The organism is Streptomyces sp. 5K101 (assembly GCF_046506645.1).
Taxonomy (GTDB): domain Bacteria; phylum Actinomycetota; class Actinomycetes; order Streptomycetales; family Streptomycetaceae; genus Streptomyces.
Map to the genome: position 1 here is coordinate 1 of NZ_JBKFFO010000028.1, position 55,071 is coordinate 55,071.

55 protein-coding genes, 1 tRNA gene and 1 pseudogene (1 of these 57 only partly in view) are annotated in these 55,071 nt (G+C 71.1%); 33 read left to right on the forward strand and 24 right to left on the reverse strand.

All coding sequences use genetic code 11. The annotated features are described in order from the left end of the window. Positions 1-389: 389 nt before the first annotated feature. From ACLB9X_RS31210 to ACLB9X_RS31225, 4 genes are read left to right on the forward strand one after another with little or no spacing between them, the layout of a single operon-like run. On the forward strand, positions 390-2,027 hold the full coding sequence (locus tag ACLB9X_RS31210) for a penicillin-binding transpeptidase domain-containing protein (protein ID WP_410363789.1): 1,638 nt from the start codon (positions 390-392) through the stop codon (positions 2,025-2,027). Positions 2,028-2,082: 55 nt separating this feature from the next. Then, complete coding sequence (locus ACLB9X_RS31215; RefSeq protein ID WP_410363790.1) at positions 2,083-2,574, forward strand: YbaK/EbsC family protein; 492 nt, start codon at positions 2,083-2,085, stop codon at positions 2,572-2,574. After that, a complete protein-coding gene (locus ACLB9X_RS31220; RefSeq protein WP_410363791.1) occupies positions 2,571-3,455 on the forward strand; it encodes an EamA family transporter in 885 nt (294 codons plus the stop codon). The genes ACLB9X_RS31215 and ACLB9X_RS31220 overlap by 4 nt, the downstream gene beginning before the upstream one ends. 43 nt (positions 3,456-3,498) lie before the next feature. After that, positions 3,499-4,296 carry a DUF817 domain-containing protein gene (locus tag ACLB9X_RS31225; RefSeq protein WP_410363792.1) on the forward strand — a complete coding sequence of 266 codons (798 nt, stop codon included), beginning with the start codon at positions 3,499-3,501 and terminating at the stop codon, positions 4,294-4,296. A gap of 24 nt (positions 4,297-4,320) precedes the next feature. Here ACLB9X_RS31225 and ACLB9X_RS31230 read toward each other — a convergent pair whose 3' ends face one another. The 5 genes from ACLB9X_RS31230 to ACLB9X_RS31250 form a co-directional block, all read right to left on the reverse strand. Beyond that, positions 4,321-5,484, reverse strand: a complete 1,164-nt coding sequence (locus ACLB9X_RS31230) for a serine hydrolase domain-containing protein (RefSeq protein WP_410363842.1) — start codon at positions 5,482-5,484, stop codon at positions 4,321-4,323. Positions 5,485-5,645: 161 nt separating this feature from the next. Next, positions 5,646-6,065: a MarR family winged helix-turn-helix transcriptional regulator gene (locus tag ACLB9X_RS31235; RefSeq protein WP_410363843.1), complete on the reverse strand. Its 420-nt coding sequence runs from the start codon at positions 6,063-6,065 to the stop codon at positions 5,646-5,648. Between the two features lie 86 nt (positions 6,066-6,151). Continuing rightward, positions 6,152-6,931, reverse strand: a complete 780-nt coding sequence (locus ACLB9X_RS31240; protein WP_410363793.1) for an energy-coupling factor ABC transporter ATP-binding protein — start codon at positions 6,929-6,931, stop codon at positions 6,152-6,154. Further along, entirely contained in the window at positions 6,919-7,680 is a 762-nt protein-coding gene (gene cbiQ / locus ACLB9X_RS31245) for a cobalt ECF transporter T component CbiQ (RefSeq protein ID WP_410363794.1), read from the reverse strand. Before cbiQ ends, ACLB9X_RS31240 begins: the two co-directional genes overlap by 13 nt. 1 nt (position 7,681) lies before the next feature. Then, positions 7,682-8,755, reverse strand: coding sequence for an energy-coupling factor ABC transporter permease (locus tag ACLB9X_RS31250; protein WP_410363795.1), 1,074 nt, complete (start codon positions 8,753-8,755; stop codon positions 7,682-7,684). Positions 8,756-8,945: 190 nt separating this feature from the next. On the opposite strand from ACLB9X_RS31250, the gene ACLB9X_RS31255 reads away from it, so the two are divergent. Further along, positions 8,946-9,365, forward strand: a complete 420-nt coding sequence (locus tag ACLB9X_RS31255) for an SsgA family sporulation/cell division regulator (protein ID WP_410363796.1) — start codon at positions 8,946-8,948, stop codon at positions 9,363-9,365. Between the two features lie 246 nt (positions 9,366-9,611). On the opposite strand, the gene ACLB9X_RS31260 is transcribed toward ACLB9X_RS31255, so the two are convergent. Both ACLB9X_RS31260 and ACLB9X_RS31265 read right to left on the reverse strand, forming a co-directional pair. Beyond that, entirely contained in the window at positions 9,612-11,777 is a 2,166-nt protein-coding gene (locus ACLB9X_RS31260; protein WP_410363797.1) for an MMPL family transporter, read from the reverse strand. A gap of 137 nt (positions 11,778-11,914) precedes the next feature. Next, positions 11,915-12,487 carry a TetR/AcrR family transcriptional regulator gene (locus tag ACLB9X_RS31265; RefSeq protein ID WP_410363798.1) on the reverse strand — a complete coding sequence of 191 codons (573 nt, stop codon included), beginning with the start codon at positions 12,485-12,487 and terminating at the stop codon, positions 11,915-11,917. A 162-nt stretch (positions 12,488-12,649) separates the two neighbouring features. Here ACLB9X_RS31265 and ACLB9X_RS31270 point away from each other — a divergent pair, with 162 nt between their 5' ends. Then, complete coding sequence (locus ACLB9X_RS31270; RefSeq protein ID WP_410363799.1) at positions 12,650-15,982, forward strand: S41 family peptidase; 3,333 nt, start codon at positions 12,650-12,652, stop codon at positions 15,980-15,982. 126 nt (positions 15,983-16,108) lie between these two features. Here ACLB9X_RS31270 and ACLB9X_RS31275 read toward each other — a convergent pair whose 3' ends face one another. The 4 genes from ACLB9X_RS31275 to ACLB9X_RS31290 form a co-directional block, all read right to left on the reverse strand. Then, the gene (locus tag ACLB9X_RS31275) at positions 16,109-16,318 is read right to left on the reverse strand and encodes a hypothetical protein (protein WP_410363800.1); all 210 of its coding nucleotides are present in this window, start codon (positions 16,316-16,318) and stop codon (positions 16,109-16,111) included. A gap of 113 nt (positions 16,319-16,431) precedes the next feature. Then, positions 16,432-17,337 (reverse strand): SDR family oxidoreductase, encoded by a 906-nt coding sequence (locus tag ACLB9X_RS31280; RefSeq protein ID WP_410363801.1) that lies wholly within the window; start codon positions 17,335-17,337, stop codon positions 16,432-16,434. Then, complete coding sequence (locus ACLB9X_RS31285; protein ID WP_410363802.1) at positions 17,334-18,242, reverse strand: alpha/beta fold hydrolase; 909 nt, start codon at positions 18,240-18,242, stop codon at positions 17,334-17,336. The genes ACLB9X_RS31280 and ACLB9X_RS31285 overlap by 4 nt, the downstream gene beginning before the upstream one ends. Further along, positions 18,239-19,810 carry a flavin-containing monooxygenase gene (locus tag ACLB9X_RS31290; protein ID WP_410363803.1) on the reverse strand — a complete coding sequence of 524 codons (1,572 nt, stop codon included), beginning with the start codon at positions 19,808-19,810 and terminating at the stop codon, positions 18,239-18,241. The genes ACLB9X_RS31285 and ACLB9X_RS31290 overlap by 4 nt, the downstream gene beginning before the upstream one ends. Before the next feature lie 192 nt (positions 19,811-20,002). On the opposite strand from ACLB9X_RS31290, the gene ACLB9X_RS31295 reads away from it, so the two are divergent. Beyond that, positions 20,003-20,674 carry a MerR family transcriptional regulator gene (locus ACLB9X_RS31295; protein WP_410363844.1) on the forward strand — a complete coding sequence of 224 codons (672 nt, stop codon included), beginning with the start codon at positions 20,003-20,005 and terminating at the stop codon, positions 20,672-20,674. 182 nt (positions 20,675-20,856) lie between these two features. Here ACLB9X_RS31295 and ACLB9X_RS31300 read toward each other — a convergent pair whose 3' ends face one another. Beyond that, positions 20,857-21,654, reverse strand: a complete 798-nt coding sequence (locus tag ACLB9X_RS31300) for an exodeoxyribonuclease III (RefSeq protein ID WP_410363804.1) — start codon at positions 21,652-21,654, stop codon at positions 20,857-20,859. A gap of 88 nt (positions 21,655-21,742) precedes the next feature. Here ACLB9X_RS31300 and ACLB9X_RS31305 point away from each other — a divergent pair, with 88 nt between their 5' ends. The 3 genes from ACLB9X_RS31305 to ACLB9X_RS31315 all read left to right on the forward strand — a co-directional run bounded on the left by ACLB9X_RS31305 (position 21,743) and on the right by ACLB9X_RS31315 (position 24,452). Continuing rightward, positions 21,743-22,231 (forward strand): GNAT family N-acetyltransferase, encoded by a 489-nt coding sequence (locus ACLB9X_RS31305; protein ID WP_410363805.1) that lies wholly within the window; start codon positions 21,743-21,745, stop codon positions 22,229-22,231. A 110-nt stretch (positions 22,232-22,341) separates the two neighbouring features. Next, positions 22,342-23,295, forward strand: coding sequence for a trypsin-like serine peptidase (locus ACLB9X_RS31310; protein WP_410363806.1), 954 nt, complete (start codon positions 22,342-22,344; stop codon positions 23,293-23,295). A gap of 635 nt (positions 23,296-23,930) precedes the next feature. After that, positions 23,931-24,452 carry a hypothetical protein gene (locus ACLB9X_RS31315; protein WP_410363807.1) on the forward strand — a complete coding sequence of 174 codons (522 nt, stop codon included), beginning with the start codon at positions 23,931-23,933 and terminating at the stop codon, positions 24,450-24,452. 410 nt (positions 24,453-24,862) lie between these two features. On the opposite strand, the gene ACLB9X_RS31320 is transcribed toward ACLB9X_RS31315, so the two are convergent. Beyond that, a complete protein-coding gene (locus ACLB9X_RS31320) occupies positions 24,863-25,330 on the reverse strand; it encodes a hypothetical protein (protein WP_410363808.1) in 468 nt (155 codons plus the stop codon). After that, positions 25,323-26,360 (reverse strand): hypothetical protein, encoded by a 1,038-nt coding sequence (locus ACLB9X_RS31325; protein WP_410363809.1) that lies wholly within the window; start codon positions 26,358-26,360, stop codon positions 25,323-25,325. The genes ACLB9X_RS31320 and ACLB9X_RS31325 overlap by 8 nt, the downstream gene beginning before the upstream one ends. Positions 26,361-26,972: 612 nt before the next feature. Here ACLB9X_RS31325 and ACLB9X_RS31330 point away from each other — a divergent pair. Continuing rightward, positions 26,973-27,764: an NUDIX domain-containing protein gene (locus ACLB9X_RS31330; protein WP_410363810.1), complete on the forward strand. Its 792-nt coding sequence runs from the start codon at positions 26,973-26,975 to the stop codon at positions 27,762-27,764. On the opposite strand, the gene ACLB9X_RS31335 is transcribed toward ACLB9X_RS31330, so the two are convergent. After that, positions 27,748-28,881 (reverse strand): XRE family transcriptional regulator, encoded by a 1,134-nt coding sequence (locus tag ACLB9X_RS31335; protein WP_410363811.1) that lies wholly within the window; start codon positions 28,879-28,881, stop codon positions 27,748-27,750. The genes ACLB9X_RS31330 and ACLB9X_RS31335 overlap by 17 nt on opposite strands. Before the next feature lie 349 nt (positions 28,882-29,230). Here ACLB9X_RS31335 and ACLB9X_RS31340 point away from each other — a divergent pair, with 349 nt between their 5' ends. From ACLB9X_RS31340 to xerC, 12 genes are all read left to right on the forward strand, one after another. Then, the gene (locus ACLB9X_RS31340; RefSeq protein ID WP_410363812.1) at positions 29,231-29,569 is read left to right on the forward strand and encodes a hypothetical protein; all 339 of its coding nucleotides are present in this window, start codon (positions 29,231-29,233) and stop codon (positions 29,567-29,569) included. Between the two features lie 5 nt (positions 29,570-29,574). Then, a complete protein-coding gene (locus ACLB9X_RS31345; protein WP_410363813.1) occupies positions 29,575-30,936 on the forward strand; it encodes an FtsK/SpoIIIE domain-containing protein in 1,362 nt (453 codons plus the stop codon). A gap of 140 nt (positions 30,937-31,076) precedes the next feature. Continuing rightward, positions 31,077-31,739 carry a DUF2637 domain-containing protein gene (locus ACLB9X_RS31350; protein ID WP_410363814.1) on the forward strand — a complete coding sequence of 221 codons (663 nt, stop codon included), beginning with the start codon at positions 31,077-31,079 and terminating at the stop codon, positions 31,737-31,739. Positions 31,740-31,752: 13 nt separating this feature from the next. Further along, positions 31,753-31,935 (forward strand): hypothetical protein, encoded by a 183-nt coding sequence (locus tag ACLB9X_RS31355; protein WP_410363815.1) that lies wholly within the window; start codon positions 31,753-31,755, stop codon positions 31,933-31,935. A 5-nt stretch (positions 31,936-31,940) separates the two neighbouring features. Next, a complete protein-coding gene (locus tag ACLB9X_RS31360; protein ID WP_410363816.1) occupies positions 31,941-32,132 on the forward strand; it encodes a mobile element transfer protein in 192 nt (63 codons plus the stop codon). Between the two features lie 19 nt (positions 32,133-32,151). Next, positions 32,152-32,346, forward strand: a complete 195-nt coding sequence (locus ACLB9X_RS31365; protein ID WP_410363817.1) for a hypothetical protein — start codon at positions 32,152-32,154, stop codon at positions 32,344-32,346. 23 nt (positions 32,347-32,369) lie between these two features. Beyond that, positions 32,370-32,729: a SpdD-like protein gene (locus tag ACLB9X_RS31370; RefSeq protein ID WP_410363818.1), complete on the forward strand. Its 360-nt coding sequence runs from the start codon at positions 32,370-32,372 to the stop codon at positions 32,727-32,729. Between the two features lie 92 nt (positions 32,730-32,821). Beyond that, on the forward strand, positions 32,822-33,025 hold the full coding sequence (locus ACLB9X_RS31375; protein WP_410363819.1) for a hypothetical protein: 204 nt from the start codon (positions 32,822-32,824) through the stop codon (positions 33,023-33,025). 5 nt (positions 33,026-33,030) lie between these two features. Beyond that, positions 33,031-33,216: a hypothetical protein gene (locus ACLB9X_RS31380; RefSeq protein ID WP_410363820.1), complete on the forward strand. Its 186-nt coding sequence runs from the start codon at positions 33,031-33,033 to the stop codon at positions 33,214-33,216. 131 nt (positions 33,217-33,347) lie between these two features. Next, a complete protein-coding gene (locus ACLB9X_RS31385; RefSeq protein WP_410363845.1) occupies positions 33,348-34,631 on the forward strand; it encodes a replication initiator in 1,284 nt (427 codons plus the stop codon). After that, positions 34,628-34,834: an excisionase family DNA-binding protein gene (locus ACLB9X_RS31390; RefSeq protein ID WP_410363821.1), complete on the forward strand. Its 207-nt coding sequence runs from the start codon at positions 34,628-34,630 to the stop codon at positions 34,832-34,834. The genes ACLB9X_RS31385 and ACLB9X_RS31390 overlap by 4 nt, the downstream gene beginning before the upstream one ends. Next, positions 34,831-36,060, forward strand: coding sequence for a tyrosine recombinase XerC (gene xerC / locus ACLB9X_RS31395; RefSeq protein WP_410363822.1), 1,230 nt, complete (start codon positions 34,831-34,833; stop codon positions 36,058-36,060). The genes ACLB9X_RS31390 and xerC overlap by 4 nt, the downstream gene beginning before the upstream one ends. Before the next feature lie 73 nt (positions 36,061-36,133). On the opposite strand, the gene ACLB9X_RS31400 is transcribed toward xerC, so the two are convergent. The 7 genes from ACLB9X_RS31400 to galU form a co-directional block, all read right to left on the reverse strand. Further along, positions 36,134-36,207: transfer RNA gene (locus tag ACLB9X_RS31400), tRNA-Ala, on the reverse strand. An 84-nt stretch (positions 36,208-36,291) separates the two neighbouring features. Continuing rightward, entirely contained in the window at positions 36,292-37,386 is a 1,095-nt protein-coding gene (glpR, locus tag ACLB9X_RS31405) for a gephyrin-like molybdotransferase receptor GlpR (RefSeq protein ID WP_410363823.1), read from the reverse strand. Between the two features lie 147 nt (positions 37,387-37,533). Further along, positions 37,534-38,196, reverse strand: coding sequence for a GNAT family N-acetyltransferase (locus ACLB9X_RS31410; protein WP_410363824.1), 663 nt, complete (start codon positions 38,194-38,196; stop codon positions 37,534-37,536). Next, a complete protein-coding gene (locus ACLB9X_RS31415; RefSeq protein ID WP_410363825.1) occupies positions 38,193-38,723 on the reverse strand; it encodes a molybdenum cofactor biosynthesis protein B in 531 nt (176 codons plus the stop codon). The genes ACLB9X_RS31410 and ACLB9X_RS31415 overlap by 4 nt, the downstream gene beginning before the upstream one ends. Further along, positions 38,720-39,211: a cyclic pyranopterin monophosphate synthase MoaC gene (gene moaC, locus ACLB9X_RS31420; protein ID WP_410363826.1), complete on the reverse strand. Its 492-nt coding sequence runs from the start codon at positions 39,209-39,211 to the stop codon at positions 38,720-38,722. The genes ACLB9X_RS31415 and moaC overlap by 4 nt, the downstream gene beginning before the upstream one ends. A 72-nt stretch (positions 39,212-39,283) precedes the next feature. Then, positions 39,284-40,585 carry a gephyrin-like molybdotransferase Glp gene (gene glp / locus ACLB9X_RS31425; protein WP_410363827.1) on the reverse strand — a complete coding sequence of 434 codons (1,302 nt, stop codon included), beginning with the start codon at positions 40,583-40,585 and terminating at the stop codon, positions 39,284-39,286. Positions 40,586-40,589: 4 nt separating this feature from the next. Continuing rightward, the gene (galU, locus tag ACLB9X_RS31430) at positions 40,590-41,513 is read right to left on the reverse strand and encodes a UTP--glucose-1-phosphate uridylyltransferase GalU (RefSeq protein ID WP_410363828.1); all 924 of its coding nucleotides are present in this window, start codon (positions 41,511-41,513) and stop codon (positions 40,590-40,592) included. Positions 41,514-41,607: 94 nt separating this feature from the next. On the opposite strand from galU, the gene ACLB9X_RS31435 reads away from it, so the two are divergent. After that, on the forward strand, positions 41,608-42,225 hold the full coding sequence (locus tag ACLB9X_RS31435) for a 5-formyltetrahydrofolate cyclo-ligase (RefSeq protein WP_410363829.1): 618 nt from the start codon (positions 41,608-41,610) through the stop codon (positions 42,223-42,225). Here ACLB9X_RS31435 and ACLB9X_RS31440 read toward each other — a convergent pair. Continuing rightward, positions 42,191-44,992: a penicillin acylase family protein gene (locus ACLB9X_RS31440; protein ID WP_410363830.1), complete on the reverse strand. Its 2,802-nt coding sequence runs from the start codon at positions 44,990-44,992 to the stop codon at positions 42,191-42,193. The genes ACLB9X_RS31435 and ACLB9X_RS31440 overlap by 35 nt on opposite strands. 219 nt (positions 44,993-45,211) lie before the next feature. On the opposite strand from ACLB9X_RS31440, the gene ACLB9X_RS31445 reads away from it, so the two are divergent. The 6 genes from ACLB9X_RS31445 (at position 45,212) to mscL (ending at position 51,280) form a co-directional block, all read left to right on the forward strand. Further along, a complete protein-coding gene (locus ACLB9X_RS31445; protein ID WP_410363846.1) occupies positions 45,212-46,711 on the forward strand; it encodes a potassium/proton antiporter in 1,500 nt (499 codons plus the stop codon). A gap of 287 nt (positions 46,712-46,998) precedes the next feature. Next, positions 46,999-48,270, forward strand: coding sequence for an MFS transporter (locus tag ACLB9X_RS31450; protein ID WP_410363831.1), 1,272 nt, complete (start codon positions 46,999-47,001; stop codon positions 48,268-48,270). A gap of 68 nt (positions 48,271-48,338) precedes the next feature. Beyond that, on the forward strand, positions 48,339-48,650 hold the full coding sequence (locus tag ACLB9X_RS31455; protein ID WP_410363832.1) for an FmdB family zinc ribbon protein: 312 nt from the start codon (positions 48,339-48,341) through the stop codon (positions 48,648-48,650). An 81-nt stretch (positions 48,651-48,731) separates the two neighbouring features. Beyond that, positions 48,732-49,637 carry an S-methyl-5'-thioadenosine phosphorylase gene (locus ACLB9X_RS31460; RefSeq protein ID WP_410363833.1) on the forward strand — a complete coding sequence of 302 codons (906 nt, stop codon included), beginning with the start codon at positions 48,732-48,734 and terminating at the stop codon, positions 49,635-49,637. A 488-nt stretch (positions 49,638-50,125) separates the two neighbouring features. Next, positions 50,126-50,644, forward strand: coding sequence for an RcpC/CpaB family pilus assembly protein (locus tag ACLB9X_RS31465; RefSeq protein ID WP_410363834.1), 519 nt, complete (start codon positions 50,126-50,128; stop codon positions 50,642-50,644). Positions 50,645-50,782: 138 nt separating this feature from the next. Beyond that, positions 50,783-51,280: a large conductance mechanosensitive channel protein MscL gene (gene mscL / locus ACLB9X_RS31470; RefSeq protein ID WP_410363835.1), complete on the forward strand. Its 498-nt coding sequence runs from the start codon at positions 50,783-50,785 to the stop codon at positions 51,278-51,280. A 28-nt stretch (positions 51,281-51,308) separates the two neighbouring features. Here the strand turns inward: mscL and ACLB9X_RS31475 are convergent, their stop codons facing one another. Beyond that, positions 51,309-51,515 carry a hypothetical protein gene (locus ACLB9X_RS31475; protein ID WP_410363836.1) on the reverse strand — a complete coding sequence of 69 codons (207 nt, stop codon included), beginning with the start codon at positions 51,513-51,515 and terminating at the stop codon, positions 51,309-51,311. A gap of 472 nt (positions 51,516-51,987) precedes the next feature. On the opposite strand from ACLB9X_RS31475, the pseudogene ACLB9X_RS31480 reads away from it, so the two are divergent. From ACLB9X_RS31480 to ACLB9X_RS31490, 3 genes and pseudogenes are all read left to right on the forward strand, one after another. Next, a pseudogene (locus tag ACLB9X_RS31480) lies at positions 51,988-53,208 on the forward strand (low temperature requirement protein A). Between the two features lie 18 nt (positions 53,209-53,226). Then, on the forward strand, positions 53,227-54,297 hold the full coding sequence (locus ACLB9X_RS31485; RefSeq protein ID WP_410363837.1) for a P1 family peptidase: 1,071 nt from the start codon (positions 53,227-53,229) through the stop codon (positions 54,295-54,297). A gap of 153 nt (positions 54,298-54,450) precedes the next feature. After that, positions 54,451-55,071, forward strand: the 5' portion of a protein-coding gene (locus tag ACLB9X_RS31490) for a DUF6227 family protein (protein ID WP_410363838.1). The gene runs 165 nt beyond the window's last position; only the first 621 of its 786 coding nucleotides appear in the window; the start codon lies at positions 54,451-54,453; the stop codon falls past the right edge of the window.

Sequence of the window (55,071 nt, forward strand, 5' to 3'; positions counted from 1 at the left end):
AGCGCTCAGGAGCTTGATCACGGCCCTGAGACGGCCCGGTAGGTGTATGACCGCCCCCGGGCGGCGATGAAAGTGCTGGTCAAGGCCACGTACGGCGCAAGCGTCGAGACTTCATCTACTTCTGGCCGATCTACACGGGCACGCCGATCCCGATAGACGACTGGCGCGGCCGGATGTGGCTGGACACATGGGTGTAGCTGCGACGACGACAGGCCCGGCACCGGGAGGTGCCGGGCCCGTCCGGCTCGGAGCAGGAGGCACCGAGGAAACGGAAGAATCGCGGCAGTCCCCTGATTGCCTTCCCCCCGTCACCCCCGTCCCGTAGAGTGCACCCGACTCGCGATCTTGAACGTGTTCAGGATGTGCACTCTGGGGAGGGGGCTGCGGTCATGCGCAGTGGAGCGAAGGTCGCCGTCGTCGGCGGCGTGTTCGCCGTCGTGGCGACGGGCGTCGGCTACGGGGGATGGAACCTCTACAACGGGCTCACCGGTAGCGGCGGGGAGGGTGGTGTCGGCACCCGGTCCGCGGCGAAGGAGACCGGGCCGCCCGGTGCGGACGAGGTCGAGAAGACCGCGAAGGACTTCCTCGCCGCGTGGGCCGCGGGCGACGGGCCGATCGCCGCGCAGCTGACCAACAACGCGGCCGAGGCGGAGCCGTTGCTCACCGGCTATCGCGAGGACGCCCACGTCACCAAGGCCGTGATCAGGCCCGGCGCGGCGACCGGGACGACGGTGCCGTTCACCGTCGAGGCGACCGTGGAGTTCGACGGGGTGTCCAAGCCCTGGTCGTACTCCTCCCGGCTGACGGTGGTCCGCGGGCTCACCACCGGCAGGCCGTTGGTCGACTGGCAGCCGTCCGTCGTGCACCCGCAGCTCACCAAGGGCGCCTCGCTCGCCACGGACACCGCGTCCGCGCCGCCGATCAAGGCGGTCGACAAGCACGGCGTGGAGCTGACCAAGGAGAAGTACCCCTCACTCGGCCCGGTCCTGGACGAGCTGCGCGAGAAGTACGGCGCGCAGGCGGGCGGCAGACCCGGCGTCGAGATGGTCATCACCTCGACGGACGGCAGCGTGCCCGACCAGACCCTGCTCACGCTCACCAAGGGCGAGGAGGGCACGCTCCAGACGTATCTGGACGCGGGCGTGCAGGCGGCCGCCGAGAAGGCGGTGCAGCAGTACGGGACGGCCTCCGTCGTCGCGGTCGAGCCGGGCACCGGCCGGATCCGGGTCGTCGCGAACAGCCCGGCGCAGGGCTTCAACACGGCGTTCGGGGGTGCGCAGGCGCCCGGCTCGACGATGAAGATCGTGACGGCGGCGATGATGCTGGACAGGGGTCTGGTCAGCGGGCCTGGCTCGAAGGTCGAGTGCCCGGCGACGGTCACCTGGGAGCGCAAGTTCCACAACCTGAAGGACTTCTCGCTGGGGACCACCACTCTCCGGCAGGCGTTCGCCCGGTCCTGCAACACGACCTTCATCAAGCCGGTCAAGCCGCTGGGGCAGAGCGCCGGTTCGGCACTGGGCGAGACGGCTCTGAAGTACTTCGGCATCGGCGCCGAATGGCAGACCGGCGTGAAGACCTGGGACGGTGCGGTCCCCGCCTCGACGGGCGCCGAGACGGCGGCCTCGTACATCGGCCAGGGGAGGATCCAGATGAACGTCCTCAACGTCGCGTCCATCGCCGCGACCGTCAAGGGCGGGGAGTTCCGGCAGCCGGTGATCGTCCCGCAGTCGCTCGACGACCGTGAACTGGCCACCGCACAGCAGCTTCCCGCGGGCATGGCGCAGACCCTGCGTCAGTTGATGAGCGCCGGAGCCACGGGCGCAGGCACCGGCGCCCGCGCCATGGCCTCCGTCGGCGGGACCAAGGGCGCCAAGACCGGATCCGCCGAGGTCGACGGCCAGGGCGACTCCAACGCCTGGTTCACCGGATACGCGGACGACCTCGCCGCGGCCGCCGTCGTCGACTCCGGCGGGCACGGCGGCGACGCGGCGGGCACGGTCGTCGCGCGGGTGTTGAACGCCCGCTGACCGTGAGGTGAAACCCGGTCGCATGGCCCGTACAGCCACCGCTAGCGTGCGGGCCATGAGCACTCAGGACACCACAGGCGCCCATCCCCGCTTCGCCGAGGCGCTGCGCGAGCTCGGACTCGACGTCCCCGTACGCCGTTTCCCGGACGCCACCCGCACCGCCGCGCAGGCGGCGGAGGCCGTCGGCTGCGACGTCAGTGAGATCGTCAAGTCGCTGATCTTCGAGGCGGACGGCCGGCCGGTGCTGGTACTGATGGACGGCTCGTCGCGCGTGGACGTCGAGCGGGTCCGTACGGAACTGGGCGCCGAGTCGGTGCGGCGGGCGAACGCCGACCTGGTGCGCGAGACGACGGGGTACGCCATCGGGGGCGTACCGCCGTTCGGTCACCGCACCCGCACACAGGTGCTCGCGGACCGGGGGCTGCTCGACCACGCCGTGGTCTGGGCGGCGGCCGGGACCCCGCACACGGTGTTCCCGCTCGACCCCAAGACGCTCATCGCCCACGCGGGCGGCACGATCGTGGACGTCCGCGAGCGCACGGCGTGACGCTGCTCGTCACCGCCGCGGTGCTCGTCGCGGCGGTCACGCACGCGGGCTGGAACGCCCTGGCGCACGGGATCAAGGACCAGCTCGTCGCGTTCACCCTGATAGCCGGCGGCGCCGCCGTCATGGGCGCGGTCATGGCGTGCTTCGCCCCGGTGCCCGCGGCGGGCGCCTGGCCGTTCCTCGTCGCGTCCGCACTGCTGCACGTCGGCTACCAGGCGCTGCTCATGCGGTCGTTCAGCCTCGGCGACTTCGGGCAGATGTATCCGATCGCGCGCGGCACGGCACCGCTGGTCGTGACGGTCGCGGCCGTGGTGTTCGTCGGCGAGCACCTGGGGGTCTGGCAGGCGGCCGGCGTCGGCGTCGCGTCGGCGGGTCTCGTCGGCGTCGCGCTGTGGGGCATCATCCCCCTGGGCCGAGGGGCCCGGGAGGTGCCCCCAGGCTCCGGCACGCGCCCGCACTGGCCGGCGATCGCGGCCGCGCTCGCGACCGGGCTGTCCATCGCCGCGTACACGGTGGTCGACGGCGTGGGCGTCCGCGCGTCCGGCACACCGGTCGGCTACATCGCCTGGCTGATGATCCTCGAAGGCGTCCTGATCCCGGCCTACGCCGTGTACGCCCGCCGGGGCGCGCTGATCGGCCAGCTGCGGCCGCACGTGGGCCGCGGACTGCTCGGCGCGGCGATGTCGATCGCCGCGTACGGACTGGTGCTGTGGGCCCAGACCCGCGCCCCGCTCGCGCCGATCGCGGCGCTGCGGGAGTCGTCGATCATCGTCGGCGCGGCGATCGGCGCGCTGCTGTTCAAGGAGCGGTTCGGGGCGCCGCGGATCACGGCGGCGTGCCTGATGGTGCTCGGCATCGCCCTGATGCTCAAGGCGGGCTGACCACCGGCGAACCGGGCGGCGTGTCGCCGGCGTCCCTGCCGCCATGGGGACGATCGCACACGGGATACGCCAGCTGCTCCGTTTCGGCCTGCTGGAGGCGCGCTGCTGCGCCTTCGCCGTCGCTCTCGTCGGCGGCATCGCCGTCTCGGGGCAGCTGCCCGACCTGCCCATCGCCCGCTACGACCTGCTGCTGCTCTACGGCATCGCCCTGGCCGTGCTCGCCAGGAAGGTCGGCTGGGACAGCGCCCGCGACACCGCCGTGATCGCGTGCTGCCATCTCGTGGGGCTTCTCTTCGAGCTGGTCAAGGTGCGGATGGGCTCCTGGAGCTATCCGGAGGAGGCGCTGACGAAGATCGGCGGCGTACCGCTGTACGGCGGGTTCATGTACGCGGCCGTGGGCAGTTACCTGTGCCGGGCCTGGCAGCTGTTCGACCTGCGGCTGACCGGCTACCGGCCCCGGGCCATGGCGGTGCTGGCGGCCGCCGTCTACGTGAACTTCTTCAGCCACCACTGGCTGCCCGACGCGCGCTGGGTGCTCGCGGCGCTGCTGCTGTGCGCGACCGCCGGGACGTGGGTGCGGTTCCGGGTGGGCGAGCGCGACCACCGGATGCCGCTGGCCCTGGCGTTCGTGCTGATCGGCTTCTTCCTGTGGGTCGCCGAGAACATCGCGACGTACGCGGGGGCCTGGAGCTATCCGGACCAACTGGGAGGCTGGCAGCCGGTGTCGGTGGCCAAGTTCGGGGCGTGGGCGCTGCTCATCTCGGTCACGTTCGTGCTGACGGCGGGGCCGGCCCGCCTCTCGCTGTCCGGCTCACGCGCGGTCGCCCGGAACCGCAGCTGACGGCGAGCAGGCCGCCGTCCAAGGTCACAGGGCCGAACGCACCGCCCTGATCAGCGCCTGCGCGCGGGGATCGGCCGTCACGCCCTTGCGCATGCCGTTCGTCGCGTAGCCCAGCGCGACGCCCGACTCGGGGTCGGCGAAGCCGAGGGAGCCGCCGCGGCCGGGGTGGCCGAAGGAGCCGGGGCCCAGCAGCGGCGAGGCGGGGCCGTGGAGCATGTAGCCGAGGCCGAAGCGGGTGGAGACCACGAGCACGCGGTCGGGTCCGGCGGACTCCTCGGTGCGGGCCAGGGTGAGGGTGGCCGGGGCGAACAGCCGGGGACCGCCGTCGACCCGGCCGATGGTGGCCGCGTAGAAACGGGCGAGGGCACGGGCGGTGGAGATGCCGTTGGACGCGGGGAGTTCGGCGGCGCGGAAGGCGGGGTCGTTCTCGTCGGGCGCCGGGTCGATGGCGCCGAAGGCGCGGCGGGTCAGGGAGGCGGGGTCCCGGTAGGCCTCGGAGACGGAGCGCTTGGGACGGAGCTTGAGGCCGCCGCCCTGGGCGGTCGCCGGCTCGGCGACGGGACCGAGGCGGCCGACGCGGTGGCTCTCGTCGGCGGGCAGGCCGATCCAGAAGTCGAGGCCGAGCGGGCGGGCTATCTCCTCGGCGACCCAGCGGCCCATGGTCCGGCCGGTGACGCGGCGCACCAGTTCGCCCAGCAGCCAGCTGTAGGTCTGCGCGTGGTAGCCGTGCGCGGTGCCCGGCTCCCAGGCGGGGGCCTGGGCGGCGAGCGCGGCGGGGCCGCTCGTGCCGTCCCCGGCCTCGGCCGGGGTGAGCGGCCGGTCCAGTACGGGCAGGCCGGCGCGGTGCGCGAGCAGGTGGCGGACGAGCACGCGCTCCTTGCCCGCTGCCTTGAACTCCGGCCAGTACGTGCCGACCGGCGCGTCCAGGTCGATCTGGCCGCGCTGGTGGAGCAGGAGGACCACGGCCGCGGCGACGCCCTTGGTCGCCGAGCGGACGACCTGGGCGGTGTCGACGGCCCACGGTTCGCGGCCGTCCACGTCCCGGGTGCCCGCCCACAGGTCGACGACCTTGCGGCCGTCGTGGTAGACGGCGACCGCGGCCCCGCGCTCGCCGCGCTGTTCGAAGTTGCGCACGAAGGCGTCCGCGACCGCTTCGAAGCCGTCCGCCACTGTGCCCCGGACGTCCACCACGTGTGCCCCCTCGCTGCCGTTCATCCCCCCATGGTGCAACGTGGTCCAGACCGCCCCGATTCCGGGGGCGCACCTGTCGGGGCGTCAGCTCAGGGCGACGGACATGTCGGTGTTGTCGCGGTTCGCGGCGGAGTACGGGCAGGGCCGGCAGCGCGGGGTCACCCCGGCTGCGCCGCCTCGGCCAGCCGGTGCAGTTCGGCGCGCAGCCGTGCGATCTCGGCACCCTCCAGGCCGGTGCTGCGCATCAGCTGTTCCGGCACCCGCTCGGCCCGCTCGCGCAGCGCCCCGCCCTCGTCGGTGAGCACCAGCCGGACCGAGCGCTCGTCCGCCGCCGAGCGCTCGCGGCGCACGAGCCCCGCCGACTCCAGCCGCTTCAGCAGCGGCGAGACGGTGCCGTAGTCCAGCCGCAGCGCGGCGGCCAGCTCCTTGACCGGGACCTCGCCGCGCTCCCAGAGGACCAGCATCGCCAGATACTGCGGATACGTCAGGCCCAGCTCCGCCAGCAGCGGACGGTAGGCGGCCGTCACCGCGCGCTGGGCCGCGTACAGCGCGAAGCACAGCTGGTCGTCGAGCAGCAGCGATGCGGCGCCCCTCGTGGCCGGGGCGCCGTCGGCACGGGTCCCGTCGGCGCGGGTCCCGTCGGCGCGGGTCTCGTCGATGCGGTTCACGCGCCCATTGTCACGGACTTCGGGTCGAAGCCGAAGGGCAGCTCCAGCCGGTGCGTCCGCATCAGGTCCTCGTCGCTCAGCAGGTCCTGCGTGGTGCCGTCGGCGGCGATGACGCCGTCGCTGAGCACCACCGAGCGGGGACACAGCTCCAGCGCGTACGGCAGGTCGTGCGTGACCATCAGGACCGTGACGTCCAACGACCGCAGAATGTCGGCGAGTTCGCGGCGGGAGGCCGGGTCGAGGTTGGACGAGGGCTCGTCCAGGACCAGGATCTCCGGCTCCATCGCGAGCACGGTCGCGACGGCGACACGGCGGCGCTGCCCGAACGACAGGTGGTGCGGCGGCCGGTCCGCGAAGTCCGCCATGCCGACCCGTTCCAGCGCGCCCGTGACCCGCTGCTCCAACTCCCGGCCGCGCAGGCCGGAGGCGGCCGGCCCGAAGGCGACGTCCTCGCGGACGGTGGGCATGAACAGCTGGTCGTCCGGGTCCTGGAAGACGATGCCGACCCGGCGTCGGATCTCCGCGAAGTTCTCCTTGGCCACCGGCAGTCCGGCGACGGCGACCGTGCCGACCCCGCCGGCCAGGATGCCGTTGAGGTGCAGGACGAGGGTGGTCTTGCCTGCGCCGTTGGGGCCGAGGAGGGCGACCCGCTCGCCGCGCCCGACCGTCAGGTCGACGCCGAAGAGGGCCTGGTGTCCGTCGGGGTACGCGTACGCGAGCCCGCGTACCTCCAGCGAGGGGGCGGTCATCGGCGCAGAGGTCGTCACAGTGTCCATCCCAGCAGACAGACCGCGAGCGCGGTCACGGGCAGTGCGGCGGCGTACGACCACTGGGCGGGCGTGGCACGCACGTCGTCCAGGACCGGCATGGTCCCGCTGTATCCCCGGCTCACCATGGCGAGGTGGACCCGCTCACCGCGCTCGTACGAGCGGATGAACAGGGCGCCCGCCGTCTTGGCCAGCACGCCCCAGTGGCGCACACCGCGCGCCTCGAAGCCGCGCGAGCGGCGGGCGATCGACATGCGGCGCATCTCGTCGGCGATCACGTCGCCGTAGCGGACCATGAACGAGGCGATCTGGACCAGCAGCGAGGGCAGCCGCAGCCGCTGGAGGCCGAGCAGGAGCGAACTCAGCTCGGTCGTCGAGGCGAGGAGTACGGAGGCGGCCACACCGAGCGTGCCCTTGGCGAGGATGTTCCACGCGCCCCACAGGCCCGGGACGCTCAGCGCCACCCCGAGCACCTCGGTCCGCTCGCCGGGGACGACGAACGGCATCAGCAGAGCGAAGGCCACGAACGGGATCTCGATCAGCAGCCGCTTGAGCACGAATCCCGCCGGGACGCGGGCCACCGCGGCGACCGCCGCCAGCAGCACCGCGTACAGGCCGAAGGCCCATACGGCCTCGCGCGGCGTCGAGACGACGACGAGCACGAAGCACAGGACGGCGGCCAGCTTGCAGTGGGCGGGCAGCGTGTGGACCGGCGAGTGCCCGTGCCGGTAGAGCTTGTGGGCGTGACCCGCACCCATGTCAGACGGAGCTCCGCACGGGGGTGTCCTGCTCGCTGTCCGTACGGCGGCGGCGTACGACGCGGAAGACCCCGGTGCCGACGGCGACCGTCGCGCCGACGCCGATGACGCCGGCGAGGCCGCCGGAGAGCCGGGCGTCCGTGATGTCCTCGACGCCGTAGTCGGCGAGCGGCGAACCGGCCGCGGCGTGCTCCTCGACGGTCTTGTCGATGCCCGTGTCGGCGGCGACCTTCTCCAGGCCGTCGGGGCTGGCCGAGGCGTAGAAGGAGACGAACCCGGCGAGGACGAACGCGGTCGCGAGGCCGGTCAGCCACACCTTGCGCGGGGACCTGGCGGCCACGGGGGCCGGCTCGGCCGGGGCGTCGACGAGCTCGCCGCCGACGCGGAGCTTGAGCGGGGCCGTCAGGCCGCGCGCGCCGTACACCAGGTCCGGGCGCACGGCGAGCACCGCGCCCACGGTGAGCGCGGTGATCGCGGCCTCGCCGATGCCGATCAGGACGTGGACGCCGACCATCGCGGTGAGCACCGAGCCGATCGGCACGTCGGTCAGCCCGCCGACGGCGTAGAGCAGGGTGAACGCGGCGGCGGCGGCCGGCACCGAGACCAGCGCCGCGACGAAGGAGGCGACGGTCACCGAGCGCCGGGTGCGCGGCAGGACCGTGACGAGCCCGCGGAACAGCCCGTACGCGACCAGGACGGTCACGACGCCCATGACGGTGATGTTGACGCCGAGGGCCGTGAGACCGCCGTCGGCGAAGAGGACGCCCTGCATCAGCAGCACGACGGCGATGCACAGGACGCCGGTGAACGGCCCGACGAGGATGGCCGCCAGCGCGCCGCCCAGCAGGTGCCCGCTGGTGCCGGCGGCGACCGGGAAGTTCAGCATCTGTACGGCGAAGACGAACGCGGCGACGAGGCCCGCGAGCGGTGCGGTGCGGTCGGCGCCGGGCAGCGCGGCGGCCGATCCGCCCAGCTCGCGGCGGGCGCCGCGGAGACTGACGGCGACCGCTCCGGCGGCGGCGGCTCCGGCGGCGACGGACACCGGCGCGTTGATGAATCCGTCGGGGACATGCATGGCGGGCTCCGCTTCGGACAGATGAGTAAGCGTCCCATGATAGGGCCCTCTTGCGAACCATTCGCAAGAGCGGTCGGGTCACAGATGAGCACGGGGCCCAGGTGGGGGGTGCGGCCGGGAAGCGGAGCGAGCACCCTACGCGGAATATGGGATATGAGAGGTCAAAACGGACGAGTGTGAGGAGCAGGCCATGTCCCCCGCCGTCATGGAACACGCACGAGGCAGGATCATCACCGACGCGCCTCAGTACCGCTCCGTACGCGTCTCACTCAGTTACGACCCCGCCGAGGACCCACAGGCCGTGTGCTTCTCGTTCCCCAGCGGCAGGGAGTGGACGTTCCCGCGCGAGGTGCTGGAGAGCGGCCTGAACGCTCCGGTCAGGCGTGGGGACATAGAGATCTGGCCGTGCGGCCGGGTGCAGGCGGTGGTCGAGTTCCACACGCACGACGGCGTCGCGGTGGTGCAGTTCGACGCCAAGACACTGAGCCGCTTCCTGCTCCACACCTACGCGGTCGCCACGACGGGCCCGGCCCCACAGGCCGCCACCCCGCGCCCGGAGCCCGCGCGGACCCCGCCCGCCGCACCGACGGCACCCCCGACACCGGCCTGACCGGGCCACACCACGCATACGCGGGGGGCCCGCCGCGCCGGCGGCACCCCGCACACCGGCCCGACCCGGCGTGCGCCGCCCACGCACCCCGGCGACCCACCTGCCGCAGCCCGCGCGTCGCGGCAGCGCGTCGCGGCCGTATCCGCCTGGACCGGCGGATACGGCCACGACGGCCACTCATCAGGGGCCGCGTACGTGGGCGGTGCGCATCACCCCGCGAGCAACGCACCGCGACGCCGCAGGGGCTCAGACGCGGACCAGCTCCCGGTCCTCGTCCGGGTCGCCCGGCTTGCCGGCGAGCTCCCTGTGGAGCTTCTCGCCCTCCACGTCCACGTTGGGCAGCACCCGGTCCAGCCGGCGCGGCAGCCACCAGGCCTTGTGTCCGAGCAGGGCCAGCACCGCCGGCACGATCGCCATCCGGACCACGAAGGCGTCGAAGAGCACCGCGATCGCGAGGCCGAAGCCGATCATCTTGACCATCTGCTCACTGGAGCCGATGAAGCCGGAGAAGACCGCGATCATGATGACGGCCGCCGCGGTCACCACCCGGGCCCCGTACCGGAAGCCGGTGACGATGGCCTCACCGGGCCGCTCGCCGTGGACGTACGCCTCCCGCATGCGCGTGACCAGGAAGACCTCGTAGTCCATCGCGAGACCGAAGACCACGCCGATCATGAAGATCGGCATCATCGACATGATCGGGCCGGTCTGCTCGACGCCGAACAGCGAGCCCAGCCAGCCCCACTGGAAGACGGCCACGACCGCGCCCAGCGCCGCGACGACCGAGAGCAGGAAGCCGAGTGCGGCCTTGAGCGGCACCAGCACCGACCGGAAGACGACCATCAGCAGCAGGAACGCGAGGCCGACGACGAGCGCCAGATAGGGCAGCAGCGCGTCGTTCATCCGCTGCGAGAAGTCGATGTTCATCGCGGTGGCGCCGGTGACCAGGACCTCGTCACCGCTCTTGTCCCGGATGTCCTGGACCAGGTCCTCGGTGGCGACCGAGGACGGACGGTCCTTCGGGACGACGGTGATCACCGCGGTGTCGCCCGCCTTGTTGAGGGTCGGCGGGGTCACGGCGGCGGCGCCTTCGAGCCCCCTGACGACCTCGACCGTGCGGTCGGCGGCGCTCTTGTCACCGTCGACGACGACCATCAGCGGCCCGTTGAAGCCCGGGCCGAAGCCCTCGGACAGTAGGTCGTACGCCTTGCGCTGCGTGGTGCTGACCGGCTGCGAGCCGTCGTCGGGCAGGCCCACCTCCAGCGAGGCGGCCGGCACCGCCACGGCGCCGAGGCCGACGACGCCGGCGAGCAGGACGGCGGCCGGGCGGCGGATCACGAAACGCGCCCAGCGGGTGCCCGCGTTCGGCTTGTCGGAGACCGGCCTGCCCTTGCGGACCTTGCGGCCGAGGACCCTCTTGCCCGCGAAGCCGAGCAGCGCCGGGATCAGCGTGAGGGCGATGAGGACGGCGATGACGACGGTGCCCGCCGCGGCGAAGCCCATCTTGCTGAGCATCGGGATGTTGACGACGGCGAGGCCGACCAGGGCGATGACCACGGTCAGGCCGGCGAATACGACCGCGGAGCCCGCGGTGCCGACGGCGCGCCCGGCTGCCTCCTCGTGCTCGCGGCCCTCGGCCAGTTCGGCGCGGTAGCGGGAGACGATGAAGAGCGCGTAGTCGATGCCGACCGCGAGGCCGATCATCATCGCCAGCGTCGAGGTGGTGCTGCCGAGGTCGAGGACGCTCGCCAGGGCGGTGATCGTGGAGATGCCGATGCCGACGCCGATGATCGCGGTGAGCAGCGGCAGTCCGGCGGCGACCAGCGAGCCGAAGGTGATGACCAGCACGATCCCGGCGATCACCACGCCGATGATCTCGCCGACCCCCTGTTCCGGCATGGTCTGGAGCGCGTCGCCGCCGATCTCCACTGTCAGCCCGGCCTCCCGCGCCTCGGTGCCGGTCTCCTCCAGCGCCTCGCGCGTGGCGTCGGTCAGCTCCATGGAGGTGACCTTGTAGGTGACGGAGACGTACGCGGTCGAGCCGTCCTTGGACACGGCGCGCGCGGTGTACGGGTCGGTGACCGAGGCGACCTGGTCGGAGCCGGACTTCAGCTCGGCGACCGCCTTGGCGACCTCGTCCCTGGGGCCGGGGTCGGTCATCTTCCCGCCGTCGGGCGCCTTGAAGACGACCCGGGCGGTGGCGCCGTCGGCGCTGCCGCCGGGGAAGCGCTCCTCGAGCAGGTCGAAGGCCCGCTGGGCCTCCGTGCCCGGGATCGAGAACGACGAGGACGTGGCGGTCGGCGCGGAGGCCGCGCCCACGCCTGCGAGCACGAGCAGGGCCACCCACAGCAGGGCGACGAGACGGCGGCGCCGGAAGGCGGTCCGTCCGAGTGTGTAGAGGAACGTGGCCACGAGGGCTACTCCCGTGTGTGAGGTGAACAGGGCAGGGGAGTCGGCCCGACGACGAGAGCGGCGCGCGTCAGGTGGTGCTGGGTGAGCGGGTCGTGCTGGGGATCCGGGGAAGGCCGGCGGAGTGGGGATCCGCCGTGTCAGGAGCCGAGGGCGGGGAGGACCACGGCGTCGAGGTAGTCGGTGAGGAAGGCCCGGTCGGGTGCGCGGTCCTCGATGAGCTGCCGGGCGACGACAGCGCCGAGGAACATGTGCGGGACGTATCCCAGGGCGGGGTTGTCCGCCTTGATCTCGCCCCGGTCCACGGCCCGTCGCAGCAGCACGTCGAGTCCGGTGATCTCCGGTTCGATGAGCAGCTCGCGCAGGGCCTCGTGCAGATCGGGGTGGGCATGGACCGCCTGGGCCAGACCCCGCATCAGCGCGGAGTCCTTCTCCATACGGCAGTCGTCGGTGCGGGCGAGCATCGCGTGGAGGTCGCCGCGCAGCGTGCCGGTGTCGATGTCGCCGACATGCACCGGCTTGCTGTGCCTCAGCGCCCTGGCGACCAGCTCGGGCTTGCTCCGCCACTGGCGGTAGAGCGTGGCCTTGCTGGATCGCGTGCGACCGGCCACGGCATCCATGGTCAGGGCGTCGTAGCCGACCTCGCGCAACAGGTCGAGCACCGCTTCGTACAGCTCTGCCTCACGCTCGGGGGTGAGCCGGCTGCGTGTCATGTCGGCCTCCCTCGATCGCTGCCGAACGAAACTGTTTCGTACACGTCGAAGGTACCGCAGCGAGCAATCGAAACGAAACCGTTTCGCTTGTGGGCTCGGTCACGCCGAGGCGGACCGGCCCCACGAGTTGCCGCGCCCCGCGGGCGCGGAAAGCATTGGGGGGTGAGTGACCACGCCGCGTATCTCCGTTTCCCGCACCTGCACGACGACTTGCTGTGCTTCGCGGCCGAGGACGACCTGTGGGTCGCGCCCCTGGTCCCGGAGGGTCAACGGCCCGGCCGCGCCTGGCGGCTGACCGTCGACCGGACCAGGGTCGGCCACCCCCGCTTCTCCCCCGACGGCAGCCACATCGCCTACACGAACTGGCGCAGTCTCGATCCGGAGATCCACCTCGCGCCGGTCGACGGCGGGCCCGCACGCCGGCTCAGCTACTGGGGCTCCACCGACACCCGGGTCTGCGGCTGGACCCCGGACGGCCAGATCCTCGCCGTGTCCTCGCACGGCCAGCCCTTCTCGTACTTCTCCTGGGCCTACAGCGTCCCGACCGACGGCGCACCCGGCGGACGGCTGCCCTGGGGTCCGGTCTCCGACATCGCCGTCACGGACGTGGCCGCCGGGCCCACCCACGCCGGCGGCGCCGGCTGCGAACGGCGCACGCTGCTGCTCACCGGCAAGCCCCCGCACGAGCCCGCCGCCTGGAAGCGGTACCGGGGCGGGGCGACGGGCCGGCTGTGGCTGCACGGCAAGCGCCTGCTGCCCGACCTGGACGGCCACCTGGACTGCCCGATGTTCATCCGCGGGCCCGGTGCCGACCGGTGGTCGCCGGAAGAAGGCGGCCGGATCGCGTTCCTCTCGGACCACGAGGGTGTCGGCAACCTGTACTCGTGCCTGCCCGACGGCACCGGTCTGCAGCGCCACACCGACCACGACGCGTTCTACGCCCGGCACGCCTCCAGCGACGGCCGCAGGATCGTCTACCAGTGCGCGGGCGAGGTGTGGATCGTCGACGCGCTCGCCCCGGACTCCGTGCCCCGCAAGCTGGAGGTACGGCTCGGGGGCCAGCGGGCGGGCCGGCGTACGTACCAGGTCCCGGCCGCGAGCCATGTGGACGCCCTGTCCGTCGACGAGACCGGCCGGGCGAGCGCGGTGGGCGTGCGCGGCAGCCTGTACTGGCTCACGCACCGCGACGGGCCCGCCCGCACGATCGCCGCCACGCCGGGCGTACGGGTGCGGATCCCGCAGATGCTCGACAGCGGCCAGGTCGCGTACGTCACCGACGCGGAGGGCGAGGACGCCATCGAGATCGCTTACCTGCCGCGCGCGAGCGGCGACCGTCCGCCCCGGCGGCTGGCGCAGGGCGCGCTGGGGCGCGCGCTGGAGATGGCTCCGGACCCGGACGGTGAGCGGATCGCGGTCGCCTCGCACGACGGCCGGCTGCTGCTGGTCGACGCGTCGGAGGAGGGCACGGGCGAGGTCACCGAACTGGTCAGGTCCTCCAACGGGCCGGTGCGGGACCTGGCCTTCTCGCCGGACGGCGGCTGGCTGACCTGGTCGCAGCCCGGCATCGGCCGCTCGCTGCGCAAGATCAGGATGGCGCGAATCGCCGAACCCGGGGCCCGTACGATCGTCGACGTCACCAACGGCCGCTTCGAGGACGAGAACCCGGTCTTCACGCGCGACGGCCGCTATCTCGCCTTCCTGTCCTGGCGCGGCTTCGACCCCGTGTACGACGTGCACACCGGCGACCTGTCGTTCCCGCTGGGCTGCCGCCCCTACCTGGTGCCGCTGTCCTCGACGACGCCCTCGCCGTTCGCGCTCACGCCGGAGGGCCGGCCGGCCGCGGGCGGGCTGGATCCGCTGGAGGACACCGGCGACCACGCGGTGATGGTCGAGATCGAGGGCCTGGAGAACCGGGTCGTGCCGTTCCCGGTCACGGCCTCCAAGTACTCGGCGCTGCATCCGGTGAGCGGCGGCGGCCTGGTGTGGCTGCGCTGGCCCATCTCGGGCGCGCTGGGCGAGACGTTCGCCAATCCGGCCGACGTGTCCGGCCGCCCGACGCTGGAGCACTTCGACCTGTCGAAGGCGCGCAGGACGGAACTGGTCGACCACCTCGACTGGTTCGCGGTCAGCGGCGACGGCAGCCGGCTGGTGGTTGTCGACGAGGGCGAGCTGCGGGCCGTGCCCGCGACCGAGACCGGCGACAGCGACTCGACCGTCTTCCTCGACATGCGCCGCATCCTGCACGAGGCGGACCCGGCCGCCGAGTGGCGTCAGGCGTACGGGGAGGCGGGCCGGCTGATCCGGGACTACTTCTGGGAGCCGGACATGTGCGGCATCGACTGGGACGCGGTGCTCGACCAGTACCGCCCGCTGGTCGAACGGGTCGCGTCGCCCGACGAGTTCGCCGACCTGCTCCGCGAGGTGCTGGGCGAACTGGGCACCTCGCACGCCTACGTCACTCCGGCACGGCGCAACGAGGGCCCGCCGCACTACCAGCGGGCGATGGGGCTGCTCGGCGCGAACCTGGTCTGCCGCGACGGTAAGTGGGTGGTCAAGCGGATCCTGCCCGGCGACTCGTCCGACTCCAAGGCCCGTTCGCCGCTGGCCGGTACGGGCATCCGCGAGGGCATGGTCCTCACCCACGTCGACGGCCGGCCGGTGGACCCGGTCACGGGCCCTTACCCCATGCTGTCCGCGGCGGGCGGCACCACGGTCGAACTCACCTTCCTGCCCGCGGAGACCGCGGAGGAGGGCGAGGGGCACCCGCGCCGGGTCGCGATCGTTCCGCTGATCGACGAACGCCCGCTGCGCTACCAGGACTGGGTGGCCAAACGGCGCGAGGTCGTCCGCGAGCTGAGCGGCGGCAAGTGCGGCTACCTGCACATCCCCGACATGGGCGGCTCGGGCTGGGCGCAGTTCAACCGGGACCTGCGCATGGAGGTGTCGCGCCCGGCGCTGATCGTGGACGTGCGCGGCAACGCGGGCGGCCACATCAGCGAGCTGGTCGTCGAGAAGCTCACCCGCAAGATCCTCGGCTGGGACCTGACCCGCAACGCCGAACCCGTCTCGTACGCCTCGAACGCGCCGCGCGGCCCGGTCGTCGCGATCGCCGACGAGGCGACGTCCTCGGACGGCGACATGATCACCGCCGCGTTCAAGCTCCTCAACCTGGGGCCGGTGGTGGGCAGCCGCACCTGGGGCGGCGTGGTGGGCATGACGGGCCGGCACCGGCTGGGCGACGGCACGGTGATCACGGTGCCGATGAACGCCGCGTGGTTCGACGCGTACGGCTGGTCCGTCGAGAACCACGGCGTCGAACCGGACCTGAACTCGCTGCGCACCCCGCTGGACTGGGCGGAGGGCCGCCACACCGACATGGAGGACGCGGTCCAACTGGCCCTGGACATGCTGAAGTCCTCGCCCGCGGCGCTCGCCCCGGACTACTCGGCGGCACCGGACCTGCGCCGCCCGAAGCTGCCCCCGCGGGAGCACTGACCGCCCCCTCGGCAGACGGCGAAGGCGCACCCGCGAGGAGCGGGTGCGCCTTCGGTGTACGCGGTGTCAGGCCTGGTCCGTACGCGGCGGGTCAGGCGTTTCCCGTACGGGCCCGTACGCGGCGGCTCAGGCGTCGTAGTCCTGGTTGAACCGGTCCAGTTCCTCCTGCAGCGCCTCCTGCGTGTCCCGTGCGTCGTCCGGTCCCGTCCCCCACGGCGGCGGTGCCTTCTCACGGTCCTGGCCCGCGCCCTTCGACGGCTGCTCGCCCTGCGCCTTCTGCTGCGCCCGGTCGGCGCTCTCCTGCGACTTTTCCTTGGACTGGTCCGGCATTCCCATGAGACGTCACTCCCGGAAGGATGAGGAGGTCGGGGGCGGGCACACCCCTGGGAGGTCCGCCGCCCCCTGCACCACGACCAGCCTCGCACGCGGGCATATCCCGTGCATTTCGATCAGCGGCCGGGCCCCCGCGCGGCCTGGGCGTTCGCCGCGCGGACCGACTCGTCCGCCGCTCCACCCGCTCCCACCAGGCCCTTCGAGACACCGGCGAGCCTGGGTGCGAACCGCCGCACCTCCCGCCGGCCGACCGTCCCGATGACCGCGGGCAGGTAGCCGCGCACCGGCTGCATGCCCCGCAGCCACCACTGCGCGTACACGTGCGCCGAGCGGCGCTCGATCCCGGCCACGATGCGGTCCACCGCCGGGCCCAGCGGATACGTGCGGTTCGCCGGCCACGGCAGCCGCGCCCGCAGCTCGCGCATCACGTCGTCCTGGTCCGCGCCGCGCACCATGTCCGTGTCCGTCCAGGACAGGTAGCCGACGCCGACCTGCACGCCCTGGTGGCCGACCTCGGCGCGCAGGCAATGCGCGAAGGCCTCCACGCCCGACTTGGACGCGCAGTACGCGGACATCATCGGCGCGGGCGTGATCGCCGCCAGCGACGCGATCTGGAGGAAGTAGCCGCGGCTCTCCACCAGCACGGGCAGGAACGCCCGCCCCGTCACCGCGCTGCCGATCAGGTTGACCTCGATCACGCGCCGCCAGGACACCGGGTCGGAGTCGAGGAACGGGCCGCCCGCCGCCACACCCGCGTTGGCGACGACGACGTCGACCTTGCCGAACCGCTCCTTGACCTCCTCGGCGACGCGCGCCATGGCGTCGTGGTCCGTGACGTCGGCGTACCAGTGGTCGCACTCGGTGTGGAGGCGGGCCGCGACCTTCTTCAGCTCGTCCGGTTCGAGGCCGACGAGCGCGACCTTCGCCCCGCGGGCCGACAGCTTGCGGGCCAGCAGCTCGCCGACGCCGCGCGCCGCGCCGGTGACGACCGCGACCTGCCCTTCCAGGCTCTTCCTGCTCATGCGACCTCCTCCTTCGTCGTCAGGTAGGTGCCGGTCAGCTCACGGATCTTCCCGGTCACCGCCTCGGGCGCCTCGACCGGTGTCATGTGTCCCATGCCCGCGAGTTCGACCAGGTCGACGCAGTCCGGCAGGTCGAGGGCGAGCCGCTTGGCGTGCACGAGCGGCGTGAGCCGGTCCACCGTGCCCGCCACCACGACGGTCGGCACGGTCAGCGCCCGCACGCCCTCGTCGAGGTCGAGCTCGCCGAGCACGTGCGACCACGCCACGCGGGCCTTGCGCGGACAGGCGTGCACGATGCGGGCGCACGCGTCGACCCGCTCCGGGGACGAACCGGGGCCCATCGTGGCGTACTTGAGGATGCGCCGGGACAGCGGCGTGACCGGCCCGAGCGGGGCGCGCGCGCCGAGGATGAGGTGCGTGAGACGGGTGCGCAGCGCACCGGGCCGCATCGGCACGACCAGCGACTCGGCGGTGAGCCGGGCGCTGCCGGTGCTGCACAGCAGCGCCGCGGCGGCGTGCTCGCGGAAGCCGGGCCGCCGGGACGCGGCCATGATGGTCATGCCGCCCATGGAGTGTCCGGCGACCACGGCCTTCTCGCCCGGCGCGAGGGCGGCCGCGAGCACGGCCTCCAGGTCGTCGGCGAGCCGCTCGGTGCCGACGGGTCCGGCGGGCGTGCGGCCGTGCCCCCGCTGGTCGTAGACGACGACGCGGTGGTCGGCGGCCAGGTCTCGTATCTGGGCCGCCCAGAAGTGTGTGGAACAGGTCCAGCCGTGGGCGAGCACCACGGCCGGCATGTCCTCGCGGCCGTGGATCTCGACGTGGAGGCGGGAGCCGTCGGCCGAGACCGCGGACAGTTCGCGTGCGGCGACGGGCGGCGCGTCGGTGCGCTTCAACAGCCGGCTCATGCGACGGCCTCCGCGTTCTTCACCGCGTCCTTCGCCGCGCTCTTCGCCGGGTTCTTCGCGCTCGTCGCGGCCCGGACCGTTCCGGCCGGGGCCTTGCGGGCGCGGATCACCTCGTACTCGGCGAGGTCCACCCGTCGCGTCGCGCTGCGGAACTCGCTCGTCGTGCCGGGCCAGATGGTGGTGTTGCGGCCGCCTGCGTCGAGGTACCAGCTGGTGCAGCCGCCGGTGTTCCACACGGTGCGCTTCATCCGTTCCTGCACGCGCCGGTTCCAGGCGCGCACGGCGGAGGGCCGGGCGGCGAGGACGCTGCCCTCGCCGAGCAGGGTGAGCTGGCGCAGGTAGTCGGCCATGTAGTTCAGCTGCGACTCGATCATGAGGATCATGGAGGAGTTCCCGAGTCCGGTGTTCGGACCGATGATCGTCATCCAGTTGGGGAAGCCCGCCGCCGTCGCGCCGCGCAGCGACTCCATCCCGTCCTTCCACGCCTCCGCCAGCGTGATCCCCTCGGCGCCGACGACGCGTTCGGCGATCGGCATGTCGGTGACGTGGAACCCGGTGCCGAAGATGATCGCGTCCACCTCGGTCTCCGAGCCGTCGGCGGCGACCACGGTCGAGCCGCGCACCTCGGTCAGCCCGGACGCGACGACGTCCACATTGGGCTGGGCGAGTGCCGGGTAGTACGTGCTGGAGAGCAGGATGCGCTTGCAGCCGATGCGGTACGAGGGGGTCAGCTTGGCGCGCAGCGCCGGATCCTTGATCGCCTTGGCCATGTTGGCCTTGGCCAGCCGCTCGACGATCCCGAGCTCGCCCGGCCGCTTGGTGAACGCCTGGACCTGGAGCTCCCGAATGCCCCACAGCAGGCCGCGCCGCGCGGTCCCGGTGAACGGCAGCTGCCGGTGCAGCCAGCGCTCGGCCTCGGTGATCCTGCGGTCGATGCGCGGCATGACCCACGGCGGCGTGCGCTGAAACAGGGTCAGCCGGCCCACCTTCGGCTGGATCGCGGGCACGATCTGGATCGCGGACGCCCCGGTCCCGATCACGGCCACGCGCTTGCCGGTGAGGTCGTAGTCGTGATCCCAGCGGGCGGAGTGGAAGACCTTGCCGGGGAAGCCGTCCAGGCCGGGCACGTCCGGCGTCTTCGGGTCGGACAGCGGCCCGCTCGCGGAGACGACGACGTCCGCGGTGAACCGGCCCCGCGAGGTCTCGATGTCCCACCGGAGGGCGTCGTTGTCCCAGCGCATTCTCAGCACCTCGTGCTTGAGGCGCAGATGGGAGCGGAGCCGGAAGGTGTCGGCGACGTGCTCCAGGTAGGCGCGGATGTGCTCCTGGCCGGAGAAGGTGCGCGGCCAGTCGGGGTTGGGCGCGAAGGAGAACGAGTAGAGGTGGGAGGGTACGTCGCAGGCGCAGCCCGGGTAGTCGTTGTCCCGCCAGGTGCCGCCGACCGAGTCCGCGCGTTCCAGGACGACGAAGTCGGTGATGCCTTCGCGGCGCAGCCGGACCGCGGCTCCCAGGCCACCGAATCCGGATCCGATCACCGCCACTCGTACGTGCTCGTGCTGCTCCGTCATGCCGCCGCCTCCCGCTGAAACCGCTGAACGTCCCGGATCGCCGTACCGCAAAGAACGCAAAGAAACTGCCAGCAATCACTGGCATGGTTGGGAGGGTAGAGCAGCGGCATACCGAGCGGTAGGGGTTGGGCCCCACAAGTTACCGGCGGTACAACATAGGCTTCTGCTGTGACTGAGGCGCGTGAGTACCGCATGGAGGAATTGGCCGAGGAGGCCGGCATCACGGTGCGCACCCTGCGCTTCTACCGCGAGCGCGGTCTGATCCAGCCGCCCCGCCGCGAGGGCCGCATCGCCTGGTACGACGACCACCACCTGGCCAGGCTGCGGACGATCGCCGCCCTGCTGGAGCGCGGCCACACGCTCAACGGCATCGCGGACCTCGCGACCGCGTTCGAGAGCGGCCGGGACGTCGGCGAGGTCCTGGGCCTCGGCGAACCCACCGAGGAGACCCCGGTCCGGCTCACCCCCGAGGCCCTCGCCGACTACTTCGAGGGCGAGGTCACCCCGGAGAACTTCGCCAAGGCGCTGGAGCTGGGCTACCTGGCGACCGACGGCGACGAGATCGTCCACATCAGCCGCAGGCTGCTGGACGTCTCGGCCGAGCTGGTACGGGAGGGCGTGCCGCTCTCGGCAGTCCTGGAGGCGGGCCGCCGGGTCCGCACCCACGCGGACGCACTGGCGGACCTGTTCGTCGACATGCTCGCGGCCCACAGCGCGGAGTCCGAGCTGGAGCGGCTGCGCCCGCTGGCCAAGAGCGTGGTCGACGCGGAACTGTCGATGGCGATGGACCGCCGCCTGCGCAGCCGCCGGCAGCCGGACGCGCCGGGCTCCACGACGCCGGAGAACGTCGATCCCACGGACTGACCTCGGCGGCCCGACTCCTCAGCTCTGGACCTGGAGTCCGCCGCAGTCGCCGGCATCACCACGCCCTCGGAGAGCGGCCGTTCACACGACGACGTCACGGCGCACCCTGCGGACGAGAGACGTGACTCCCCCTGCCGACCGGAGTCACCGCTCGCCCTGCGGACCGGAACGGAGAAGACGCCCTACAGCTCGTAGACCGCGCTCACCGGCGCGTGGTCGCTCCAGCGCTCGCCGTGCGTCGCGGCCCGCTCCACCCACGCCTTCACGGCCCGCCGCGCGAGCCCGGGCGTCGCCACCTGGAGGTCGATGCGCCAGCCCGTGTCGTTGTCGAAGGCCCGCCCGCGGTAGGACCACCACGAGTAGGGGCCCTCCTGGTCGGGGTGCAGAGCGCGGACCACGTCGACGTAACCGGCCTCCGCGTACACCCGCGTGAGCCAGTCGCGCTCCTCCGGGAGGAAGCCCGAGTTCTTCCGGTTGCCCTTCCAGTTCCTGAGGTCGGCCTCCTGGTGGGCGATGTTCCAGTCACCGCAGACCACGACCTCGCGGCCGTCCGCGGCCGCCCGTTCCCGCAGCTCCTTCAGGTACGGCAGGAACGCGTCCATGAACCGCGTCTTCTCGTCCTGCCGCTCCGTGCCCACCTCGCCCGAGGGCAGGTACAGGCTCGCGACGGTGACGCCGGGCAGGTCGGCCTCCACGTACCGGCCGGCACCGTCGAACTCGCTCGACCCGAAGCCGATCCGCACCGCCTCCGGCTCGCGCCGCATGTACAGCGCGACTCCCGCGCGCCCCTTGGCGGCGGCCGGGGCGTGCACCGTGAACCACCCCTCCGGGCTGCGCACCTCGGCCGGCAGCTGGTCGGCCTCGGCGCGTACTTCCTGGAGGCAGACCACGTCGGCGGAGGAGCCCGCCAGCCACGGGCCGAAACCCTTCTTCGCAGCGGCGCGCAGTCCGTTCACATTCACGGTCGTCACGGTGAGCATTCCGGCAGCCTACCGACCGCCGGGTGGCGGACCGGTCCCTGTCCGCCACCATCCCTGCTCCCGCTCGTCTGCCCGTACGCTTTTCGGCATGCAGCTCAGAGCCGTGGCCTTCGACCACCCCGACGCCGTGAAGCTCAACGACGAGGTGCAGCTCGAATATGCCGAGCGTTACGGAGACGGGGACGGCGATGTCACCCCGCTCGACGCCTCGATGTTCGAGCCGCCGTGTGGCCTGTATCTCATCGCGTACGACACCGACGACCGCCCCGTGGCCACCGGCGGCTGGCGGACCCAGGACGAGAACCCGATGGGATACGCGAACGGCGACGCCGAGCTGAAGCGCATGTACGTGGTCCCCGAGGCCCGTGGACTCGGCCTCGCCCGCCGTATTCTCGCCGCCCTGGAGGAGGACGCCCGCACCGCCGGCCGGGTCCGGATGGTCCTGGAGACCGGCGACATGCAGCCCGAGGCGATAGCCCTCTACGCCTCAAGCGGCTACGAGCCGTGCGCGAAATTCGGCCACTACCGCTCCTACGAGAGCAGCCGGTGCATGGCCAAAAATTTGACACGCTCCTGACATAGTCACGCCATTCGTGGCACCCTGCCTCACGCACGTTCTTCCGCACCGCCTCGTCCCCCACCCCGCCCTCGTGCGCCACCGGGCGGGCACGGCAGAAGGAGACCTGCGTGAGACGCCATCGGACGTCCGCCGGCATCGTGCTGGCGGCCGCGACTCTGTTCGCCGGGGCCCTGTCGGCCACCTCCGCCACCGCGGCCCCCGTCCCCTCTCCTCCCACCGCCTCCACCCCCGCGTCCTTCGCCCCGAAGCAGGCGCCGACGGGCTTCTGGACCGCCGAGCGCATGCGTTCCGCCACCCCGCTCGACCTGATCCGCGCCGTCCCCGGCTCGCTCAAGGCGCCGAAGCCCGGCGGCGAGAAGACGGTGATCGCGCCGACCGCCTTCCCGGAGCCGGGCGGCCCCTGGACCGGCGGCGGCGTCGTGGTGAAGACGTCGGGCCGGGTGTTCTTCACCTTCCAGGGCCGTACGGCGTCCTGCTCCGGCAACTCGGTCACCAGCCAGAACGGCAGCACGGTCATCACCGCAGGCCACTGCGTGAAGTACCAGGGCTCCTGGCACACCAACTGGGTCTTCGTGCCCGCGTACGACAACGGCCAGGCCCCGTACGGGCAGTGGAGCGCGACGAAGACCCTGACGACCGACGCGTGGGCGGCGAGCGAGGACATCAACTACGACGTCGGCGCGGCCGTCGTCGCCCCGCTGAACGGCAGGACGCTCGCGCAGACCGTCGGTGCGCAGGGCCTGCAGTTCAACGGCGGTTACAACAAGGCGATGTACGCGTTCGGCTTCCCCGCCGCCGATCCGTACGACGGCAGCAAGCTGATCCACTGCAGCGGCAACAGCTCGAAGGACTTCCTCTTCTCGCAGGACCACAGCCTGGGCTGCGACATGACCGGCGGCTCCAGCGGCGGCCCCTGGTTCACCTCGTTCAGCGAGGCGACCGGCACCGGCCTCCAGGTCTCGGTGAACAGCTTCGGCTACACCTTCTGGCCCAACCGGATGTTCGGCCCGTACTTCGGCAACGAGGCGAAGGCGGTCTACGACAAGGCACAGGTCTCCTGACCGCGGCCCCCGCGCGCCCGGGCCGCCTCACGGCCCGGCCGCGCGGGGGGACTTGACGGCACGGCGCGCACGGTCCGGTCGCGCGGGGCGCTTGACGACACAGCGCTCAGGGTCCGGTCGCACGTGACGACACAGCGCTCACGGGCCGACCGCACGTGACGACACGGCGCTCACACGCCGCGCGAGGCCGCACGGCCCAGCGCCACCGCGACCAGGTCCCCGATATCCCGGTCCAGCTCCCGGTCCAGATCGCGGTCCAGGTGCCCCTTCCCGGCCGTTGTTCACGAGCCGGTCGAAGACGAGCCCGTCCACACAGGCCAACAGCGTGACCGTGCTGCGTTTCGCCGGTAGCCCGCGACGCCCCAGGACCACAGACGACGGAAGTGACACACACCACACTGCCGCGCCACCTACCCCGAGTACACGCTCCAGAACGCCATCGATCACCCCAGGAGGATGGTTCCCTATCGCGTGGCGACCTTGCCGTCAAGAAACGAATGTTCGGGACGAGCTCCTCTTCCCGGTGCCCGGCACCCTGAATGTCGAGGCAAGGCCGGTGAAGCGCCCCGGCGGTGGACAGTCGCACGTGTTCCTGCCTCGCTGAGGATTCCCGATTCACGAGGTGAGGAAATGCCATGTCTGATTCGTTGGCGACAGATCTGCTCTACGTCACACTCATCCTTCTGGCCGCATCTTTCGCTGTCTTGGTGATCATCGACCGGCGGAAGCAAATCGAGAGTGGCTGGGCCGAGTGGTGCCGGACGGCGAAGGCCTTGCCCTGGCGGGACCGGTGGGAGCTGTACCGGGCCACCTTGCGCGGCCGTGCGGTCTCAGATCCACGGATGGCGGCGCTGGCCGTACAACGCGCAAGGTGTTACCACGCATGGGTCGACAGCTCGATTCGGCCCGGCAGCGCCACGCGATGGTTCGGACCCCTGTTCGCCGCGCTTTCCCTGCTGGGGCTGCTTCTGGCTCTCATCGGCGGAGCCGCCGGCTGGTTCAACTACCGATTGGGAGCATCGTTGGTCGGGGGCGTGCTGGGAGGACTGCTCGTTTATCCCTGGTGCGCCCTGCTCAGGAAGCAGGCCCAGCGTTGTATCGACGCCAACCGTCACGCGTCAGCCTTCGGAGAGCCCGGCCGCAAAGCGGAACTGTAGGTGTGGAGCAGGCGCGCCTCGACGTCACCTTCGAGAGCCCCCGGCGTCAGACTTCGCTGCTGTACGACGCCGAAGAGCCCCGGTCGGATCTCTCCGATCGGGGCTCTCAGCTGCGGTGGACCTGTGGGGATTTGAACCCCAGACCCCCTCGATGCGAACTATCGGCGGGGCGGTCGCTGAGGTCTGCCGGGCATGCCTCTCGGCTCCTCAGGTGCGCTGAAGGTCCGCTGCGGTCGGCGTGGTTGCTGTACTCCACTGCTGTACAGCGCGGCCGCCGATCACCGCATTAGGAGTTCGCGCAGAGGTCCGCTACCGCTGGCGCTGGCATGGCTGCCTGTGCTGCGATTAGACGTGCGTGACCGCTGCGGTCCGCGGTCGTTGATGTCAGCTGTAGATGTCACCGGGAGGGTTCATGCGACGTCCCACAGCGCTCCCTTAGCGGACTCCAGGAAGCGCATCTGGCTGTCCTGAAGGCGGGTTTCGTCGACTGCTGTTGGGCTGGTCACCGCCTCAGCCAACACGAGAAAGTACACGCCTGCCGCTTTGCAGACTTCCTCGGGGCCTTCCAGTTCCACGTTGATCGCTGCCCGGGCGAGCGCCGCCAGGTCTTCTCGATCCCGACTACCGAAGTCATGGATGCGCTGGGCAACCTCGATGAACTGAGCGTAGACCTGTCTTCGCCGGTCGTGGGTGCGTGCGGCGCGTTGCCCTTCCAGGGTGGCCTGCGCTGTGGCTATTAGCGCATCTGCCTGCCTATCACCGGCATGCTGCGCGGCGGCCGCCTGTCGGTGGCCCGCGTTCCTCGTGAACCAGCCTGTCGCAACGCTGCCCGCTACCGCCGAACCAGCGGCTATCAGAGCAATCCCCCAGTCACTCATGGGAAATCCTGCCCGAGAATGAGGGGCTGCTTCCATCCCGGCCGTGGTTAGCGTCTGAATTCATCGAGTGATCGGCGGAGTTGAAGTTCGCGCCATCCTCACGCACTAGCTGGCGGCCGAGGAGGGCTTGATCCAAAACGGCAGTGGACGGCACGGAAGGTCCCGAACGAATGCATGAGATCAATAGGTCGCGCAGTAGGCGCCAGGAGGCCTCAAGCGTTTCGGCAAGTTTCGCGTCTTCTATCTTTGCTCCATGGACAGCCTTTGAGCGTAGCCCGTAAAGACGCTTAAACCTTGCCTGAACCTCAGCTCTTTCCTCGATGTCGTCAGCAATTAGGACTGCGGCATACATGGAAAGCCGAAAGCTGAGTTCATTTTGTACGTCGAACAGGGACTCAATCCCAGACCAGATGCGCGCCACCGCAGTTCGTGAGTCTTTAAGGAATGGTGCGTCTGCTGCCGAGTCGTAAGCCAGTCTGTAGCTCGGCTGTGCGTACAGATCAAAGTCCCTCGCAAGTCGCTCAGAAACCCAGTTTAGATCCGCTTCCGTGATCGCCGATTGTGATCCCCATAGCGCCCTCCGTGGGTCTTCAAGCGGCTGAATGAAGACGTCACCCGCATGTGCCGCTAGTTGACCCCATGGCGCATTAGAGAACGAAACAGCATTGATCAGGCAACTCGACTTCAGGCGCAGAAGAGAGATCACACGGTATGCCAGGTTGAGTGCGCCCTGAGGGGACTCCGCAATCCTCTCAGCGATGTAAAGTTCATGCCTAATGGTATGAGACAAGTGATGCAAATGAGTGAACATATGCCTAGATTGCGGCGCGAGTGCGCGCGCCAGCGAGCCCATATCAGGCAGATTAGCGACCGGTGCGATGCGAAATATCGGCTCTCCATCTAGAGGAAATGAAGAAATAGCCCCATCGGCGCTTTTGTCCGCCAGAACGGAGCCGGAAATTCCGATGAAGTATCCCTGGCGGCGATCATGTTCCTGTTGCCGTTTAGCCTCGTCCTCGATCAGCTGCACACGGGCTGCTTGCTTCCGCAGTCGGCTTGCAGCCAGGCGCAGCTCGTCGCCTGGCTGCAACGACGTTTCGGGTTCACTGTTATCGCTCAAGTCCCCCCCAGGATAATGCTCCTGGATAGAAGGTACCGCTCGCGGGGTGTCGCCGCACTCACGCTGTGAGGTCGGTGGAGCGGCTTTGGGCGGGAGCTGCCATGGGGCGAGAGATCGGGGCCCGTAAGCTTGCCGCGACTCGGGCAGTCTGTGGACCTGCCCGCTAAAGCCCGATGTGGGCCCCGATCTTCGAGGCTCGCCCCATGGTGGCTGCCTAAAGCCGCGGAGCCGACCGCTCCAGCCCCGTGCCGGCCGTTCTCACTTCGGGCAAGACGTCTCGCTCTAGCCGCGCGGCCGGCGGAGCCGGGGCCCGGAGCGGGGCGGAGACAGGAGCGTCGGGGCCCGGCGCTGGAGCCGGGGCCGCGCGCGGCGAGCGGAGCGAGCCGCCTTGAACCCGTAGAGAAGATTTCTACTCACCGCCTCCGCGGCGGCCGTGGGCCGTGATCGTCGTCTGTTGGTGGTCAGTCCCGGCGGCTACGCTGGTCCGCGCCAGCTGATGACATCAGGGAGTGGGCTCAAGGGATGGGACCGAAGTCGGAGCGGGTCTACCGCACGATTCGCGAGTGGGTGGCCTCGGGCAGGCTCAAGCCCGGCGAGAAGCTGCCCTCTGAGCGCACCCTTGAGAAGGAGCTCGAGATCGGCCGCACGCAGCTGCGCACCGTTCTGGCGAAGCTCGTCGCTGAGAACGTCATCGAGTCCTACGCCCGCAGCTCCTACCGGGTGCCGTCCCGTGAGGTGAGTATCGAGCGCCCGTCCGCCATGGAGTCGTGGCAGATTCACGGCGAGCGGACCGTGTACGACAACCGTTGGGTCAAGCTCGCCCTTGTCGACGTCGAGCCGCCTGGTGTCGAGCGCTTCGAGCATCACGTCGTCCGGCTCCATCACGTTGCGATCGCCGCCGTCCTAGATGACCAAGACCGCGTGCTCATGCTCTGGCGCTACCGCTTCGTTCCTGACAAGTGGGGTTGGGAGCTCCCCGGCGGGATCGTCGACCAGGGCGAAGACCCGCATGCCACCGCGCTCCGCGAGGTCCAGGAAGAGACCGGCTGGAGGCCCGATTCCCTCGATCACGTCGTCACCTACCAGCCCATGGTGGGCATGGTCGACTCACCGCACGAGATCTTCGTCGGCAAGGGCGCTCAGCACGTCGGCGACCCCACCGACATCGAGGAAGCCGGGCACGTCGCATGGGTGCCGCTGTCGGACATCCCCGGCTTGATGGCCAGGGATGAGCTGATGGGCTCGGGCACTCTCGTGGCGCTGCTCCACCTCCTGGCCTCGCGTGGGCAGGCAGCTCCTACAGCCTCAGCGTGAGCTGCTCGATACGGCGCAGGTGGCGAACTGATCCCGTCCGCTTGGCCAGCAACCGGGCTTGCTGTAGGTGCTCCTGCGCCTGGGCGTGTTCTTCGCGCGCAAGGTGAGCTTGGGCAAGGTTGCATCGCAGCCCTGAGGTGGCCCTGATGAACGTCGGGTCGGCTTCATCAAGGGCGGTGTAGAGACTGCTGAGCGCGTCGTCCTCGCCAAGCAGCGCGAGGGAACTTCCCCGCCACCGGGCCAGATGTCCTCCATTCAGGAAGATGCTGAGCATGTCCGGGTCGCGGGCCTCGGCACCGTCGGGCAGGACTGCGTCGGCCTTTTCGAGTGCTCGCCTGCAGTCATCCGCCATGCCCGCGTTGGCGCAGAGTTCCGCCTCGGCCGCGTACAGCCATGCCTGCAACCGTGGCGACATCTGGCTCCCGCCCAGCCGCTGGGCTTCGCGTACGAGAGCGACTCCTGTCTCCGGGCGGCCTGCGTCGTTGAGCACGTACGCCTGCTCGGCCGTCGCGTGCGCGAGATACATCGGCTCGCCTGCTTCTTGGGCTGCCCGCTTGCCCAATTCGTAGTGACGCCAGGCCCTTTCGACGCCTCCGGCATCGAGGGCCTGCCAGGCTGCGAGGGTGGCGGCTCCAGCCAGCGCGAGGGCCACCGGACGGCGGGTCTCGGGCAGGACGGCGAACGTCAAGGCGTCTTCGAGGGTCGCCAGATGCCCGGTCATCTGATCAACGAGCGTGGCCGCGCCCATCTGGCGGTCGACCGTCCGCAGCAACTCGGTCTGGTCCATGAAGGTCTTCACCATGGTGAGACTGACGTTGCGGGCCGAGTCGATACGGCTGATCAGCTCGTCATAGCCGCCGACTGCTGGGGGCGGCGAGGTCGGACTGTGCCGGCCGAACAGCTCCTCATCGGTGACGCCCAAGACGGGGCGCAAAATCTGCGCGTAGCGCTCAGTGATGGGGCGCTTGCCGTTCTCCCACTCCGAGACGTAGACGCGCAGGCTGGCGGTCGAGCCAATGTCGAGCGCGTGGCGTCTCGCGTACTGCTCGATCTCGTGGATGAGACGCGCTTGGGACCACTCGCGCCCGTTCCTCACCTCTCGCAGCCGGTTGAGCACCTGTACCGCCCCCGCGTGTGGATCTGACAGCTCTACAGCAGCATGCCTCACATCCGCGCAGGTCGTCAGGGGTTAACAGGCCGGTTTAACGGCTCGGCAGTGAACCTCTGTTGGCTACCGGGCGGTTGAGCGACGCGCTTCTCTAGAAGTGTCGCAAGAAGGCGAGTTGAGAAACCGGACGGCGACAACGCTTGACAGCTGGTGCGCACCAGATGCAACCTACTGGTGCGCACCAGTTGGAACGCGAACGTCCTGCGGTGCTGTCGCAGGACTCCCACAAGCCAACGCAGAAGCGGCGCCCTACCGCCAAGCAAGCCGCCGCTTCCGCCCCTATCAGGGAGCTTCCATCATGTCATCGTTCAAAATCGACACCTCGACCGCTGTCGTGTTCGTCGCCGTCGAGCCCAAGGCGAAGGTCATCAACAAGCAGACCGGTGAGATCGCGGTCGACCGTGAGACCGGCGCGAAGATGATGACGGTCGGCCTGACCATCGCGGACGAGGGTGAGGCGAACCTCTACACCGTCTCGATCCCGGAGACCGGCGTCCCGGAGGGGATCACGCTCGGCATGCCGGTCAAGGTCGTCGGCCTGAAGGCGCGGGACTGGGAGAACACCTTCAACGGTGAGAAGCGGTTCGGCATCGCCTTCCGCGCGGTCGCGCTCGTCGCTCCGTCCGCCAAGGGCTGAGCGGCATGTCGACCACGACACTCCTCGTCTTAGCGCTGGTGGTGGTCGCCGCAGCTCTGGTCCTGCGGCGGCTGCGCCCGGCCTGGTACTGGCTGAGCATCGGCGTCACGCTCGCCACGCTGCGGGTGGTGGTCCGGTACGCCTCGGTCATGGACGCCTGCGGGCTGACCGTTCCGCCGTCCCGGCTGCGGCTCACTCTCGCCCGGCTCACCAACCGTCCTGCGCCCGAGTCCCGGCCGCCGCGCATCCTGCGCATCCGCCCGACCCGCACGGGTCTGGTGCTGCGGGTCAAGCTCCAGCCGGGGCAGGACGCGTTCGACTTCGCGGCCTCCACGGACCGGCTGCGGCACTCGTTCGCCATGCACAGCGTCACGTCCCGTGAGGTCAAGTCGGGTGTGGTCGAGCTGCGCATGACCGGCTACGACGTGCTGGAACGGGTGCAGATGCCCGCCAAGATCGAGCGGGAAGGGCTCCGCGTCCCGGTCGCGCTGCGGGAGGACGGAGCCGTCCACTACCGCGACTACCTGGAGGTGCCGCACTCGCTGAACCTCGGCGCAACGAAGTCAGGCAAGTCCGTCTACCAACGCCACCTGGTCAAGGAACTCGCCTCCCGGCACGTCGCGCTGGTCGGGATCGACTGCAAGCAAGGGGTGGAACTCGCCCCGCTGGCCCGCCGGTTCTCCGCGCTGGCCGACAACCCGGACGACGCCGCCGACCTGCTGGAAGCGCTCGTCCAGCGGATGGCCGACACGTACCAGGTGATCCGGCGCGAGCAGCGCATCAGCGCGGACACCCCGGATGAGGAGATCACCGCCGACCTGTGGGGCCTGCCGGAGGACCTGCGGCCGGTGCCGGTCGTCCTCCTCGTCGATGAAGTCGCCGAGCTGGCGCTGTTCTCCAACACGGCGGAGAAAAAGCGCCGCGAGCGGATCGTCACCGCCCTGGTCCGGCTCGTGCAACTCGGCCGCGCTGCCGGCATCTACGTGGAGATCTGCGGTCAGCGCTTCGGCGCCGAACTCGGCGACGGCATCACCATGCTCCGTGCCCAGCTCACCGGCCGCGTCTCGCACCGGGTCAACGATGAAGCCTCGGCCAAGATGGCCTTCGGCGACATCTCCCCCGATGCGGTGCTCGCCACGACACAGATCCCGGTCGAGCGGCCCGGCCTGGCGGTCGCCGGTGACTCCACGGGCGGCTGGGTCCGCATCCGCACCCCATTCACGACGATGCGTCAGGCCGTGAACGCCTGCACCGCCAACGCTCACCGCACCCCGGTCCTCGACGGCCTGGAATCCTTCCGGCCGGTCCTGCCGGACCTGGCCCCGGCCGAGATCCCGGCCCCGGCCACCGAGCCAGTCACGGCCTGACGCCTGCTCCTCCTCGGTCGGCGCGACCGCTTCGCGCCACGTCCCTACCCCCGCCATGCCCGAAACGGCCCCGGGGCCCGGCGACCGGCCCACCACGCCTCGCCCGGCCCCGGCCCAAATCCTCAAGGAGGCGAAGACCGATGTTCCGCTCGATCCGCCTGGACGCCGTCCTCGTGCAAGCCGTGATCGCCGGTGCCCTGTCCTTCGCCCACCTGCACGACCTCGCCGCCGCTGCCGGACAGGACGGCTGGAAGGCATGGGCCTACCCCGTCTCCGTCGACCTGCTGCTCGTCGCAGCCTGGCGACGCCTGCGCACCCTGCGAGCCCAGGGCGAACCGGCTCGCGCGGCCTGGTCGTGGTTTGCCGTCGCCCTGGCCGCCTCGCTCGGAGCCAACGTCGCCACCGCGGGCCTGCTCGACCTGAACGACGTGCCCGACTGGCTGCGCATCCTCGTCGCCGGATGGCCCGCCCTGGCCTTCCTCGGCGGCACCCTCCTCGTCCACTCATCCACCGCCCCGACCAGCGAAGCCACGCCCGTTCCCGAGCCGGAGCCGTTGCCGGTGACTGTGCCGGCCGAACCGGACCCCGCCCCCGTGGCAGATGCGGTCGAGCCTGCCGAACCGGTCCCCGCCCTGCCCGCTGCACCGCCCGCCGACGTGCCGCCCGCCCTCGTCGACCACGCCCGCAAGCTCGCCGACGCCCACCGCGCCTCAACCGGCAACCCGATCGACGCCGCCACCCTGCGCAACCGCCTGGGCCTGCCCGGCCCGATGGCCGACCAGCTCGCCGCCCACCTCGCCTGAAAGGACAGCCCTCATGCCCGGACACGAACCGACACGAGACGAATACCTGTCAGCAGCACGCGAAATGGCCGATGCCGGTCGCACGACCCTGGCTCGGCTCCTCGCCGAAGAGGCTGCCGATCGTGCCACCGACCCGTCCGACGCCGCCCGCATCCTCGCCGAGTTCCCCGGCCTGAGCCTGCGAGCGGAGGACTGACCGCCATGCCCGCCCGTGACTTCTTCCACTCGGTGATGCGGATCGGCCCCGTGCAGATCGGCACCCACCGCGACCGGAACGGACGCACCAAGCACGCCGCCGTCTGCTCCCGCGACAACTGCGGCTGGTCCGCCGACTACTCCACCCAGTCCGCCGCCCAGCTCGCCGCCCGCACCCACCGCTGCCGCGTCAACTGACCCCCCAAGGAGCCCCGTCGTGAACGTTGAACTTCCGCTGATCGTCCTCGTCGCCGTCTTCGGCTACTTCGGCATCAAGCTCATGCGCCCGCCGACCTGGCTCATCGTCGTGCTCCTCCTCGGCGGCTTCCTCCTCGCCGACACCTTCCTCGCCCCGGCCATCGAGTCCACCACCCGAACCGGCGTCGACGCCGTCAACGGCACCACCAAGTGACCAGCTCAGAAGGGAGATTCACCATGCTCCGCCCGCGCATCCCGACCATGCCGACCCCGACCGGCATCGTCACCCCGCTCGCCCACCCGACACCGGGCCCGGTCGTCGAGCACCAGCCCGCCGCCGCGTGCGCCTGCCAGCACACCGCCCCGGCCCCCGCTGCGGCCCCGACCGTCGTCCCGGCCCCGGCCGCTCCTTCGGCGCCCACGGTCCGGCTCACCCCGACCGGCCTCCTGGTCGCCGTCGGCGGCGGTGCCGCGGTCGTCCTGGTCGTCGGTGCGGTCCTCGTCTCAATGCTCCTCGCCGTGGCTATCACGGCCGCCTCGGTCGCCGTCTGCGCCATCGTCCTGCGCTCCCTGCTCAACGGCCAGCGCCAGCGCTGACCGGCCTTCCGGGCGGCCCTGAAACCGCCAAGTCTCCGCCGCCCGGACGGCCAGCCCCTACCCGACTTCATCAACCGGAAGGACGTCCCATCATGCCCCAGCACCGCCACGCACCGGCCCGCGTCTGCCCGTCCTGCGACGGCTTCGCCTCCGCCGCCATCACGCTCGGCGGCTGCGACCGCAACGGCCAGCGCCGCACCATCACCGCCCACTGCCCCACCTGCCACGGCACCGGCACCGTCCCGCCCCTGCGCCAGCTGCTCGACGACGCCGCCGACGCCGCGTTCATCCGCTGACCGCCATGGCTGACCTCGCGCCCACCGTCGGCCGGCCCGGCGTGCACGTTGCCAAGACCGCCCGCCACTTCCCCGCCACCGGCTCGTACGCCTGCCGCTGCGGAGCGTCCGGCCGGGCCACGGGTGACGACAACGTCCGCGACCTGGTCGCCGAGTGGATCGACCACCGCAACACCTGCCCCCACCGCTGACCCCCGCCGGGGCACCGCCTCTGCTGGCCGGTGCCCCGGCCCCTCGTCTGTCCCGAAAGGAGGACCGTTCCTTGACCACCACCGCGCCGCCCCCGCTGCGAGACCTCGCCTTCCTCGCCTCGCTCGGCACCATGCCCGGCCTCATGCGCCAACTGCGCGGCCTCGGCGGCTGCACCACCCCGATCCGCCTCGACGGCCACCGCACCGACGTCCACACCACCACCGGCGAGATCCTGCACCACCTCACCGCCAGCGACCTGCCCGCCGGGAACCTCCTCGTGCGCTGCAACAACCGCCGCACCACCCGCTGCCCCGCCTGCGCCGAGACCTACCGCCGCGACACCTACCAGCTCATCACCGCAGGACTCCGCGGCGGCAAGGGCACCCCCGAACGCGTCGCTACCCACCCCAGGGTGTTCGCCACCTTCACCGCCCCCAGCTTCGGCCCCGTCCACAACCGCCCCGCCAAAGGCCGCTGCCGCTGCGGCACCACCCACCCCGCCGGCGCACCCGAGTTGGGCACCCCGCTCGACCCCGAACGCTACGACTACGAAGCGGCCGTGCTCTGGAACGCGCACGCCTCCAAGATCTGGGCCCGCTTCTCCATCTACCTGCGCCGCGAAGTCGCCAAGCGCGCCGGACTCTCACAGCGCGCCTTCAAGGAGCACGCCCGCGTCTCCTTCGCCAAGGTCGCCGAGTACCAGCGCCGCGGAGCCATCCACTTCCACGCCGTCATCCGCCTCGACGGCCCGGACGGCGGCGACACCCCGCCCCCGGCCTGGGCCACCGCCGAACTCCTCACCGACGCCATCCGCGCCGCCGCCACGGCCGCCGACGTGCCCGGCCCCGTCATCGACGGACGTGCCCACACCTTCGCCTTCGGCACCCAGCTCGACATCCGCCCCATCCGCTCCGCCGACTTCGACGGCGGCACCGAACTGACCGAACGCGCCGTCGCCGCCTACATCGCCAAGTACGCCACCAAAGGAGCAGAGACAGCGACCGGCACCCTCGACCGCCCCATCAAGTTCCTCGCCGAACTCGGCCGCAAATCCATCCCCGAACACGCCCGTCGCCTCATCCGCACCGCCTGGACCCTCGGCGCCCGCAAAGACCTCGAAGACCTCCGGCTCCGCGCCTGGGCCCACATGCTCGGCTTCCGCGGCCACTTCTCCACCAAAACCCGCCGCTACTCCACCACCCTCGGCGCACTCCGCACCGCCCGCGCCGAATGGCAACGCCTCCAAGCCGCCATCGCCCGCGGCGACCAAGCCGTGCCGGCCGAACCGCAGGACGACGACACCACCCTCGTCCTCGCGCACTGGGCCTTCGCCGGAACCGGACTCACCCGCGGCGAGGAATGGCTCGCCGCCTCCCTCACACCCGACACCACGGAAGGAGCACTCACCCCATGACCGCCACAGTGATAGAGCGCAAGTGGCACACCACCGCAGAGGTTGCCGGCATGCTCGACTTCGGGCTCTCCAAGACCAAGATGCTCGTGCTCACTGGGGAGATCCGCTCCGTGAAGGTCGGCCGTAACCGCCGCATCCTCCCGGCCTGGGTCGACGAGTACATCGAGCGCGTCGCCTCCGGCGCTGAAGGGCTGGCGGCATGAGCGGCAAGCGCGGCAACGGCGAGGGCTCCATCTACGCCTACCGGAACGGCTTCGCGGCTTACGCGTGGGTGGACACCCCGGAGGGCAAGCGCAAGCGGAAGTACGTCTACGGGCCAACTCGCGCGGCGGTCCACGAGAAGTGGGTCAAGCTGCACGCTGAGGCGCGCAAGGGGCCCGTGGCCACCAGTTCGCCGACGCTGGGGCAGCACCTCGCGTACTGGCTCAAGGAGGTGGTGCAGCCGGACTTGAAGCCCAAGACGGCCGAGACGTACGCCATGCACGTCCGGCTCTACATCGGCCCCGGCCTGGGTGACAAGCGGCTCGACAAGCTGACGGTGCGGGACGTACGGACGTGGGTCAACGCTCTGTCGGATCAGTGCCAGTGCTGCGCCCAGGGCAAGGACGCGAATCGCCCTGCTGATGAGCGTCGCTGCTGTGCTGTCGGCCGGTGCTGCGAGCAGGTGCCGTCACGACGCACGGTGCAGGATGCCCGCGCGGTGCTTCGCTCAGCGCTGACGAACGCCATGACGGAAGAACTGATCACGAAGAACGTGGCTGGCCTGGTCAAGGTGCGGTCGGGTAGGAAAAAGAAGCGTGAGCCGTGGTCTGTCGAGGAGGCACGGGCGTTCCTGGAGGCTGCTCGGACGGCTGCTGACCCGCTGTATCCGGCGTACGTGCTCATCCTGGTGCTCGGCTTCCGGCGGGGCGAAGTGCTGGGACTGACCTGGAAGAGCGTGGACCTCGACGCGGGAGAGATCCGGGTCGAGCACCAGCTCCAGCGCATCAACCGTCAGCTGGTGCACGACGAGACCAAGACCGAGGCATCGACCGCTACGCTTCCCCTGCCCCAGATCTGCGTGACTGCGCTCAAGCTGCGCCAGGAGGCACAACGGGTCGCCAAGAAGTCTGCCGGCCAAATGCGGCAGGACACCGACTTCGTATTCACCACGCGGTACGGCACGCCGATCGAGCCGCGGAACTTCAACCGCGCTTTCGCTGCCCGGTCGGCCAAAGCGGGCGTCCGGAAGATCCGCCTGCATGACACACGTCACACCTGCGGGTCTCTCCTCGCTGCCCTCGACGTCCATCCGCGGATCGCGATGCAGATCCTCCGGCACAGCAAGATCGCGGTGACGATGGAGGTGTACACACACATCCCGTCCGAGGCGACACGCAAGGCTCTGCGGAAGCTGGGCAAGCACCTGGGCGGGCCGGATCAGATGTAGTTGCTGTACTTCGCTGCTGTACGACGCCGAAGAGCCCCGGTCGGATCTCTCCGATCGGGGCTCTCAGCTGCGGTGGACCTGTGGGGATTTGAACCCCAGACCCCCTCGATGCGAACGAGGTGCGCTACCAGACTGCGCCACAGGCCCTTGCAACGAGTGAAACTCTAGCATCCCGATCGGGGTGCTTGGAAATCCGTTCCCTCGCTGGTCACGGATGCCGCCGGGGCGGCGTCACTCGTTGGCCGCGCGCGGCCGGTCCTCGTCCGCGTACTGATCGAAGAGCGGCGTGCGCCCGCGGTCGCGGGAGCGGCGCGGCTGGGGAGGCAGCCGGTCCGCCGGCGGCTCCGCGGACGGTACCGATACGGAAGGGGTCGTCGGTTCCGCGGCCGAGGAGCGGGCCGCGCTCCACGTCTCCGGGTCGCTGACGTCCACACCGCTCGACGCGCGCGGGGCGACGGGCGCGGTGACATAGGTCGGCAGCGGCACGGGAACGGGGTCCCAGCTGTCGCCGGTCGCCGGGCCGCGCTGGCGCTGCTGGTCCACCCACTCGGCGTGGTCGGTCTGCTCGACCAGCGCCCGGCGCCCGGCCTCCTGCGGGGAGAGCCTCGGCGCCGGTTCCGGCTCGGCATGCGCCGTGGGCTCCTCGTCGGGCTCGGGCGCGCGGGCGGGCGGCTGGTGCCGGCGCGGCCGGTTCTCGCGCAGCCGCTGCGCCGCGGCCTCGGCCTGCCTGCGGTCCATGACGTACGCGAAGCGACGCCGCTCCTGGCCCCGCAGGTACACGATGTAGATGCTCAGCAGGACGGCCGGGCCGGCCGGCGCCCACAGGAAGCCGAGCCCGCCGACCGCCGCGACGACCGCACCGGCCGTGAAGGCGACGAACAGGACCGACGTCGTCCGTCTGCGCCGGGCCAGCACCTTGCCGCGCCGGGCCCGCTCGACGGCGGCGCGGCTCTGCGGCTGCCGCGGGGCCGGGCGGCGGGCCGGCGGGCGGCCCGGAGGGTCGGCGTCCGAGGACGTGTCGGACGACACGTCCTGGCGCACTTCGGTTCGGGGCGCGGCGAAGGCCCGGACGTCCACAGAACTCAGCCGGTCCGTGGCGGCATCCGGGTCCACGTCGTGCTCGGGCCCCTCTGTGGTGCGTTCCCGCAGCTCCTTGGCGTACCGGCGCTCCATCGCCGCCCGGCCGGACAGCAGCCGGATGGCGGTGGAGAAGCGTTCGGTCGGACGGGCTTCGTTGAGCTCGTCCTGCCTGCGGAGCCACATCGGCACCAAGTAGGCGGCCCAGGCCCCGACGATGACTGCGTAGATGAGGCCGCTGCTGCTCACGCATCACACCGTAGAGGGATTCGCGCAAGGGCATCCGCCAATTGGGCCGGTGTGTCGCACGATCTGGCTGATATCACCGACTTTTTTTGTGATTACTCAGACCAGTTCGCGTTCCGCGACAACCGGGCGGCGACCAATTTCGAACACTTATTTTATTTCCTGTGCTGTTCCCGATGTCGTTCCGGGCGCTCCGGGTGCCGACCCGGGTCGGGCCTGGTGCCAGCGGGTCAGGAGCCCCTCCGGGACCTCCTCGGCCGTCAGCGCGAAGACAAGATGGTCACGCCACGCACCGTCGATGTGGAGATAACGGGGCCGCAGCCCCTCCTCGCGGAATCCGAGTTTCTCCACGACCCGGCGGCTGGGCGCGTTCTCGGGGCGGATGCACACTTCCATCCGGTGCAGCCCCACCGTACGGAAGCAGTGGTCCACGGCGAGGGCGACCGCCGTGGGCATCACGCCGCGGCCCGCGACGTCCCGGTCGACCCAGTACCCGACGTGGCCCGAGCACATCGAGCCCCAGGTGATCCCGGCAACGGTCAACTGGCCCACCAGACGCCCGCGGTACTCGATGACGAACGGCAGCATCCGGCCCGCGTTCGCCTCCGCCCGCAGGTGGCGGACCATCTGACGGTAGGTCGGGCGCTGCGTGACCGGGCCGCCCGGCGCGGGCGGCGGAATCGTCGCCTCCCAGGGCCGCAGCCAGTCGCGGTTGCGGCGGTTGACCTCGCGCCAGTTCCGCTGGTCGCGCACCTTTATGGGGCGCAGGACGACGTCGCCGTCTGCGAGGACCACAGGCCAGGTCACGTTCATGACGTCGGTGACGACTCGTCCGCCGGACCTGGATGGTCCCCGCCGCGGATCTGGTCCACGGCGTGCCGCAGGAGCCCCTCCAGCACCGCGAGACCGTCGCGCACTCCCCCCGTGGAGCCCGGCAGGTTGACGATCAGGGTGCGGCCGGCGACCCCGGCGACGCCACGCGAGAGCGCGGCGGTGGGCACCGTGTCCCGCCCGTACGCCCGGATCGCCTCCGGGATGCCGGGGACCTCGTGGTCCAGCAGCGCACGCGTGACGTCAGGTGTGCGGTCGGTGGGCGAGATGCCCGTGCCGCCGGTGGTGAGGATGACGTCGTAGCCGTCCGCCACCCCCGTGCGCAGCGCCTCGCCGACCGGGTCGCCGTCGGGCACCACCCGGGGGCCGTCGACGGCGAAGCCGAGGACGGTGAGCCTCTCGGCGATCAGCGGGCCGCCCTTGTCCTCGTACACCCCGGCGGAGGCGCGGTTGGACGCGGTGACGACGAGGGCCCGGTACGGAGCGGTGGCGTGGGCGGCGGTGGTCATGACTGTGCTCCCTCGCGCGTCCAGTCGCCGGATTTGCCGCCCGTCTTCTCCTCGACGCGGATGTCCGTGATCACGGCCGCCTTGTCGACCGCCTTGACCATGTCCACGACGGTGAGTGCGGCGACGGAGACGGCGGTGAGGGCCTCCATCTCCACGCCGGTGCGGTCCGTCGTCTTCACGGTGGCCGTGATCTCGACCGCGTCGTCCGTGACGGCCAGGTCCAGCTTCACGCCCGAGACGGCGAGCGGGTGGCAGAGCGGGATCAGGTCGGGCGTGCGCTTGGCGCCCATGATCCCGGCGATCCTGGCCGTGGCGAGTGCGTCGCCCTTCGGGACGCCCTCCCCTCGCAGCAGCTCCACGACCTGCCGCGATACGAGGACGCGCCCGGTCGCCCGCGCGGTGCGGGCGGTCACGTCCTTCTGGGAGACGTCCACCATGCGGGCCGCTCCCGCGTCGTCGATGTGCGTCAGCCTGCCTTGCGTACTCATCTGCTGTGGCGCTCCCGGTCCGGTCCCCTCAGGGCCTGTGTGGGCAGACACGGTACCGCCACGCAGCGCGTCTCACCCCAGGAGGACCACGTCGACCTCGGCGCCGGGCTCCACGGAGGTGTCGGTCTCCGGGACGACGATCAGGCAGTCGGCCTGCGCGAGGGCCGCGATCAGGTGGGAGCCGGAGCCGCCGACCGGGGTCACGCTGCCCGCCGCGGCGTCATGGATCCCCCGTAGGAACTGGCGCTTGCCGGCCGGGGACGACAGCGCCTTGTCCGCCTTGAGCGCGGCTCTGGTCTTCGGGCGGTGCACATCCGGCAGACCCATCAGGGTGCGGATCGCGGGCCGGACGAACAGCTCGAAGGACACGTAGCTGGAGACCGGATTGCCGGGCAGGGCCAGCAGCGGGGTGCGGTCGTGGCCGATGGAACCGAAGCCCTGGGGCTTGCCCGGCTGCATCGCGAGCTTGCGGAAGTCGATCCCGCTGCCGGGCGCGTCCTCGTCACCGACCGAGGCGAGCGCCTCCTTGACCACGTCGTACGCCCCGACGCTCACACCGCCCGTGGTCACCAGCAGGTCGGCTCGGATCAGCTGGTCCTCGATGGTGGCGCGCAGCGCCTCGGCGTCGTCGGCGACCGCGCCGACCCGGTAGGAGATCGCGCCGGCGTCGCGGGCGGCGGCCGCCAGGGCGAAGCTGTTGGAGTCGTAGATCTGTCCCTCGGCCAACTTCTCGCCGGGCTGGACCAGTTCGCTGCCGGTCGACAGGACGACGACGCGCGGGCGGGGGCGCACCCGCACGGTGCCGCGGCCGATCGCGGCGAGCAGGCCGATCTGCGGCGGGCCGAGCACGGTGCCCGCGGCGAGCGCGAGATCGCCCGCCTGCACATCGCTGCCGCGGGCCCGCACATGGGCCCCCTCCTGGGCCGGCCGGTGCACCCGGACCTCGCCGCTCGCGCCCTCCGGGGCCTCACCGGCCGGGCGCATCGTGGTGGCGGCCCCGCCTCCGGTGCCGCCGTCGGTCCACTCGACGGGGACGACGGCCTCGGCCCCCGGCGGCAGAGGCGCGCCGGTCATGATGCGCGCGGCCTGGCCGGGGCCGACGGTGGGCAGCCCGCCGCTGCCGGCCGCCAGGTCGCCGATGACGGCGAGCACGGCGGGGAACTCCTCGCTCGCGCCCGCCACATCGGCGACCCGGACCGCGTAGCCGTCCATGGAGCTGTTGTCGAAGGGGGGCAGCGCGACCGGGACCGTGACGTCCTCGACGAGGACACAGCCCTGTGCGTCCGGCAGCTGGAGGTCGATCGGGTCGAGCGGCCGGATCGCGGCGAGGATGTCCTCCAGGTGGTCGTCAACCGACCAGATCGTGCTGCTCACGGTCCTACATCTCCTCGGTCACAAAACTGCGAAGCCAGTCCCGGAACTCCGGGCCCAGGTCTTCACGTTCGCACGCGAGTCTGACAATGGCACGCAGATAGTCGCCACGGTCACCTGTGTCATAGCGACGGCCCTTGAAGATCACGCCGTGCACCGGGCCGCCGGAGGGTCCCGCCTCGTCCACGGAGTGCTCCGCCTCGGCGAGCTTCTGGATCGCGTCGGTGAGCTGGATCTCGTTGCCGCGGCCCGGCTCGGTCCGGCGCAGTATGGCGAAGATCGCGGGGTCGAGGACGTAACGGCCGATGACCGCGAGGTTGCTGGGCGCCTCGGCGGGGTCGGGCTTCTCGACCAGGTCCGTGATCTTCACGACGTCGCTGTCACTCGTGGGCTTGACGGCGGCGCAGCCGTACATGTGGATCTGGGCCGGGTCGACCTCCATCAGCGCGACGACGCTGCCGCCCTCGCGCTCCTGGATCTCGATCATGCGCGCGAGCAGCGGGTCGCGCGGGTCGATCAGGTCGTCGCCCAGGAGGACGGCGAACGGCTGGTCCCCCACGTGCGGCTCGGCGCACAGAACGGCGTGACCGAGGCCGCGCGGGTCGCCCTGGCGCACGTAGTGCATGGTGGCGAGGTCGCTCGACTCCTGCACCCGTGCAAGACGTCCGGCGTCGCCCTTGCGGGAGAGCGCCTCCTCCAGCTCATAGTTGCGGTCGAAGTGGTCCTCGAGGGGGCGCTTGTTGCGACCCGTGATCATCAGGACGTCGGAGAGGCCGGCCGCGACCGCCTCCTCGACGACGTACTGGATCGCGGGCTTGTCGACCACAGGCAGCATCTCTTTGGGAGTGGCTTTCGTGGCAGGCAGGAACCGGGTGCCGAGGCCTGCGGCGGGGATGACAGCCTTGCTGATCCTGGAGTGCGACTGAGTCATGCGGAGCACCATATCCGCTGAATATGGGCGGAAGATGATGCTCCGGTTAACTTCATCCTCATAGAGACGTATACGAGAGGTTTACAGGCGACCAATGGGCAACGAAATGTCCGGAAAGATTGCTCTTCGCGCGGAACTCCTCGGGGCGCGCCGGCTTCTGTCCGCCGACGACGTGAGAGCGGCGGCCGCCGCTCTCGCGCGGCACGCGCTGCTGCTGACCGAGCTGGCCGAGGCCGGCACCGTCGCCGCATACGTCTCCGTCGGGCGTGAACCCGGCACCCGCGCGCTGCTCGACGCCCTGCTCGCGCGCGGCACGAGGGTCCTGCTCCCGGTCCTCCTCCCGGACAACGACCTCGACTGGGGCGTCTACCGCGGCCCCGGACACCTGGTGGCCGCCGGCCGCGGCCTGCTGGAGCCGGACGGTGAGCGGCTGGGCCCCTCTGCCGTCGTCGGCGCCGACGCGGTGCTGCTGCCCGGGCTGGCCGTCGACAGCCAGGGCATGCGGCTGGGCCGCGGGGGCGGCTCGTACGACCGCGTGCTGGCCCGGCTCGCCGCGGCCGGAGCCGATCCCGCCCTCGTCGTGCTCCTCTACGCGAACGAGGTGGTCGCGCAGGTCCCGGTGGAACCGCACGACCACCCCGTCCACGCCGTGGTCACGCCTCAGGGGGTACGCCGCTTCACTCGGCCTGCCCGCCCGGCGGGACGAGCTTGAGCGTGTCGACGGTCGCGGCGTCCACCGCCTGGGCGCCGTAGGCCCAGTCGAGCAGCTTGCCCTCGGCCCACTTGTCGGTCTGATCGGTGTAGTGGGAGCTGTACGCGTGGCCCGACGCCCCGGTCAGATTGATCCACCGGGACTTGTCCCACTCGCCGACCGTGACGACCATCCTCATCGACGGCACCCACACGACGCCGTAGCCGGCCGCCGCGTTCCAGCCGGTGGCGTTGACCGCGGCCTCGCCGCCGCCCAGGTTCCACGGGCCCCGGTTGAGCATGAACTGCAGGAACCCCGGACCCTCGGTGCCCAGCGTCTGATTCTTCAGCGTCAGCTGGTGCAGGCGGCCCCAGCTCCAGCTGGAGGCGTCCTTGCCGAGCTCCGCGGTCAGCTCCCAGCGGGCGTCCTCCATGGCGCGGGCGAGGAGCCCGTCACGGGTGTCGGTCGCCTCGTCCGTACGCGTCTGAGGCGTGCGCCACCACTCGTTGTCCTCGTCCTTGAGCAGCCGGCGCACCACCTCGTACCAGCGGTCGCCGCCGTCGGGCTGCGCGGAATCGCTGTCCCGCTGGCCGCATTCGCGGACGCGCTCGGTCAGGTCGTCGTCCGGCGCGGTGCTGTCGGCGGGCAGCACGTTCAGGCACTCGCCGCTGATCCGGAGCTCCTTGGGGAGCTTGTTGCCGAACGCCAGCCTGAGCACGTTGCGCCACACGGCGTTGAAGTACGCGGCGGCCCCGGAGTCCGGCTCCTGGGTGTAGTCCCAGCCCTCCAGCAGCTTCTGCGCCTCGCGGACATACGGATCGGAGACGTCGATCTTCAGCAGGTAGGGCGTCAGCAGCTTGGCGATCTCGCTGCTGTTGTCCATCTGCATGGTGCGCATGTCCTCGGTGGAGACCTTGCCGCCGCCCCGGATCTTCGACTCGATGAGGTCGTTGATCCGCTGGCTCCGGGCGCCGTAGCCGTAGTCCTCCGTGATCAGGTACGGGTACTTCTTCGCGTCGACGACCGCCTGGTTCGCGGTCACGATGTAGCCGCGCTCCGGGTTGTACTCGTAGGGCAGCTCGTCGAACGCGATGTAGCCGTCCCACTTGTACTTCGGGTCCCAGCCGGGCGCGGGCGTCCGGCCGTCACCCTCGGCCCGCAGCGGTATCTTGCCGGGGGCCTGATAGCCGATGTTGCCCTTGGTGTCGGCGTAGACCAGGTTCTGCGAGGGCACCTCGAAGGCCCGGGCCGCGCGGCGGAAGGACGTGAAGTCCTTGGCCCGGTTGAGCTCGAAGACGGCGTTCATCGACGTGCCGGGCTGCAGGGCCGTCCACTGCAGGGAGACCGCGTAGCCGGTGCCGCGGTCGGGTGCGGCGTTGGACACCGGAGCCCGCTCGCCGACCTTCTCGAGCTCTTCGCTGCGGTCGGAGACCAGCGGGCCGTGCTCCGTGGAGCGGACCGTGATCGTCTTGTCGGATCCACCGGCGACCTTGATGACCTCCGTGCGGGTGGTCAGCTTCTTCTCCCGGCCCCCGACCAGGTAGTGGTCCCCGCTGAGCTTCTCCAGGTAGAGGTCGGTCACGTCGGCGCCGAGGTTGGTGAAGCCCCAGGCGATGTCCTGGTTGTGGCCGATTATCACGCCCGGCATGCCGGAGAAGGTGTAACCCGCGACGTCGAACGAGCAACGGTCGGAGACCGTGCGGCAGTGCAGGCCCATCTGGTACCAGAGGGACGGCAGCTGGGGCGCGAGGTGCGGGTCGTTGGCCAGCAGGGGCTTGCCGGTCGTCGTGTACCTCCCGGCCACGACCCAGGAGTTGGAGCCGATGCCGTTGCCGCTGGGGCCGAGCAGCGCGGGGATCGAGTCGAGGGTGTCGGAGAGCGCGCCCAGCTGGGCGTTCAGCCCCTGGCCGGCTCCGGCCGCGCTGTCCGAACCGCCGCCCGCGCCGTCGAGCGCTCCGCCGCTCCCGCCGGACCCGCTGCCTGCGGCAGCGTCGCCCGCCGAGCCGGACGGCTTGGCGGCCGGGTCGTACGCGGCGGTGGCCGGGTCGATCCCACCCCGCCGCACGATCGGTTCGTTGCGGTCGTAGGGGTAGGGCGGGTACAGGTCGCGGATCTGCTTCTCGCTGAGCCTGCTGGTGAGCAGCGAGCGGTCGATCTCCTCCTGCATGTTGCCGCGCAGGTCCCAGGCCATCGCCTTGAGCCAGGCAACCGAGTCGACCGGCGTCCACGGCTCGGGCTTGTAGTCGTTGCTGAAGGCCAGGGCCGCGTACTCGACCGACAGTTCCTCCGCCGAGCGGCCCTTGAGGTACGCGTTGACGCCGTCCGCGTACGCCTGGAGGTACTTCTTCGTCTCGGGCGAGAGCTTGGTGTCGTACTCCTGCTGCGCCACCCGGCGCCAGCCGAGCGTGCGCAGGAAGGCGTCCGTCTCCACCTGCCCCGAACCGAACATCTCGGAGAGCCGGCCCGCGGTCATGTGGCGGCGGACGTCCATCTCCCAGAAGCGGTCCTGTGCCTGGACGAAGCCCTGGGCGCGGAACAGGTCCTCGTCGCTGTCCGCGTAGATCTGCGGGATGCCGTAGCCGTCGCGCTTGACCTCGACCTGGCCGCCGAGGCCCGCGAGTTCGATCGTGCCAGTGGTGGTGGGGAACGAGGCGCGAACCGTGCTGACGCTCCAGTAGGCCCCGTAACCGACACCCGCGACGAGCGCCAGCACCAGGACGAGCACGAGCAGTCGGGCGCGTCGCCCCTTCTTCTTCTTGGGGGAAGAGGCGGTTGTGTTGGCGGGCATCGCTGTCCTTCGAGGGGCAGGGTGGTCCTGGGAATGCTGAGGCAACTCTAGGCGCAGCGCCCCACCGGCCCCGACGCGGTATCCACAAGGCCGTCCCCGTAGTCGGACATTCGGATCATCCGGCCATCAAGGAAACGTTAAAGATTAGGTAAGGTAACGAAGTGTCGCCGCCGGATACGAAGACCTCCGGCATGACGGCGCGAGGGGAAGGATCGGCCACTGACTGTCCACCAGCTCAACGAACTCCTGCTCATCTGCTCGATCGTCCTGCTCATCGCCGTCGCGGCGGTGCGCATCTCGTCCCGCAGCGGGCTGCCCAGCCTGCTGCTGTACCTCGGGATCGGGATCGCGATGGGCCAGGACGGCCTGCTCGACGTCCAGTTCGACGACGCCGAACTGACGCAGGTGATCGGTTATGCCGCACTTGTGGTGATCCTGGCCGAAGGTGGCCTCGGCACCAAGTGGAAGGAGATCAAACCGGCGCTGCCGGCGGCCGCTGCGCTGTCGACGGTGGGCGTCGCGGTGAGCGTGGGCATCACGGCCGCGGCCGCTCACTACCTCGTCGGCCTGGAGTGGCAACAGGCGCTGATCATCGGCGCGGTCGTGTCGTCCACGGACGCGGCCGCGGTCTTCTCGGTGCTGCGCAAGGTGCCGCTTCCGCCCCGGGTGACAGGCGCCCTGGAGGCCGAGTCCGGTTTCAACGACGCCCCGGTCGTCATTCTGGTGGTGGCCTTCTCCTCGGCCGGCCCGATCGACCACTGGTACACCCTCGTCGGAAAGATCGCGCTGGAGCTGGTGATCGGCGCGCTGGTCGGACTCGCCGTCGGCTGGCTCGGTGCGTTCGGGCTGCGGCACGTCGCGCTGCCCGCGTCCGGCCTCTACCCCATCGCCGTCATGGCCATCGCCGTGGTCGCGTACGCCGCCGGCGCCATGGCGCACGGCAGCGGCTTCCTCGCCGTCTATCTCGCCTCCATGATCCTCGGCAACTCCAAGCTGCCCCACGCGCCCGCGAACCGCGGCTTCGCCGAGGGTCTCGGCTGGATCGCGCAGATCGGCATGTTCGTGCTGCTCGGACTGCTCGTGTCGCCGCACGAGCTTCTGCGGGACTTCTGGCCCGCGGTGGTCGTCGGCCTGATGCTGACCGTGCTCGCCCGGCCGGTGGGCGTCCTCATCAGCCTCATGCCGTTCCGCATCCCGTGGCCGGAGCAGGTGCTGATGTCCTGGGCGGGCCTCCGCGGCGCCGTCCCCATCATTTTCGCGACGATCCCCATGGTCTCCGGCGTCGAGGGCAACGACCGGATCTTCAACATCGTCTTCGTCCTGGTCGTCGTCTACACCCTGGTCCAGGGCCCGACGCTGCCCTGGCTGGCACGGGCCCTGCGGCTCGGCGACTCCTCCGAGGCCGCCGACCTCGGCGTCGAGTCCGCCCCGCTGGAGCGGCTGCGCGGACATCTGCTGTCGGTCGCCGTCCCGGACAGCTCCCGGATGCACGGCGTGGAGGTCGCCGAGCTGCGGCTGCCCTCCGGCTCGGCGGTCACCCTCGTGGTGCGGGAGGGCAAGAGCTTCGTACCGCTCCCGTCGACCGTGCTGCGGCACGGGGACGAGCTGCTGGTCGTGGCCACCGATCCGGTGAGGGACGCCGCGGAGCGGCGGCTGAGGGCCGTCAGCCAGGGCGGAAAGCTGGCCGGCTGGCTCGGCACCGGAGGCGGGTCCCCGTGACGGAGGGCCGCGGGCCGCGCAGCCTTCTGTGCCCAGGAGCTGTTCAAACACAGGAACGGACGGGGTGATCTCTGCCATTTCCCAGGTGGACATGGCGAGAATCCCTGTACCATGAAGGCACACTGATCGACCAACTCTGCCTGACGCAGAGCTGGCGCGACCGTATGGCGGCCGCGGCGTCCCCGGAGTGGGCCCCGGTATCTACCGCAGTTCCGCGCAAGAGGACAGCTCTCGGCGGCTCCCGACACCCAGGGGAGCGCTACCAGGCGGCAGAAAGGCAAGGGGCCGTGGCGTCCACGGTCGCTTCTGACCCGCGTCCTGGTTACGGACAACTGCTCCGCACCCCTGGGGCGTGGACATTCCTGCTCCCCGGTTTCGCTGCCCGGCAGCCCTTCGCGATGCTCACGATCGGCATCGTCCTGCTCGTCCAGCACACGACCGGTTCCTACGGCAGCGCCGGTGCGGTCGCCGCCGTCACCGGTGTCTCGATGGCACTGTTCGCCCCGCAGAGCGGAAAGCTCGCCGACCGCTTCGGCCAGCGCGCGGTCCTGCTGCCCGGCGTCCTGGTGCACACCGTCTCCGTCGCCGCGCTCACGGCGCTGGCGCTCGCGGGCGCGCCGCTGTGGGCCCTGTTCGCCGCCGCGGTGCCCACCGGTGCGTCAGTGCCGCAGATCGGCCCGATGGTGCGGGCCCGCTGGGCCGCCACGCTCCAGGGTTCTCCCCTGATGCAGACCGCCGCCGCCTTCGAGTCGGTCACGGACGAGTTCACGTTCGTGGTCGGCCCGGTCCTCGCCACGGCCCTGTGCACGGGCGTGCACCCCGCCGCCGGCCTGATCGCCGAGGCGGCGCTCACACTGGCGGGCGGCCTGCTGTTCGCGGCCCAGCGCCGCACCCAGCCCGCCCACGGCCACCACAGCGCCGAGGTGCGCGCGGAGCGTGCGTCCGCCCTCTCCGTACCCGGCGTGCGGGTGCTCGCCGTGGCCTTCCTGGGCATCGGAGCGGTCTTCGGCGGCATGCAGGTCTCGCTGACGGCCTTCACCGAGGAGATCGGGCAGCCCGGCATGAACGGTCTGCTCTACGGTCTCTTCGCCGCCGGCAACATGGTGGCCGGCATCGCCGTGGGAGCCATCGCATGGAAGACCGGACCGCGCCGCCGGCTCGTCGTCGGCTACGCGGCGCTCACGGTCGCCGCGTCCCTGCTGTGGACGGTGCACTCCGTGGCCCTTCTCGGTGGGCTCGGCCTGGTCGTCGGCCTGTTCATCGCACCTGCCCTGATCAGCGGCTACACGCTGGTCGAGTCGCTGGTGCCGGCGTCCGCCCGCACCGAGGCCTTCACCTGGCTGACGGGCGCGGTGGCGCTCGGGCAGGCGGCGGCCGTGACGGTGGCCGGGCGGCTTGCCGACGGCTACGGCGCGAGCGCCGGATTCGTCGTCCCGCTCGTGGGCACGGGGCTCGCGCTGGCCACCCTGCTGGCATTGCGATCGCGGCTCGCGCCGATGGCCGCCGGACTGGTGGCCGCACGTGGGATCGGTCACCGAGTGCCGGTGACGGTGGACTGATCCAGCGGAATACGTCACTATGGATCGTCGTTAGCACTCATCGAGTGAGAGTGCCAGGAGGAAGACAAGTGCCGACCTACCAGTACCAGTGCACCGAATGCGGCGAGGGCCTCGAGGCGGTGCAGAAGTTCACCGACGACGCCCTGACCGTGTGCCCGAGCTGCGACGGACGCCTCAAGAAGGTGTTCTCGGCGGTCGGCATCGTCTTCAAGGGCTCCGGCTTCTACCGCAACGACAGCCGTGGCTCGTCGTCGAGCAGCTCGCCTGCCTCGTCGAGCTCGAAGTCGTCCGAGTCGAAGTCGTCGATCGCGGCCTCCTCGTCGAGCTCGGCCTCGTCGTCCTCGACGAGCACCTCGAGCGCCTCCGGCTCCGCCGCCTGATCCCCATGATTTGCCGACCCCGCCGTGGCAGTGGCCACGGCGGGGTTCTTGGCGTTTTCGGGTCCGGCTACTGTGACCGCCATGGCGACCCACGCGCACCCGAACGCAGGCCCCGACAGCGGTTCCGGTTCTCCTGCTCCTGACGGCTCCGGCTCCGTCCGCGCCGAGATCGGCGTGATCGGCGGCTCCGGCTTCTACTCCTTCCTGGACGACGTCACCGAGATCCAGGTCGACACCCCCTACGGCGCTCCCAGCGACTCGCTCTTCCTCGGGGAGATCTCCGGCCGCAAGGTGGCCTTCCTGCCCCGCCACGGCCGTGGCCACCACCTGCCGCCGCACCGCATCAATTACCGGGCCAACCTCTGGGCGCTGCGGTCGGTGGGGGTGCGCCAGGTGCTCGGACCGTGCGCGGTGGGCGGCCTGCGGCCGGAGTACGGCCCCGGCACCCTGCTCGTGCCCGACCAGTTCGTGGACCGTACGAAGTCCCGGCCCCAGACGTACTTCGACGGGCTGCCCCTGCCGTCCGGCGAGGTGCCGAACGTGGTGCACGTCTCGCCCGCCGACCCGTACTGCCCGCGGGGGCGCAAGGCGGCCCTGGAGGCGGCACGAGGACGCGACTGGGAGCCCGTGGACGGCGGCACGCTGGTGGTCGTCGAGGGGCCGCGCTTCTCGACCCGTGCCGAGTCGCGCTGGCACGCCGCGATGGGCTGGTCGGTGGTCGGCATGACCGGGCACCCCGAGGCGGTGCTCGCCCGGGAACTGGAGCTCTGCTACACGACGCTGACCCTGGTCACGGACCTGGACGCGGGGGCGGAGGCGGGCGAGGGCGTCTCCCACGAAGCGGTCCTGAAGGTGTTCGCCGCCAATGTGGACCGGCTGCGGACCGTGCTGTTCGACGCGGTGGCCGCACTGCCGGCGAACGAGGACCGCGACTGCACGTGCGGGAACGCGCTGGCCGGGCTCGATCCGGGCATCAAGCTGCCGTAACCACCCTCAGGGGTGGCCGAGTTGTCCACAAGCCGGGGACTGTCCACAGGCCTCAGCGGGGTGGGGCCGAAAAGTGGATCGTGGGGAGCGGTCGGACACGGGCAGCAGGCCCGGTCCACGCCTCATGACAGGCGGTGCTCGGCATGTCGCTGTACTCCTCTTCCGGTTCCGGTCACTCTTCGCCCCGCGGTCCCGGCTCCCTCGACGACCCCGGGCCCTCACCCACCGGCGCAGGCACCACTTCCGCTCCCGGCTCCCTCACCGACCCCGCGACGCCGCCGGCCTCGTCCGCCGGCCGGGCGTCGCGGATGTCGGCCGTGCCGCCTTCGCCGGACGCGTCGCCGGAATCGCCGGACGCCCCGTCGGCTCCGGTGACGACATGGGTGACCCCTCCGATGCCTCCTCCGTTCGCCCTCCCGCCGGCCGCTCGGTTCGGCGTCCCGGCCGATTTCACCGTGGGATCGTCACCGGCTCCGGAGCCCCTGGGCGTGCCGCAGTTCGCACCGCTGCGGGTCCGCGGCAGCAGCCGTCGGCTGCGGCGGGCGCTGCGCAGGCAGCGGCGCGCGATGGCTGCCGGGCTGGCGGTGACGGCAGCGGCGCTGGCCGCGTCGAGCGCGCGGGGCCCGGACGATCCGGGCGGCCGGTCCGGGCCGCATGGCCAAGGAGTCCCGGAGACAGGTGCCTTGGCGGCCGCGGCACCGGCGCGTGAGCATCGCCGACCCGATGACGTTCTGGTGTCGGCTCCCGTACGGATCGCCGACGCCGCGACGGTCCGGCTGCTGCGCCCTGGAGACCGGGTCGATGTGATCGCCGCCGCCGATTCACCCCCGGGAGAGGAGCCGTCCGCGAAGGTCGTGGCCTCCGGCGTCCGGGTTGCCGCGATCCCGCGAGCGGGCGAGGACCCGGTGGGCGACGGCGCCTTGATCGTGCTGTCCGTGCCGCGGACCACCGCCGCCGCGCTGGCCGGAGCCGGGGCGACGTCCCGACTGGCGGTGACCGTGTGCTGACGTTCGCCCAGCCGACTCGTACTGACGTGTCGTCAGGTCACAGGTTCGCAGGTGCGGATTGGACAGGGCGACCGGGGACTGCCGTAAGTTGCGCACCTGTCCCCCTCCCCAACCGCACATGCGAAAAGAGGCTCATTCGTGAGCGAGAAGAAGCCGAGTCTGCTCGAGGGCTTCAAGGCCTTCCTGATGCGTGGCAACGTGATCGACCTGGCGGTCGCCGTCGTCATCGGTGCCGCGTTCACCAACATCGTCAACGCTGTGGTGAAGGGCGTCATCAACCCGCTCGTGGGAGCGTTCGGCACGAAGAACCTGGACTCCTACAGCTCTTGTCTGAAGGACCCGTGCAGGGTCGTCGACGGCGAGATGCAGGGCATCCAGATCATGTGGGGATCGGTGCTCGGCGCCACCCTGCAGTTCCTGATCACCGCGGCCGTCGTGTACTTCCTGATGGTGCTGCCCATGGCGAAATACCTGGCACGCCGCGAGGCGCAGCGCAAGGCGAAGGAAGGCGCGCACGAGACACTGGAGGTCACGGAGCTGGAGGTGCTGAAGGAGATCCGCGACGCTTTGGTCGCCCAGCGCGGCGGGGGTGCCGGGGGTCCGGCAGGGTCTTCGGCTCCCGGCGACCGAGGCTAGACACCGCACGGACCACGAGCCCCGAGGCTCAGATGTGGTGGGGCGGCTTCTCGTCCAGGAAGCGCGCCAGGTCAGCGGCGCTGTCGCCGCTGACGGGAGGCCGCTCGCCCCACCCGCGGTCCGTATCGTCCGAGGACTGCTGGTCCATCGGATCGTCGAAGATCAGCTCCGGCTTGGAGTGCTGCCGACCGGGCTGCTTCGCATCTCGCGGTCCGGGGGCGGGGGCGGTGCTCATACATCCAGGGTAAGACGGCCGGGGCCCCTCAGGTCAACGGTCTCTGGGGTCCAACGACCAGGCCACAGGAAGTCCGAGGCGGCGGGGATCACCAGCACGGCCGCGATCTCCAGGCCGGCGGGAGGTGATGAGCGCGGCGAGGACGCAGCCCCGGAAGATCAACTGGCGGGAGGCCCGGCGTGCAGGGCAGCGGGCCCCGAGGCAGGAGCTGCCCCGCCGGCGGCACGCCAGGGCGGTGCGGGGGGCACCGGTGGCACGGGCAGCGGCTCGGCCGGGGGCACCGACGGCTTCGCCGGTACGGCGGGGGCTTCCGGTGGCTCGGTCACGAAGCCACGCTAAGGGCGGTTTGTGCCACCGAGCCCGTTTTGCTGGACAGGAGTGTGAAGGGGGCTTCGACAGATGACCGACTGGCCGGATGGACCGGCTCGCGCGTCCGGCCGCCGACGAGCGACCGTTCTGCTGTGCTTTGCCCATGATGTCCACACCTGCTGCCGGCAACGGGTCCGCTCACCACCACCACTCCAGGCCGCTGCGGCGGATGACGGCCCGCAGCCGGGACGAGAGCCACCGCACCGTGACACCACTGGAGCTCTTCTTCGACCTGTGCTTCGTCGTCGCCGTCGCTCAGGCCGGGGGGTCCAGCTGGTGCACGCGGTCGCCGAGGACCACGCGGCGACGGGAGTCGTCGGTTACGTGTACGTGTTCTTCGGCGTGTGGTGGGCGTGGATGAACTTCACCTGGTTCGCCTCCGCCTACGACTGCGACGACGTGCCGTACCGGATCGCCACCTTCGTCCAGATCTCCGGCGTCCTCGTCTACGCGGCCGGCGTACCGCGCGCCTTCGTCGACAACGACTGGACCGTCGCCGTCATCGGCTATGTGCTGATGCGCGTGGCGCTGACCGCCCAGTGGCTGCGTGCCGCCGCCTCCGAGCCGTCGGGCCCCGCGCGGCGGACCGCCGTGCGGTACGCGGTGGGCCTGGTGCTCTGCCAGGCCGGGTGGTCCACGCTGCTGGCCGCTCCGGAGGGCTCGCGGCGCTGGCTGTTCCTGGTCTTCGTGGTGGCCGAGCTGCTCGTCCCCGTGATCGCCGAGCGGGACCACCAGACGGCCTGGCACCCGCATCACATCGTGGAACGGTACGGACTGTTCACGCTCATCGTCCTCGGCGAGACCATGTACGCGGCCACCACCGCGGTCCAGTCCGCGCTCGACGAGAACGACGCCCTCGGCGAGCTGCTGCCCATCGCCGGCGGCGGGCTGCTGATCGTCTTCGCCGCGTGGTGGATCTACTTCGCCGTCCCGGCGCACGAGCGGCTGGGGTCCAACCGCCAGGCGATCCCCTGGGGTTACGGCCACCTGTTGATCTTCGCCTCGGCGGCCGCGGTCGGCGCGGGGCTGGAGGTCGCGGTGGAGGAGGCGGTCGGCAAGGCGCACGTGTCGGTCACCGCCGCGTCGGCGGCGGTGACCATCCCGGCCGCGACGTTCTTCGCGACGGTGTGGCTGCTGCACGCCCGTTACTTCAAGAGCGGCGCGGCGCAGCAGCTGTTTGCTGCCGGCCGGCGCGGCGGCGATGCTGGCGTGCACGTTCGCGGGCCACTGGGCCGTGTTCGCAGCCGGGCTGGTCGCGGCCGCGACGGTCACTGTCGGCGTGACGCTGGCCGCCCGCCCGCCGCACCGCGCGACCGCCGGTTGACCAACTACGGTGGGTGTCATGGGCGTCGACGAACTCAGCGGACCGGGAGCCGACCTCGGCTCGGGCAGCGGCGGGCTGACGGATGTGGCCGGTCTGCGTGTCGGGCATGCGCGCGTCCCGGGTGAGCGGGCACTCAGCGGCACCACCGTCGTGCTCGCGCCGCCAGGTGGCGTGGTCGCCGCCGTCGACGTACGCGGCGGCGGGCCCGGCACCCGGGAGACGGACGCGCTCGACCCGCGCAACCTCGTCCAGCGCATCGAGGCCGTCGTCCTGACGGGCGGCAGTGCCTACGGGCTCGAGTCCGCCGCCGGTGTGATGGCGTGGCTGGAGGAGCAGGGCCGGGGCGTACGGGTGGGGCCGGACCCCTCGCAGGTCGTTCCCGTCGTGCCGGCCGCCTGCGTCTTCGATCTCGGCCGCGGCGGCGACTGGCGCGCCCGGCCGGACGCCTCGACCGGACGGGCCGCCGTGGAGGCCGCGGCGGCGAGCCCGGACGGCGCCCCGGTCGCCGAGGGCGCGGTGGGCGCGGGGACGGGTGCGGTGATCGGCCGGTTCAAGGGCGGCGTCGGCACCGCGAGTTGTGTGCTGGAGTCGGGGATCACCGTGGCGGCACTCGTCGTCGCGAACGCGGTCGGCTCGGCGGTCGACCCGCGCAACGGCGCACTCTACGGCGCGTACGGCAACGAACGCGCCACCGAACCGGAGCCCGCCGTGCACGCGGCGGCCCAGTCGCGGCTGGCCGAGGCGGGCGCGAAGAACGGGCCTGCTCCGCTGAACACGACCCTCGCCGTCGTCGCCACCGACGCCGACCTGACCCGCGCCCAGGCCCACAAACTCGCCGGCACCTCGCACGACGGCATCGCGCGCGCCGTACGGCCGGTGCACCTGCTCAACGACGGCGACACCGTGTTCGCCCTGGCCACAGGCGCGAGGGCCCTGGACAAGGACGACCCGCTCGCCCTCAACGACATCCTGGCCGCGGGCGCGGACATGGTGACCCGCGCGATCGTGAGTGCCGTGCGGGCGGCCGACGGCGTCGACGGACCCGGCGGCGTCTTCCCCTCGTACCGGGAGCTGTACGGCACCGACTGACGGGGCCGCGAGGCCAGTTGGAGGGTCGGTACCGGAACGGGAACTCCGGCCGCCCGGCCCTTCGTTTTACCCGAACCCGGAACGCGTTGTCAGACCCAAGCACTACGTTTAGCAACCAGCAAGTGACGTGTGGCGACGGCCTGGAGACCCCTCTTGAACGATCCGATCGATCCGTACGAGACAACCGAGACGCACCTCGAGCGACTCCTGGGTCGGGCGCTCAACTCCTTCGATCTGCCCGACGCGACGGTCGAGCGGCTCGGATCGGCGCTGACCCATGCCAGTTCCCTGCACTCCTCCCACCACGAGGCGGGCCTGCACCGGGCGACGTACCGCCATACGTACCTGCTCGGCGACGGCAGTTCGCTCACCCTGTGGGAGCTCGTCCACAGCAACGGCAAGGACGGCGGCACGGGACGCGACGGCGCCGAGGCCAGGGCGCAGTACGAGCTCTACGCGGACGAGGCCGACGCCCGGCTCGCCGCGTCCCGCCTCCCGGCCGGCTTCCCCGGCTTCGCCGAGGACGGCTCCGGCCCCGGCTTCTGCCTGGACGCCGACCTGGAGCTCCTCGCCTCCCTGATGACGCCGCCCCCGCCGCCGCCCCCGCCGATGTACGTCCCCGACGACTCGGCCGACCACGCGCGCCGCGTGCTGCGCCGCGCGGAGAACGACAACCGGCCCGGCGAGGAGACCGCGCGCCGGCTGCGGGCGGCGTTCGCGCACCACATCACGCAGGTCTTCGGGCGACAGTTCCGGGTGGCGGGCAAGGACGCC

What these genes read in the sequence shown, in the direction of transcription:
- ACLB9X_RS31340 (WP_410363812.1), top strand. Translation starts at nt 29,231, where the DNA reads ATGTCATCGTTCAAAATCGACACCTCGACCGCTGTCGTGTTCGTCGCC.
- ACLB9X_RS31435 (WP_410363829.1), top strand. Translation starts at nt 41,608, where the DNA reads ATGGGCAACGAAATGTCCGGAAAGATTGCTCTTCGCGCGGAACTCCTC.
- ACLB9X_RS31240 (WP_410363793.1), bottom strand. Translation starts at nt 6,931, where the DNA reads ATGGACACTGTGACGACCTCTGCGCCGATGACCGCCCCCTCGCTGGAG.
- ACLB9X_RS31440 (WP_410363830.1), bottom strand. Translation starts at nt 44,992, where the DNA reads ATGCCCGCCAACACAACCGCCTCTTCCCCCAAGAAGAAGAAGGGGCGA.
- ACLB9X_RS31255 (WP_410363796.1), top strand. Translation starts at nt 8,946, where the DNA reads ATGTCCCCCGCCGTCATGGAACACGCACGAGGCAGGATCATCACCGAC.
- ACLB9X_RS31275 (WP_410363800.1), bottom strand. Translation starts at nt 16,318, where the DNA reads ATGGGAATGCCGGACCAGTCCAAGGAAAAGTCGCAGGAGAGCGCCGAC.
- ACLB9X_RS31380 (WP_410363820.1), top strand. Translation starts at nt 33,031, where the DNA reads ATGGCTGACCTCGCGCCCACCGTCGGCCGGCCCGGCGTGCACGTTGCC.
- ACLB9X_RS31315 (WP_410363807.1), top strand. Translation starts at nt 23,931, where the DNA reads ATGTCTGATTCGTTGGCGACAGATCTGCTCTACGTCACACTCATCCTT.
- ACLB9X_RS31360 (WP_410363816.1), top strand. Translation starts at nt 31,941, where the DNA reads ATGCCCGCCCGTGACTTCTTCCACTCGGTGATGCGGATCGGCCCCGTG.
- cbiQ (WP_410363794.1), bottom strand. Translation starts at nt 7,680, where the DNA reads ATGGGTGCGGGTCACGCCCACAAGCTCTACCGGCACGGGCACTCGCCG.
- ACLB9X_RS31250 (WP_410363795.1), bottom strand. Translation starts at nt 8,755, where the DNA reads ATGCATGTCCCCGACGGATTCATCAACGCGCCGGTGTCCGTCGCCGCC.
- galU (WP_410363828.1), bottom strand. Translation starts at nt 41,513, where the DNA reads ATGACTCAGTCGCACTCCAGGATCAGCAAGGCTGTCATCCCCGCCGCA.
- ACLB9X_RS31345 (WP_410363813.1), top strand. Translation starts at nt 29,575, where the DNA reads ATGTCGACCACGACACTCCTCGTCTTAGCGCTGGTGGTGGTCGCCGCA.
- ACLB9X_RS31295 (WP_410363844.1), top strand. Translation starts at nt 20,003, where the DNA reads ATGGAGGAATTGGCCGAGGAGGCCGGCATCACGGTGCGCACCCTGCGC.
- ACLB9X_RS31355 (WP_410363815.1), top strand. Translation starts at nt 31,753, where the DNA reads ATGCCCGGACACGAACCGACACGAGACGAATACCTGTCAGCAGCACGC.
- ACLB9X_RS31460 (WP_410363833.1), top strand. Translation starts at nt 48,732, where the DNA reads ATGGCGACCCACGCGCACCCGAACGCAGGCCCCGACAGCGGTTCCGGT.
- ACLB9X_RS31265 (WP_410363798.1), bottom strand. Translation starts at nt 12,487, where the DNA reads ATGACACGCAGCCGGCTCACCCCCGAGCGTGAGGCAGAGCTGTACGAA.
- ACLB9X_RS31370 (WP_410363818.1), top strand. Translation starts at nt 32,370, where the DNA reads ATGCTCCGCCCGCGCATCCCGACCATGCCGACCCCGACCGGCATCGTC.
- ACLB9X_RS31225 (WP_410363792.1), top strand. Translation starts at nt 3,499, where the DNA reads ATGGGGACGATCGCACACGGGATACGCCAGCTGCTCCGTTTCGGCCTG.
- ACLB9X_RS31415 (WP_410363825.1), bottom strand. Translation starts at nt 38,723, where the DNA reads ATGACCACCGCCGCCCACGCCACCGCTCCGTACCGGGCCCTCGTCGTC.
- ACLB9X_RS31305 (WP_410363805.1), top strand. Translation starts at nt 21,743, where the DNA reads ATGCAGCTCAGAGCCGTGGCCTTCGACCACCCCGACGCCGTGAAGCTC.
- ACLB9X_RS31350 (WP_410363814.1), top strand. Translation starts at nt 31,077, where the DNA reads ATGTTCCGCTCGATCCGCCTGGACGCCGTCCTCGTGCAAGCCGTGATC.
- ACLB9X_RS31285 (WP_410363802.1), bottom strand. Translation starts at nt 18,242, where the DNA reads ATGAGCCGGCTGTTGAAGCGCACCGACGCGCCGCCCGTCGCCGCACGC.
- ACLB9X_RS31475 (WP_410363836.1), bottom strand. Translation starts at nt 51,515, where the DNA reads ATGAGCACCGCCCCCGCCCCCGGACCGCGAGATGCGAAGCAGCCCGGT.
- ACLB9X_RS31280 (WP_410363801.1), bottom strand. Translation starts at nt 17,337, where the DNA reads ATGAGCAGGAAGAGCCTGGAAGGGCAGGTCGCGGTCGTCACCGGCGCG.
- ACLB9X_RS31385 (WP_410363845.1), top strand. Translation starts at nt 33,348, where the DNA reads ATGCCCGGCCTCATGCGCCAACTGCGCGGCCTCGGCGGCTGCACCACC.
- ACLB9X_RS31300 (WP_410363804.1), bottom strand. Translation starts at nt 21,654, where the DNA reads ATGCTCACCGTGACGACCGTGAATGTGAACGGACTGCGCGCCGCTGCG.
- ACLB9X_RS31390 (WP_410363821.1), top strand. Translation starts at nt 34,628, where the DNA reads ATGACCGCCACAGTGATAGAGCGCAAGTGGCACACCACCGCAGAGGTT.
- ACLB9X_RS31320 (WP_410363808.1), bottom strand. Translation starts at nt 25,330, where the DNA reads ATGAGTGACTGGGGGATTGCTCTGATAGCCGCTGGTTCGGCGGTAGCG.
- ACLB9X_RS31410 (WP_410363824.1), bottom strand. Translation starts at nt 38,196, where the DNA reads ATGAACGTGACCTGGCCTGTGGTCCTCGCAGACGGCGACGTCGTCCTG.
- ACLB9X_RS31210 (WP_410363789.1), top strand. Translation starts at nt 390, where the DNA reads ATGCGCAGTGGAGCGAAGGTCGCCGTCGTCGGCGGCGTGTTCGCCGTC.
- ACLB9X_RS31330 (WP_410363810.1), top strand. Translation starts at nt 26,973, where the DNA reads ATGGGACCGAAGTCGGAGCGGGTCTACCGCACGATTCGCGAGTGGGTG.
- moaC (WP_410363826.1), bottom strand. Translation starts at nt 39,211, where the DNA reads ATGAGTACGCAAGGCAGGCTGACGCACATCGACGACGCGGGAGCGGCC.
- ACLB9X_RS31215 (WP_410363790.1), top strand. Translation starts at nt 2,083, where the DNA reads ATGAGCACTCAGGACACCACAGGCGCCCATCCCCGCTTCGCCGAGGCG.
- ACLB9X_RS31485 (WP_410363837.1), top strand. Translation starts at nt 53,227, where the DNA reads ATGGGCGTCGACGAACTCAGCGGACCGGGAGCCGACCTCGGCTCGGGC.
- ACLB9X_RS31375 (WP_410363819.1), top strand. Translation starts at nt 32,822, where the DNA reads ATGCCCCAGCACCGCCACGCACCGGCCCGCGTCTGCCCGTCCTGCGAC.
- ACLB9X_RS31290 (WP_410363803.1), bottom strand. Translation starts at nt 19,810, where the DNA reads ATGACGGAGCAGCACGAGCACGTACGAGTGGCGGTGATCGGATCCGGA.
- xerC (WP_410363822.1), top strand. Translation starts at nt 34,831, where the DNA reads ATGAGCGGCAAGCGCGGCAACGGCGAGGGCTCCATCTACGCCTACCGG.